50 protein-coding genes (1 of these 50 running past the window's edge) are annotated in these 57671 nt (G+C 60.5%); 36 read left to right on the forward strand and 14 right to left on the reverse strand.

What is annotated here, in order from left to right; all coding sequences use genetic code 11:
• Nucleotides 1-513 precede the first annotated feature (513 nt).
• From EI77_RS20715 to EI77_RS20830, 23 genes are all read left to right on the forward strand, one after another.
• On the forward strand, nucleotides 514-2286 hold the full coding sequence (locus tag EI77_RS20715) for a GspE/PulE family protein (protein WP_133797228.1): 1773 nt from the start codon (nucleotides 514-516) through the stop codon (nucleotides 2284-2286).
• A 277-nt stretch (nucleotides 2287-2563) separates the two neighbouring features.
• Nucleotides 2564-2791: a hypothetical protein gene (locus EI77_RS20720; RefSeq protein WP_133797229.1), complete on the forward strand. Its 228-nt coding sequence runs from the start codon at nucleotides 2564-2566 to the stop codon at nucleotides 2789-2791.
• 35 nt (nucleotides 2792-2826) lie between these two features.
• The gene (locus EI77_RS20725) at nucleotides 2827-4071 is read left to right on the forward strand and encodes a type II secretion system F family protein (protein WP_166647406.1); all 1245 of its coding nucleotides are present in this window, start codon (nucleotides 2827-2829) and stop codon (nucleotides 4069-4071) included.
• A 70-nt stretch (nucleotides 4072-4141) separates the two neighbouring features.
• The gene (gene gspG / locus EI77_RS20730) at nucleotides 4142-4588 is read left to right on the forward strand and encodes a type II secretion system major pseudopilin GspG (protein ID WP_133797231.1); all 447 of its coding nucleotides are present in this window, start codon (nucleotides 4142-4144) and stop codon (nucleotides 4586-4588) included.
• 269 nt (nucleotides 4589-4857) lie between these two features.
• On the forward strand, nucleotides 4858-5295 hold the full coding sequence (locus EI77_RS20735; protein WP_166647407.1) for a prepilin-type N-terminal cleavage/methylation domain-containing protein: 438 nt from the start codon (nucleotides 4858-4860) through the stop codon (nucleotides 5293-5295).
• Nucleotides 5292-6347 carry a PulJ/GspJ family protein gene (locus EI77_RS20740; protein ID WP_133797233.1) on the forward strand — a complete coding sequence of 352 codons (1056 nt, stop codon included), beginning with the start codon at nucleotides 5292-5294 and terminating at the stop codon, nucleotides 6345-6347. Before EI77_RS20735 ends, EI77_RS20740 begins: the two co-directional genes overlap by 4 nt.
• Entirely contained in the window at nucleotides 6322-6981 is a 660-nt protein-coding gene (locus EI77_RS20745) for a prepilin-type N-terminal cleavage/methylation domain-containing protein (RefSeq protein WP_133797234.1), read from the forward strand. Before EI77_RS20740 ends, EI77_RS20745 begins: the two co-directional genes overlap by 26 nt.
• A gap of 339 nt (nucleotides 6982-7320) precedes the next feature.
• Nucleotides 7321-8256, forward strand: coding sequence for a type II secretion system minor pseudopilin (locus tag EI77_RS20750; RefSeq protein ID WP_133797235.1), 936 nt, complete (start codon nucleotides 7321-7323; stop codon nucleotides 8254-8256).
• A complete protein-coding gene (locus tag EI77_RS20760) occupies nucleotides 8240-9463 on the forward strand; it encodes a hypothetical protein (protein WP_166647408.1) in 1224 nt (407 codons plus the stop codon). The genes EI77_RS20750 and EI77_RS20760 overlap by 17 nt, the downstream gene beginning before the upstream one ends.
• Nucleotides 9460-10059, forward strand: coding sequence for a hypothetical protein (locus EI77_RS20765; RefSeq protein WP_133797238.1), 600 nt, complete (start codon nucleotides 9460-9462; stop codon nucleotides 10057-10059). Before EI77_RS20760 ends, EI77_RS20765 begins: the two co-directional genes overlap by 4 nt.
• Nucleotides 10060-10295: 236 nt before the next feature.
• Nucleotides 10296-10838, forward strand: a complete 543-nt coding sequence (locus EI77_RS20770) for a hypothetical protein (protein ID WP_133797239.1) — start codon at nucleotides 10296-10298, stop codon at nucleotides 10836-10838.
• 512 nt (nucleotides 10839-11350) lie between these two features.
• Nucleotides 11351-11746 carry a DUF3307 domain-containing protein gene (locus EI77_RS20780; RefSeq protein ID WP_133797240.1) on the forward strand — a complete coding sequence of 132 codons (396 nt, stop codon included), beginning with the start codon at nucleotides 11351-11353 and terminating at the stop codon, nucleotides 11744-11746.
• Between the two features lie 629 nt (nucleotides 11747-12375).
• The gene (locus EI77_RS20785; RefSeq protein WP_133797241.1) at nucleotides 12376-13848 is read left to right on the forward strand and encodes a hypothetical protein; all 1473 of its coding nucleotides are present in this window, start codon (nucleotides 12376-12378) and stop codon (nucleotides 13846-13848) included.
• Between the two features lie 74 nt (nucleotides 13849-13922).
• A complete protein-coding gene (locus EI77_RS20790) occupies nucleotides 13923-14282 on the forward strand; it encodes a hypothetical protein (RefSeq protein ID WP_133797242.1) in 360 nt (119 codons plus the stop codon).
• A gap of 266 nt (nucleotides 14283-14548) precedes the next feature.
• Complete coding sequence (locus EI77_RS20795; protein ID WP_133797243.1) at nucleotides 14549-15013, forward strand: hypothetical protein; 465 nt, start codon at nucleotides 14549-14551, stop codon at nucleotides 15011-15013.
• 359 nt (nucleotides 15014-15372) lie between these two features.
• Nucleotides 15373-15570, forward strand: a complete 198-nt coding sequence (locus tag EI77_RS20800) for a hypothetical protein (RefSeq protein ID WP_133797244.1) — start codon at nucleotides 15373-15375, stop codon at nucleotides 15568-15570.
• 204 nt (nucleotides 15571-15774) lie between these two features.
• Nucleotides 15775-15939, forward strand: coding sequence for a hypothetical protein (locus EI77_RS23460; protein ID WP_166647409.1), 165 nt, complete (start codon nucleotides 15775-15777; stop codon nucleotides 15937-15939).
• A 54-nt stretch (nucleotides 15940-15993) separates the two neighbouring features.
• Nucleotides 15994-16383: a hypothetical protein gene (locus tag EI77_RS20805; protein ID WP_133797245.1), complete on the forward strand. Its 390-nt coding sequence runs from the start codon at nucleotides 15994-15996 to the stop codon at nucleotides 16381-16383.
• Entirely contained in the window at nucleotides 16380-16667 is a 288-nt protein-coding gene (locus EI77_RS20810) for a hypothetical protein (protein WP_133797246.1), read from the forward strand. Before EI77_RS20805 ends, EI77_RS20810 begins: the two co-directional genes overlap by 4 nt.
• Nucleotides 16668-16734: 67 nt before the next feature.
• Entirely contained in the window at nucleotides 16735-17058 is a 324-nt protein-coding gene (locus tag EI77_RS20815) for a hypothetical protein (RefSeq protein ID WP_133797247.1), read from the forward strand.
• Between the two features lie 161 nt (nucleotides 17059-17219).
• Nucleotides 17220-17465 carry an acyl carrier protein gene (acpP, locus tag EI77_RS20820; RefSeq protein WP_133797248.1) on the forward strand — a complete coding sequence of 82 codons (246 nt, stop codon included), beginning with the start codon at nucleotides 17220-17222 and terminating at the stop codon, nucleotides 17463-17465.
• 1136 nt (nucleotides 17466-18601) lie between these two features.
• Complete coding sequence (locus tag EI77_RS20825) at nucleotides 18602-19393, forward strand: hypothetical protein (RefSeq protein ID WP_133797249.1); 792 nt, start codon at nucleotides 18602-18604, stop codon at nucleotides 19391-19393.
• Nucleotides 19394-19519: 126 nt separating this feature from the next.
• A complete protein-coding gene (locus EI77_RS20830) occupies nucleotides 19520-20287 on the forward strand; it encodes an ATP-binding protein (RefSeq protein WP_133797250.1) in 768 nt (255 codons plus the stop codon).
• A 61-nt stretch (nucleotides 20288-20348) separates the two neighbouring features.
• Here the strand turns inward: EI77_RS20830 and EI77_RS20835 are convergent, their stop codons facing one another.
• Nucleotides 20349-21884 carry a Fic family protein gene (locus EI77_RS20835; protein WP_133797251.1) on the reverse strand — a complete coding sequence of 512 codons (1536 nt, stop codon included), beginning with the start codon at nucleotides 21882-21884 and terminating at the stop codon, nucleotides 20349-20351.
• Between the two features lie 201 nt (nucleotides 21885-22085).
• Nucleotides 22086-22520: a hypothetical protein gene (locus EI77_RS20840; RefSeq protein WP_133797252.1), complete on the reverse strand. Its 435-nt coding sequence runs from the start codon at nucleotides 22518-22520 to the stop codon at nucleotides 22086-22088.
• Between the two features lie 354 nt (nucleotides 22521-22874).
• On the opposite strand from EI77_RS20840, the gene EI77_RS20845 reads away from it, so the two are divergent.
• Nucleotides 22875-23189: a hypothetical protein gene (locus EI77_RS20845; RefSeq protein ID WP_133797253.1), complete on the forward strand. Its 315-nt coding sequence runs from the start codon at nucleotides 22875-22877 to the stop codon at nucleotides 23187-23189.
• A 145-nt stretch (nucleotides 23190-23334) separates the two neighbouring features.
• On the opposite strand, the gene EI77_RS20850 is transcribed toward EI77_RS20845, so the two are convergent.
• Genes EI77_RS20850 through lexA form a run of 3 tightly spaced genes read right to left on the reverse strand, consistent with a single transcriptional unit; the run spans nucleotide 23335 to nucleotide 28240 of the window.
• Entirely contained in the window at nucleotides 23335-24132 is a 798-nt protein-coding gene (locus tag EI77_RS20850) for a hypothetical protein (RefSeq protein WP_133797254.1), read from the reverse strand.
• Nucleotides 24129-27572 carry a DNA methyltransferase gene (locus tag EI77_RS20855; protein WP_133797255.1) on the reverse strand — a complete coding sequence of 1148 codons (3444 nt, stop codon included), beginning with the start codon at nucleotides 27570-27572 and terminating at the stop codon, nucleotides 24129-24131. The genes EI77_RS20850 and EI77_RS20855 overlap by 4 nt, the downstream gene beginning before the upstream one ends.
• Nucleotides 27569-28240, reverse strand: coding sequence for a transcriptional repressor LexA (gene lexA / locus EI77_RS20860; protein ID WP_133797256.1), 672 nt, complete (start codon nucleotides 28238-28240; stop codon nucleotides 27569-27571). Before lexA ends, EI77_RS20855 begins: the two co-directional genes overlap by 4 nt.
• A 169-nt stretch (nucleotides 28241-28409) precedes the next feature.
• Between lexA and EI77_RS20865 the strand changes: the two genes are divergently transcribed.
• The gene (locus EI77_RS20865; RefSeq protein WP_133797257.1) at nucleotides 28410-28871 is read left to right on the forward strand and encodes a hypothetical protein; all 462 of its coding nucleotides are present in this window, start codon (nucleotides 28410-28412) and stop codon (nucleotides 28869-28871) included.
• An 861-nt stretch (nucleotides 28872-29732) separates the two neighbouring features.
• A complete protein-coding gene (locus EI77_RS20870) occupies nucleotides 29733-31544 on the forward strand; it encodes a hypothetical protein (protein WP_133797258.1) in 1812 nt (603 codons plus the stop codon).
• Between the two features lie 268 nt (nucleotides 31545-31812).
• Here the strand turns inward: EI77_RS20870 and EI77_RS20875 are convergent, their stop codons facing one another.
• The gene (locus EI77_RS20875) at nucleotides 31813-34170 is read right to left on the reverse strand and encodes a KAP family P-loop NTPase fold protein (protein ID WP_166647410.1); all 2358 of its coding nucleotides are present in this window, start codon (nucleotides 34168-34170) and stop codon (nucleotides 31813-31815) included.
• A gap of 675 nt (nucleotides 34171-34845) precedes the next feature.
• On the opposite strand from EI77_RS20875, the gene EI77_RS20880 reads away from it, so the two are divergent.
• Nucleotides 34846-36249, forward strand: coding sequence for an ATP-binding protein (locus EI77_RS20880; RefSeq protein ID WP_243838982.1), 1404 nt, complete (start codon nucleotides 34846-34848; stop codon nucleotides 36247-36249).
• Between the two features lie 34 nt (nucleotides 36250-36283).
• Here EI77_RS20880 and EI77_RS20885 read toward each other — a convergent pair whose 3' ends face one another.
• Nucleotides 36284-37495 carry a porin gene (locus tag EI77_RS20885; protein ID WP_133797261.1) on the reverse strand — a complete coding sequence of 404 codons (1212 nt, stop codon included), beginning with the start codon at nucleotides 37493-37495 and terminating at the stop codon, nucleotides 36284-36286.
• 393 nt (nucleotides 37496-37888) lie between these two features.
• On the opposite strand from EI77_RS20885, the gene EI77_RS24035 reads away from it, so the two are divergent.
• The 4 genes from EI77_RS24035 to EI77_RS20905 all read left to right on the forward strand — a co-directional run bounded on the left by EI77_RS24035 (nucleotide 37889) and on the right by EI77_RS20905 (nucleotide 45030).
• Nucleotides 37889-41077, forward strand: a complete 3189-nt coding sequence (locus EI77_RS24035) for an SEL1-like repeat protein (RefSeq protein WP_166647411.1) — start codon at nucleotides 37889-37891, stop codon at nucleotides 41075-41077.
• A 961-nt stretch (nucleotides 41078-42038) separates the two neighbouring features.
• Nucleotides 42039-43607: a sulfatase family protein gene (locus tag EI77_RS20895; RefSeq protein ID WP_133797263.1), complete on the forward strand. Its 1569-nt coding sequence runs from the start codon at nucleotides 42039-42041 to the stop codon at nucleotides 43605-43607.
• A gap of 492 nt (nucleotides 43608-44099) precedes the next feature.
• Nucleotides 44100-44558: a hypothetical protein gene (locus tag EI77_RS20900; RefSeq protein WP_133797264.1), complete on the forward strand. Its 459-nt coding sequence runs from the start codon at nucleotides 44100-44102 to the stop codon at nucleotides 44556-44558.
• A gap of 13 nt (nucleotides 44559-44571) precedes the next feature.
• Entirely contained in the window at nucleotides 44572-45030 is a 459-nt protein-coding gene (locus tag EI77_RS20905) for a hypothetical protein (RefSeq protein ID WP_133797265.1), read from the forward strand.
• 431 nt (nucleotides 45031-45461) lie between these two features.
• Here the strand turns inward: EI77_RS20905 and EI77_RS20910 are convergent, their stop codons facing one another.
• The gene (locus EI77_RS20910) at nucleotides 45462-46115 is read right to left on the reverse strand and encodes a 3-keto-disaccharide hydrolase (protein ID WP_166647412.1); all 654 of its coding nucleotides are present in this window, start codon (nucleotides 46113-46115) and stop codon (nucleotides 45462-45464) included.
• Nucleotides 46116-46242: 127 nt separating this feature from the next.
• Here EI77_RS20910 and EI77_RS20915 point away from each other — a divergent pair, with 127 nt between their 5' ends.
• On the forward strand, nucleotides 46243-47505 hold the full coding sequence (locus EI77_RS20915; RefSeq protein WP_166647413.1) for an efflux RND transporter periplasmic adaptor subunit: 1263 nt from the start codon (nucleotides 46243-46245) through the stop codon (nucleotides 47503-47505).
• A gap of 300 nt (nucleotides 47506-47805) precedes the next feature.
• Nucleotides 47806-49641 carry a hypothetical protein gene (locus EI77_RS20920; protein WP_133797268.1) on the forward strand — a complete coding sequence of 612 codons (1836 nt, stop codon included), beginning with the start codon at nucleotides 47806-47808 and terminating at the stop codon, nucleotides 49639-49641.
• A 511-nt stretch (nucleotides 49642-50152) separates the two neighbouring features.
• On the opposite strand, the gene EI77_RS20925 is transcribed toward EI77_RS20920, so the two are convergent.
• Nucleotides 50153-50779 (reverse strand): hypothetical protein, encoded by a 627-nt coding sequence (locus EI77_RS20925; RefSeq protein WP_133797269.1) that lies wholly within the window; start codon nucleotides 50777-50779, stop codon nucleotides 50153-50155.
• Nucleotides 50780-50807: 28 nt separating this feature from the next.
• Between EI77_RS20925 and EI77_RS20930 the strand changes: the two genes are divergently transcribed.
• Both EI77_RS20930 and EI77_RS20935 read left to right on the forward strand, forming a co-directional pair.
• Nucleotides 50808-51056, forward strand: coding sequence for a hypothetical protein (locus EI77_RS20930; protein ID WP_133797270.1), 249 nt, complete (start codon nucleotides 50808-50810; stop codon nucleotides 51054-51056).
• Nucleotides 51057-51176: 120 nt separating this feature from the next.
• Complete coding sequence (locus EI77_RS20935) at nucleotides 51177-51626, forward strand: YybH family protein (protein WP_166647414.1); 450 nt, start codon at nucleotides 51177-51179, stop codon at nucleotides 51624-51626.
• A 417-nt stretch (nucleotides 51627-52043) separates the two neighbouring features.
• Here the strand turns inward: EI77_RS20935 and EI77_RS20940 are convergent, their stop codons facing one another.
• Together EI77_RS20940 and EI77_RS20945 are read right to left on the reverse strand one after the other, a co-directional pair.
• Nucleotides 52044-54776: a hypothetical protein gene (locus tag EI77_RS20940; protein ID WP_166647415.1), complete on the reverse strand. Its 2733-nt coding sequence runs from the start codon at nucleotides 54774-54776 to the stop codon at nucleotides 52044-52046.
• A gap of 193 nt (nucleotides 54777-54969) precedes the next feature.
• Entirely contained in the window at nucleotides 54970-55680 is a 711-nt protein-coding gene (locus tag EI77_RS20945) for a hypothetical protein (protein ID WP_243838973.1), read from the reverse strand.
• 105 nt (nucleotides 55681-55785) lie between these two features.
• Between EI77_RS20945 and EI77_RS20950 the strand changes: the two genes are divergently transcribed.
• Nucleotides 55786-56274, forward strand: a complete 489-nt coding sequence (locus EI77_RS20950) for a hypothetical protein (RefSeq protein WP_133797273.1) — start codon at nucleotides 55786-55788, stop codon at nucleotides 56272-56274.
• 39 nt (nucleotides 56275-56313) lie between these two features.
• Here EI77_RS20950 and EI77_RS20955 read toward each other — a convergent pair whose 3' ends face one another.
• The 3 genes from EI77_RS20955 to EI77_RS20965 all read right to left on the reverse strand — a co-directional run.
• Complete coding sequence (locus EI77_RS20955; protein WP_133797274.1) at nucleotides 56314-56838, reverse strand: DUF1353 domain-containing protein; 525 nt, start codon at nucleotides 56836-56838, stop codon at nucleotides 56314-56316.
• 157 nt (nucleotides 56839-56995) lie between these two features.
• Nucleotides 56996-57193, reverse strand: a complete 198-nt coding sequence (locus EI77_RS20960; RefSeq protein WP_133797275.1) for a hypothetical protein — start codon at nucleotides 57191-57193, stop codon at nucleotides 56996-56998.
• A gap of 125 nt (nucleotides 57194-57318) precedes the next feature.
• Nucleotides 57319-57671: the 3' end of a hypothetical protein gene (locus EI77_RS20965; RefSeq protein ID WP_133797276.1), read on the reverse strand. It continues 727 nt past the right edge of the window; 353 of the gene's 1080 nt are visible here — the last part of the coding sequence; its start codon lies off the right edge, out of view; the stop codon is at nucleotides 57319-57321.

The following is a 57671-nucleotide window of genomic DNA, read 5'->3' on the forward strand; positions in this document are numbered from 1 at the left end:
GCTCAGTGCTCAGTGCTCAGTGCTCAGTGCTCAGTGCTCAGTGCTCAGTGCTCAGTGCTCAGTGCTCAGTGCTCAGTGCTCAGTGCTCAGTGCTCGGTGCTCGGTGCTCGGTGCTCGGTGCTCGGTGCTCGGTGCTCGGTGCTCGGTGCTTGGTGCTTGGTGCTTGGTGCTTGGTGCTCGGGGCGGATAGGGCTTATAGGACGGATAGGTCCTATGGGCTTGGAAGAGGGGCGCTAAATCTGAGAACTGTGCACTGAGGACTGAGCACTTGTTTTTGAATGCCGACGGGGCGTCGGCGCTCCATGGTGAAGGCGGGGGCTTGAGAACGGTCTTGCGCGGGACGCACAAGACGGCAGGCGGGACGCCCGCGCTCCAGGGGAGGCGGGCGCGTGCCTCATGATCAGGGGAGATGAAAGGTTTGGGTTTATTTAATACTTGCGTTTTGTGATAAAAACCATAATTATTAACCTGTGTTAGAGCTGGTTTGGCGGCTCTGGCTTTCTTTTCACCTTTATGATGCCTCTCATTTACCAGATTCTTACGGAAGCGGGCTGCGCGGATAGCGTGCCGGTGCGTGAGGCGGTGGAGGAGGCTTGCTATAACCAGACGTCTTTTGTGGAGGCGGTACTGGATTGTGAGGGGGTGCGGGAGAGGGATTTTCTGATGGCGCTGGCGCATACTCTTTCTCTGCCCTGGTGGGAGGGGAATGGGGAGGTGCCGGGGGAGCCGGGGCTGCGGAGGCACTTGCCGGCGGAGATCGCGCTGCGGCATAGGCTGCTGCCGGTGGCGTTTGAGGAGCGGCCGGAGGTGGATGGGAAAATGCGTGGGGTGCTGCATCTGACGACTTTTGATCCCCTGAATCTGGTGACGCATCAGCGGGTGGCGTCCAGCCTGAACCATGCGGTGGTGTGGCATGTGGGGCAGCGCACGCGGATCGTGGAGGGACTGCAAAAGCTCTATGGCCTGGGGGCGGATACGTTTGAGAAGATCCTGCGCGGCCGGGCGGACTGGGGCGCGGAGGAGGTGGGGGATGAGATCACGGTTTTGGATGAGCCGGAGGATGAGGAGGCGAGTGTGGTCCGGTTTGTGAACCAGATCATCCGCCGTGGGCTGGAGCAAAGGGCGACGGATATCCATGTGGAGCCGCAGCAGGACCGGCTGCGGATTCGCTACCGCATCGACGGACGGCTGGAGGAGCTGCCGGTGCCGGAGAACATCAAGAGCCTGCAATCGAGCGTGATCGCGCGCCTGAAGATCATGGCGCGGCTGGACATTGCGGAGAAGCGGTTGCCGCAGGATGGGCGCATCAATCTGGAGCTGGATGGGCTGCCGATCGATGTGCGTGTGGCGACGATCCCGAGTGTGGAGGGGGAGAGCATTTCCCTGCGCTTGCTTTCGCAGCAGGCGATGACAATTGGGAGGCTGGGCCTAACGGAAAGCATGAAACCGCTGGTGCTGGATCTTTTGAAGCAGCCGAACGGCATTGTGCTCATCACGGGGCCGACGGGCAGCGGGAAGAGCACGACGCTGTATGCTTTCCTGAGTGAGATGAACCAGACGCACCGGCGCATTGTGACGATCGAGGATCCGGTGGAGTATAAGATGCCGGGGATGGTGCAAATCGCGGTGAAGCCGGAGATCGGTCTGACGTTTGCCACAGGGCTGAGAAGCATCCTGCGCGGTGACCCGAACGTGGTCATGGTGGGGGAAATGCGTGACCTGGAGACGACGGAGATTGCCATCCGGGCGGCGCTGACGGGGCACCTGGTGTTCAGCACGCTGCATACGAATGATGCCATCGGCGGGGTGACGCGTCTGGTGGACATGGGGGTGGAGCCTTTCCTGGTGAGCAGTGCGGTGCGGGCGTTTTTTGCGCAACGTCTGGTTAGGAAACTGTGCCCGCTGTGCAAGGCCCCGGCGCAGGTGGAGCGGGAGTATCTGCGGAGCATCGGCTTTCCGCTGACTGTGCCTGGACAGGTGATGCGCGCGGTGGGCTGCGAGGGCTGCCGGGGCAGTGGCTACCAGGGGCGGCTGAGCATCTATGAGGTGGTGCAGATGACGGGTGCGCTGCAGCATCTGATCAACATCCGTGCGCATCCGGCGGAGTTTTATAAGCAGGCGCTGAATGATGGCTATGTGCCGATGCGCGGCTATGGCTTCCAAAAGGTGCTGGCGGGGGAGACGACCATCGAGGAGGTGCTGAGCGTGACGGCGATGGAGCGCGAGCCTGATGCGGTGCCGGTGGCTGGCCGGGGGAACACTCAACTTTTAAGGGAGGCTGCGTGATGAGGGGTGCTTTGACATGGAGCGCACGCGTCCCGCGTGCTGACTTTGGCGTCCTCGCCGAAGACCGTTCTCAAAGGTCGCCACTTCCTGGCTATCCTACCCTCCCGCAACGGACATCCAGGGACGGTTCCCCGCGAGGACGCGGGCAACAGCACGCGAGACGCGTGCGCTCCAGGAAGAGTGGCGTCGCGAAGCTCTGGCTGAGATTCGGGACTGAGTGCTGTGCACTGAGAACTGAGCACTTGAACGGGATGCGGACGAGGGCGTCCGCGCTCCGGTGGGATTTGATGCGGACGGGGGCGTCCGCGCTCCGGTGGGATTTGATGCGGACGGGGGCGTCCGCGCTCCGGTGGGATTTGATGCGGACGGGGGCGTCCGCGCTCCGGTGGGATTTGATGCGGACGGGGGCGTCCGCGCTCCGGTGGGATTTGATGCGGACGGGGGCGTCCGCGCTCCGGTGGGATTTGATGCGGACGGGGGCGTCCGCGCTCCGGTTGAAATCTGATGCGGACGGGGGGGGCCGCGCTCCGCTTTAATACCATGCCGACTTTTTCTTACAGCGCGCATAGCCCGTCCGGTGTCATCACCGGGGAGGTGGTGGCTGGGGACAGGGCGGAGGCGATGAGTTTGTTAGGCAAGCAGAGGCTGCAACCTTTTAAGCTGGTGCAGGCGGGCGGGGGGACGGTGCGGGAGATGGCGGCGGCGGCGACGAAGGCGAGCGCGGCGGCTCTGCCGAGCGGGCCGATCAAGCTGAAGCTGGGCCAGGTGGTGCTGTTCACGGAGGAGCTTTCGGATCTGCTGGGCGCGGGCATCCAACTGGAGCCTGCGCTGGCGACGATGGAGCGGCGACGGGAGCTTTCGAGCGTGAAGACGCTGGCGACGGTGCTGCGCGCGAAGGTGCGGGATGGCATGCCGTTTTCCAAGGCGGTGGCGGCGACGAGCCCGAGCTTTGGCCATCTGTTTTGCGCGCTGGCGACGGCGGGTGAGGCGAGCGGTTCCCTGCCTGCGATCCTGCGGCGGCAGGTGGCGTATCTGCGGTCGCTGGCGGCGCTGCGGGCGAAGGTGGCGTTCGCGCTGATCTACCCGGCTTTCCTGGTGGTGGCGGCGGTGGCGGTGACGTTGCTTTTTGTAGTGTATCTGATACCGAAACTGACGGAGCTGCTGGATTCCACCGGTGGCTCCCTGCCGCTGGGGGCGCTGATCATTTTGAAGTTCAGTGATCTGTTCAAGGCTACGTGGTGGATGCTGGGGCTGGGTGGTTTCTGCGTGTACCTGATGGTGAAGGGATGGCTAAAAAGGCCGGAGTCCCAGGTGCCGTGGGCGCGGTTTTTGCTGAGGCTGCCGTTGTTCGGCAACATCCTGAAGGCGCGGTTTTATGTGCAGTTTTTGGAGACGATGTCTAATTTGTTAGGCAGCGGGCTGCCGATGGTGCAGGCGATGCAGCTGACGCATCAGGCCATTGAGAATCCACACTTCCGCGTGGAGTTCGAAGGGGTGATGCGGCATGTGGGGGAAGGGGTGAGCCTTTCCCGTGCGCTGGATCGCAGTGGGCTTTTCCCGCCGCTGCTGCTGGACATGGTGAATGTGGGTGAGCAGACGGGGGATCTTTCAGCTGCGCTTTCGAAGGCGGCGGAGCGGTTCGACCGGGAGCTGGCGCAGAAGGTGGAAAAGCTGAGCGCGATGGTGCAGCCGCTGATCGTCTGCCTGATGGCGGGCATGGTGGGCATCATGGCGTATCTGATGATCACGACGATCTTCCAGACGATTTCTGGGATGAGCGGGTGAGGCAGAGGAGCGCGTTTTTTGACAGGATTACAAGATTGGCAGGATTAACAAGATTTAGAAAGTGACTGACATGAAGATAACTAATGATCTAACAAAAAGGAGCCGTCGTCAGGCGGCGGGGTTTACGCTGGTGGAGATGGTGCTGGTGCTGGGCATTGTGGCGCTGCTGGTGGGCGCGGGCATTGTGTCGCTAGTGGGCGTGCTGGATTCCGGCAAGAAGACCCGGGTGAAGGCGGACCTGAACACGATCACGGCGGCGATGCGCAGCTATGAGACGGACAATATGTTTCTGCCCAGCACGGAGCAGGGGGTGATGGCGCTGGTGCAAAAACCCAGCTCCCGGCCTGCGCCGGCGAACTACACGCCGAAGCTGAAAAAGATGCTGCTGGATCCGTGGGGCAACCCGTATCATTATAAGCGCCCAGGGGCGAAGGATAAGGGGGGCTTCGATGTGTATTCGGCCGGACCAGATGGACTGGCGGATACGGCGGATGATATTGGTAACTGGGATCTGTGAGGCCGTTGGGGCTTTTTAGACAGGATTGCAGGATTTTCAAGATTTACAGGAGGGCTTTGGAATAACTAATGATTGTTTTGAATCCAGCTTGTATGGTCCGGGGCGGGCAAGGGGAGGAAACCCGTGCATGGTGCGGGGCACTCCTGCCTGCTTTTGAAGAGTTTTTTAGACAGGATGAGAGTCCCGCAGTGGCGGGGTAAATTAACAGGAGGGAATAACCAATGATTTGTTTTCATTCCAGCTTGAATGGACGGAGGCCGGGCAAGGGGATGAATCCTCGTGCGCGGCGCGTCTGTGCGGTGGGCTTTACGCTCATCGAGGTATGCGTGGCGATGGCCATCGGCGTGCTGATTTTGGGGGTGGCGACGATGAGCATGGCGGGCGTGCAGGGGGAGGCGCGGCTGAAGAAGATGGCGGCGCAGGTGGAGTCCCTGGCTCGGGTTTCCCTGCTGAAGGCGGTGATGGATCAGCGTCTGGTGCGGGTGGATCTGAATGGGGGTCTGCCAGCGGATGGGCGTGTGCAGGTGCGGCGGGTGGGGGAGAAATCTTTCCGCAATCCGCAGCGCGGGGAGGTGTGGGAATTCAGCCCGACGGGGGTGTGCGAGCCGGTGGAGGTGCGCGTGAGCAATGAGGCGGGGGAGATCGAGCTGGGCTTTGATCCGCTGACGGGCTGCGCGGTGAGAAAGGAGGTGCGTGTCTCCTTATGAGAACGAATTTATCCAGACCGAGTTTGTTTCGCAGTCTGCGCCCTTCGCGCGGCGGCTCCGGGATGCCGGTGGCGGATCTCTTTGAGGGTGGGGAGAAAGTGGGTGGGGAGAAAGTGGGACGCGATGCGTCCGAGGGGATGGTTGCGGACAGGAGTGTCCGCGCTCCACTCGGGGATGCGGACAGGAGTGTGCGTGCTCCACTTGGGGATGCGGAAAAGGTGGTTAGGCCGAAGGTTCTGGGGGGATGGGCGGATGAGGGGGATTCCAAGTACCGTGGGCACTCCTGCCCGCGACCGAGCGTTATTGCGCCATCGAAAAGCGGGGACGTTAGCGAACGAGGCCTTGGGGCGGGGACGCTGGCGGACGGGGGTGGCTTGGGGCGGACGGATGGCGGGCAGGAGTGCCCACCGTACTTAAGAGGGGCGGATGAGGATGTGGCCAGGGGGCTGCGAATGCTTGAGAACGGTTCCCCGCGAGGACGCGAGGAACTGCACGCGGGATCACCGCAGTCGCGGGACAGGCGCGTGCGCTCCATGGACGGAGGCCTAACTAGAAGGAGGGTGATGATGCCGGGGGTGGGGAATTGCAGGAGGCCGATGGAGAATGTGCGGCGCGGCACGGCGGGGCGTGCGCCGGAGAATGAACGGCGGGGCGCTGGGGCGCTGGGCCGGGGCGGGTTTGCGCTGCTGGAGGTGATTTTGGCGCTGGCGCTGTTTTCCATCGTGGCGGTGGGGATGACGCGGGCGCTGGACCAGATCGCGCAGACATCAAAGCAATCCCGCCAGGAGGCGCAGGTGCTGCGGGTGCTGGAATCGGTGCTGGCGGAGGTGTCTCACCAGCCGGAGCTGAAGGAGACATCGGTGAATTTCCCGAAGAGCGCGGACGGGGTGGATGCGAGCGCGCGGATCGTGAAGGTGAAGCTGCTGACGAAGGATAAGACGGAGCTGGACCACATGTTTAAAATCCAGGCGGAGGCATGGCTGGAGACGGGTTTTAAAAGGGCGCTGAAGAGGCGCATGGAGACTTATGTTTATTCACCGCACAGCCCGTAGCGACTGCGCACGGAGGGGGGGCTTTACCCTGCTGGAGGTCATCGCTGCGCTGGCGCTGATCTCGCTGGTCATTGGCGGGGTGTATGGGGTGGCGGACGGGGCGATGAAGCTGAGCGCGTCCATGAACCGGGCGCGGACGGGGGAGCTGCGCGTGAGCAATTTCATCCATCAATGGCGGGACTGGCTGGAGGCGGTGCCGCCGACGGTGAGCCTGAATGCGGGCCTGGAGCGGGTGAAGCGTGGTGCGGCGGGAAATCTGCTGGTGGAAGGCGGGCCGCCGCCCTTTGCCTGGTGCCCGGCGGTGCGGCGGGCGGATGCGGTGGAATTTGCCCTGGTGCGCGGGAAGGAGCCGAAGGCGCTGACGCTGATGGTGCGGCACCTGAAGCGGCTGGAGAAACCGACGGCGCTGGATGAATTTGAGGACCTGGCAGAGCTGCCGCTGCTGACGGGGCTGCGGGAATTCAAGACGCAGTTTTATGATCCGGCGGAGAAGCGCTGGTATGGGAGCTGGGATGCGAAGAAGCGGGCGCGACCGCCGCTGTTCATGCGCGTGCAGTTTTCTTTTTTGACGGACCCGCGCGAGCATGAGGCGACCTTTTGGGTGGCGGATGATCTGGTGGGGCCTTCGGGGTGAAGGGGCGTTTTTGGACAGGATTGGCAGGATTGGCAGGATGGAGAGAGGGGATGGGAAGGACTAACTTTAAGTGTGATTAAATGGACTGGGTGAATAACAAAAATCAAAATCGTGTGAATCCTGTATCAAGGGCGGCCCTTTTTCTTTCATCTGCGATCCGCTGACTGGACTGGATTTTAAAACTGAGAACTGAGAACAGAGCACTGAGAACTTAAATACTGATGCGGACGAGGGCGTCCGCGCTCCACATTGAATACTGAAGCGGACGGGGGCGTCCGCGCTCCATATTGAACTTGAAGCGGACGAGGGCGTCCGCACTCCATTGCTCCTGCACTCCCTATGATCCTTCATTCCATTTCTCCTCGCCGCCAGGGCTCTGCGTTGATCGCGGTGTTCTGGATGATCGCGGTGCTGGGGCTGGTGATTTATGCGGGGGCGAAGGCGCTGGAGGCGGATGCGTCGTATTCCCGGCAGATGCGCGGGCGCACGTATGCGAAGCGGCTGGCACACATGGGGCTGGAGATCGGGCGGCATCCGGGGCTGCCGGTGCATGATCCGCTGCTGTTTTATACGAATGAGGATGGGGGGAGCTATGCGGTGCGGATCGTGGCGGAGGAGGCGCGTTTAAACATCAATGTGCTGCTGCAAATGGATGACCGGGTTTTGCTGCCGAGGCTGTTCGCGGCCTGGGGGCTGAAGCCGGAATTTGCCGCTGGCCTGCGGGATGCGCTGAAGGACTGGGTGGATGCGGACTCGCACGTGGGGCTGAATGGGGCGGAGGCGCGGGACTATGAGAAGGCGGGCCTGGAGGGGATGCCTTTTAACCGCCCTTTCCAAAGTGTGGAGGAGATGCTGCTGGTGCGGGGCATGGGGGAGGTGGAGGCGGTGCGGCCGGATTGGCGCGAGTGGTTCACGGTCTTTGGCGATGGGCGGGTGGATGTGAATGATGCGCGGGCGGAGCTGATCGCCCTGCTGGCGAATGTGCCGGTGGAGCGGGTGCAGCCGCTGCTGACGCTGCGTGCGGGGCCGGACGGGGCGGCGGGCACGCAGGATGATGTGAAACTGAGCACGGTGCCGCAGGTGGCGCAGCTGCTGGGGGCCTTCCAGCCGCAGGTGGTGGAGCAGCTGACGCGGTGGATTCAGTTCAATGGACCGATACGGCGCATTGAAAGTACTGGCCGGTTCGGCGATATTGGTCGTCGTTGGGTGCTGATCACCCAAAATCAAAAGGCGCTCTGGCGCGGAGAGATACCTACACATGGCCAAACCCCGTAAACCTTCTCAGGACCTGCTGCTGCCGGGCGCAACGGGCTGGGAACGCTGGACGGGCCCGGCGGGCGGGGCGTGTACGCTGGTGGCGGACTATGGTCCGGCGGCGGTGGGCGTCTTTGGCAAGGAGGCGCAGACGCGTCTGCTGGCGCTGCCGCTGGGGCATGTGTGGGTGCTGCCGGCCTGGCTGCAGGGGGAGGTGGCGCACCTGCGGGACATGGCGGCGCTGCACCTGGAGCGGCTGGGGGTGACGGTGACAGATGCGGCCCATGGGCTACAGGTACGGCCGCTGCTGGCACGGGAGGGGGCACACCTGGTGTGCATGACGGCTTTAAAAGAGGCGCATGCGCCCCTGTGGGACACGGTGCGGCTGCCGGATGAGGTGCTGCTGAGCGCGGACTGCCTGCCGCTGCCAGCGCATGCGATGGTGATTTATCGGGAGCTGGGCAAGCTGATGCTGGTGATCACGAATGGGCCGGAGATGGTGTATGCGAGCCCGCTTTCCGCCCATGTGCTGGATGATCATGCGCTGGGGGAGGTGAATCATCTGTGTGTGCAGCTGGGCTTCCAAGGGGTGCTGGGGCAGGTGCAAAACATCGTGCTGTGGCTGGAGGATGAGGGGGACCTGGAGCAGGTGAAACGGGTGACGGGGCTGGCGGCGGTGCGTGAGCCCCGGCCTGCGCCGGTGATGCCGGTGGCGGGCCGCAGTACGCTGGTGCCGCCGGAGATCCTGGCGGCGCGGGCGCAGCAGGCGCAGTCTGCACGGACGCGGCTGCTGGTGCTGACGGCGGGCTTTGCCGTGGCGGCGGCGGTGGCGGTGATGGCGGTGCTCATCGCCCTGGCTACGCAGGAGCGGGATCTGCTGCGGGACCGGGTGGCGGAGCTGACGCCGCAGGCCTCCCAGGTGATGGATCAAAAACGCAGCTGGCTGGAGGCGGCTCCGGCGGTGGACCCGACGCGCTTCCCCATGCAGGTGCTGCTGGACTGCCAGGTGCCGGGGGCAGCGGCGGAGGTATCCATGACGCATTTTGAATGGCTGCCGGACCGGCTGCTGCTGCGCGGGCGCATGCCATCGCCCTCTTTAGCCCTGCAGTATGCGAAGGAAATCACGGAGGTGGAGGGGCTGATGCCGTATGCCTGGGAGACGCCGGCGCCGGTCATCGCCAGCGATAACAGCGCCACCTTTGAACTGAAGGGGGCCCTGAAGCCATGAAGAGGAGTGAACGCATTTTGTTAGGCCTGTTTGCCCTGGTGTTTCTGGTCATCGTGGGCGGTGGCGGGCTGTCCTTTGGCCTGAGCCATTACCGGGGTATCCAGGAGGAGACGGAGCGCCTGAGTGATCGCCTGGTGGAAATGAACATGGCCATCACCCAGGGGGCAGAATGGCAGCGCCGCAGCGAGTGGCTGGAGGCGGAGGTGCCTGCGTTTGCCTCGCGCCAGGAGGCCTCGACACGCCTGCTGGAGGTGATCCAGCGGGAGGCGGACAAGACGGGGCTGGCACTGGCGGGACGTGAATTTATGGAAACGACGAAGGAGCTGGGGCCGGACGGTCTGCCGGTGGAGGATGCGGCGGGTTTCTTTGACCAGGCGACGGTGCGCGTGACGCTGACGGCGGTGAAGGAGCAGGCGTTTTTCACCTGGATGCATGCGGTGCAGCAGCCGGGCTCCTTTCTAGGCGTGACGCGCCTGCTGATGAACCCCAGCGGCAAGGACAAAACAATCAATGCCGAGGTGGAAGTGACGCAGTTTTACCGCGAAGGAGCCGCGACCAAAGCGATGAATGTGCAGCCGAGAGGAGGGGAGTCATGAGGGGGATTTCATGGAGCGCACGCGTCCCGCGTGCTGTTTCTCGCGTCTCGCGGGAAACCGTTGTCCGACAACCGTCCGCCCCAAAATCCTGTCCCCGCCAGAGCCAACCCCCGTTCTGTAGCGCATACGATCTGTGCGTGGACCTAGACCGCTCCACCTCGCAGAACGGTCCCCGGCGAGGACGCCGGGCACAGCACGCGGGACGCGTGCGCTCCATGGGGGACGCAGCTTTCTCCATGCCATTCTTATTGTTAGGCCTGTTTCTCCTCGTCTCTGGGCTGGCCACGGCGCAGGAGCCGCCGGTGCCGTTTCTGCCGCTGACGCATTATGCTCCGCTGTGGGAGAAGTCCCTCTTCACGACGCGGGATCTGCCATCGCCAGATGCACCGGCAGGGCCGATCTTTACGGATTCTTTATCGCTCACCGGCATTTATGAACTGGATGGCCAGACGGTGGCGGTGCTGGTGGACCGGACGACATCGCTCATTTCAGAAGCGCGGCTGGATGTGGAAAATGAGGCGGGCATCAAGATCCGCAAGATCACCCCCGGAGCCTCCATGGACAAGACGCGGGTGCAATTGCAAAAGGGCGACCAGGCCGGCTGGGTGAACTTTGCCGATGCCCCCGCTGCCGCCCCCGTGAATCCTGCCCCAGCCCTGGAAACCCGCCCCGCCGTGGTCCCCGGTGGCGCACCCGTGGGCGGTGTGACCACCCCCCTGCTGCCCCGCATGGGCATCCCCCCACCGCCGCCTTCGGACGTGCCGCTGCCGCCGCAGTAGGAGGGGGGAAGAAAGTGCGCAGTGCGCAGTTCTCAGTTCTCAGTTCTCAGTTCTCAGTTCTCAGTTCTCAGATCTCAGATAATAGTCCGCCCGCCTTCACCATGGAGCGCCGACGCTCCGTCGGCATTCAAAAACAAGTGCTCAGTCCTCAGTGCACAGTTCTCAGATTTAGCGCCCCTCTTCCAAGCCCATAGGACCTATCCGTCCTATAAGCCCTATCCGCACCGAGCACCGAGCACCGAGCACCGAGCACCGAGCACCGAGCACCGAGCACCGAGCACCGAGCACCGAGCACCGAGCACCGAGCACCGAGCACTGAGCACCGAGCACCGAGCACCGAGCACCGAGCACCGAGCACCGAGCACCGAGCACCGAGCACCGAGCACCGAGCACTGAGCACTGAGCACTGAGCACTGAGCACTGAGCACTTCTCCCACCCCCCTCCGCCTCAGTTTCCCTCCGCCTTGAATTTCAAGTTGCCAGCGGGCGGGGCGAATGTGAAATTGTTCGTCATGTTTGAACTCGTGGAGTTTCCCCCGCTCGGCTGGCTGACAGCACTCAAGGCGCTTTTTGCGCTTTGCATTGGCCATGCGATGGCGGACTTTCCCCTCCAAGGGGAATACCTGGCCACGGGTAAGAACCGGCGTTTTTTGGTGCGCATGCAGGACCCCTCACGTCCGGCGCATATCTGGGTGGTGTGCATGAGTGCCCATTGCCTCATCCATGCCGGGGCCGTGTGGCTCATTACCGGATCCGCCCTGCTGGGTGCGGTGGAGTTTGTCATTCACTGGTGCATCGATGTGGCCAAGTGCGAAGGCCTAACCACTTTTAATCAAGACCAGCTGCTGCATGTGCTGTGCAAGATGGCCTACGTGGGTGTGGCCTGGGCCGGTTGGCTGGCGGTGTGAGGAGTAGCGCAGGACTGCTGGCGTAGCACGGCCTGCCGCTGTCATTCGAGAGGCACAGGAAGCAATGTGCCATCGCCTGCTAAAGACCGCGATGCCATAAGTCGTCACGCTTTCTGCCATTCTCTCAATCGCACGTCATTGGCTGAATGCTGGGAACTGAATGCGAAATCCGCAGAGTCCTCAGCCCTCTGACCACTTTTTTCGTCACTTAGCCCAAGTCCCCCTTCTCAAGGCTTGGCGCGGGGGCCTCAAGGATGGAGGTTTAAGACAACGCGGGCAAACGTCTCAGGGCAGGTGACTCTGGAAGGAAGTCGGCGTGTTGAACTTTAGGTTATACAGGGGGTGCGGACATGATGCGTGAGATGAGGAATACTTCTTTTTCCAACAGGGCTTTTGAGCAGGGGGAGGCCAGTGAGGCAATGGCGCGGCGGCGGGATCCCCGTATTGTAATCCCGTCCCGCATGCGGGACGGCGCTGGGCAAGGGCTGTCTGACCGGCTAAAGCCGGGACTACAGAACCGAACCACCCCAGCCCATCAGCCCCCTTCGCCAGATCTGGCCGCGCTGCCGAATGGGGCGTTGGACTCCCTGCCCTGGCCCGGCCAGCCGCAGAACAGCCCGCCCGCGTGGATGCTGGAAGAAGACCCGCCGCAGACAGCGGAGCCAAAACAGCCCCCCGCAGCCTCCGCCTACGAGCAGGAATGGAACACCCTGCGGCCAGAGGTGCAGAATCCCTGGCACTCGATGGATGAGGGGGAGAGGAAGATGTTTTCTCCTGCGGTGGGGCCGGAGCAAGAGCCTGCGATAGGGGCGGAGGTGATGCAACGTGAGATGGAGATGCCAGCAAAAAGTGGCTTTCAAGTTGCTCCTGAGCCAGTGTCTGTATCTGAACCCAATGTCAGGCCGCAGGCAGATACCGGGATGACAGGTACATCCCAGCCTCAGCAGGTAGATCCGAACCGCCCTGCTTCGTCTGCCAGAACCAACTTCTCCGGTGAGTCACCCGAGCCAGGTCCAGCGCCTCAGTCAGAAGGTGGCTTGAATACTCTCCATCTGATCCCAGGTTATGATCCTGAACCGGGCTTCAATCAAACAGATAGCAAAAGTAAAAAAGGTCCGAACTGGAAGTGGGGCCAGCCAAATCCTTTGGTCACAATCAAAAAGTCTTCTCCAACAGGATACGCTATCGTCGATAAAATAAACAAGGACGTTGACCAAATTATCAACCCGAGTCATGACCATCTATTTGAGAGCAGTTGGGATCCGTTACCCTGGGGGATCGGCAGGCCAGCTCCGGAAGAGCCAGAAGAACCAGAACCGGGCAGCCTTGAATATACAAAGAAGATGTTTCGTGAATTTGAAGAGTACGCGAATAAGTCACCCAAAGAAAGGGAGTTTGAAAAATTTGTCAATCATCTGAAATTTTCGATCAACGGATTTCGACCTTCTGTTCATGGCCCGCTGATTGAGGCTATGAAGAAGGAGGATTCAGAAACTGAGTGGGGCTTTTTTGATGCCGCACAATATGGTGTGGAAAGTATTGTTGGCGGCAAGCATCTAAAAGAATACAAGGACGCGTACGTTAAAAATCACAACGTGACCATCCAAGTGATGGCCGACATTTTTGACATCCCACCAGAGGTTCTGGCAGGAGTGGCCTGGATGGAAGCCGGAGGCTCATGGGACGCCGGGGAAGACACGGCAGGATTTTTGGCGAGCGAGCATGGCTTGAGTTCTCGGCCTGTCGGCGAGCGCAGTTTTGGAGAAGTTCAGATTCAGCTCCGGCATGCAGCAAGAAATCTGGGCATGCCTGGTTCGGAGCCCGTTTTTCTGAGAGATGTTGCTAACAGGATTTATCGTTCCAGCGCGTGGAACCTATATGCAGTAGCCTCACATCTTGATGAGATTCGCCGACAAAAATTTCCGGGGGTCAAAGCTAAAGACATGACGAAAGAGCATGTTATGCTAATAGGTGATGCTTATAATGCAGGGGCTCAAAAAACCACCGAACAGGCACGACAAAAAAGCAATTATGGTCCCGATTTAGTGCAAAAAATTGACTGGATCCGCAACATGCTTTCTCCTGTGCTAAAGATTCCATAACCGTGACTAAGAAATCGTTTTTCAAGTGGCTTTTCTGGGGGGCGGTTGGAGTATTTGTATGGAATTTTATTTCTGTGCGCACCAATCCCTTTCCAGATGTGGTGTTCCTGGAAACAACGTCTGATGGCAACCGCCCGTATTATGACTTCACACCGGTGCTGGCCAAGGATCATTCGGTGATCCTGGGTCCGACTGAATCGGCGGAGGATGGGGTGTTGCGTTTTTATGACTTTGACGGCGACGGGAAGAAGGAGGCGGTGGTGGAGACGACCAACTGGACCCCGAATGTCCTGGAACTTCGCTCTCGGAGTCGGCATGTCATGAAGTATGGCTGGGATGAAAAGAATGGAAGGCCGGTATTCACGACCATCTTCAGGGAGCTGAAGTCGGATCTGGATGAATGGGAGCGTGAAAATGAAGCCACTGGCCGATGAACTTTTCCGAACGATGGCTTGAAGCAGCTAAACTGTTGGCATCAGACCCAACGGCCTGAGTGCTGTGCCCTAAATGCAGGCATTACGTGCTTGACGTCCGGGACAAGGCTGTCAGCGGAAGTCATATTGAGCGGCAATTAGTCTGCCCGGAGTGCAATGCCCAAGAGTTCATTTATATGAAAAAGCCCCTTTAAACCTCAACGCTGGCAAGACCTGCCTTTTAAAGCCGGAACAAAACAACCTCTTGAATAATCAACGCCATGGGAATGGAATCTTTTACAGTCATGCTGTTTAGCAACGCCCCGCAGGATGCCATCCTGGACTTTTTCCATGGCAGGGAATTTGTCGGGGCGGATGCATCGCGGTTTTGGATGGAAGGAACCTTCATCGAAAGGGTAACCTCGGAGTTTATTGTGGAAGGCCTGATCCAAAAACGGGACAAGCATTTCAGCGTGAGCTTGCGGTTCGCCCTGTCAAACCCTGACACGGTGGATGCTTATATGAAGACGCTCATCCTGGACTTTTTTGATCAATGGCGGACTCAGGTCATCTTCATGAGCGGAACCCGGAAAGATCTGGACTTTTCCCCAAAGGACAAAGACGCGCTCCTCCAGGCTCTGGATGAGCAGATTCCGATCCTGCGTCATCTATGGCAATCCAGAACCGGCCAGTACAAAACAGCGCCTCTTCGTGCGTCAGAAGCTTATAAGTTCACAGGGCTCGTTGATTAACCCGATGACCCAAAAAGGGCCTGCGTGACGGAGAGCTAGCCGCCCCTGTCAACCCCCAAAAAGGATTACCGGTAGTCCTGTTTTCGACTCGTCAATGGGGTGTGTTCGGGTGAACATAAACCCATGAAGCCGCCCGCACGATTGCCCTGCCTGAAAGCCTGCCCACCCTGGGCGCTGGAGCGGGAGCGGGCGGCCATCACCTGGGGTGTGGGATAAAAAAGAGCCTCAGGCACGGACATGGCAGGCCTTTTAGGAGCAGCCATCGCGTGCGCTTGAAACTCAATGGTTCAGCATAAGTGCAAATATTCATTTTCAATCTTGCGGTCTTTTATCCTTCAGTTAAAACTCACTCATTCAATATGAACGTAATCATTCAACAGTTTCAAAATGAGCTGACCCGCGAGGAACGGGTGCTTTTTGAGACAAGGGCCCGCCTCGCCGGTCGCCGCCCAGGCCTGCACCTGAAGGCGCTCATCTTCCCCCCGCGCCTGCCCCCGGCACGCACGGAGGAGGGGGTGCAGAGTTCGCATGAAAGAAGACTGAGCACTGAGCACTGAGCACTGAGCACTTAAACCCGAAAGCGGACGAGGGCGTCCGCGCTCCACATGAATACTGAAGCGGATGAGGGCGTCCGCGCTCCACATGAATACTGAAGCGGACGAGGGCGTCCGCGCTCCACATGAATACTGAAGCGGACGAGGGCGTCCGCGCTCCACATGAATACGAAGCGGACGAGGGCGTCCGCACTCCATCCCACTCCCATGAACCAAATCCGACTCGATCCTGATCTCGCTGAAAAACTCCGCCGCCAGGCGCAACCCCAGGGACGCAGCCTGGCCAATCTGGCGAACCTGCTCCTGCGCCGCCTGCTGGGCATGAAGGCCACGCCGCCTGAACGCGCATCGGGTAATATCCGAAAAGGTTAGAAAACATCTCACGCACTCATTTTCACCCCAACCCCATCCCGAATCCCATCGCCCATGAAAACACGACTCGAAGACCTCATCCAAAAAGCCAGTGTGGCCCAGCCACCGGACACGCTTTCCCGCTCCAGCTGGACGCCGTATCTGCCCATCATCCGCATCCTCATGGAGGAGCGGGCACACACCCTCATGGCCGCGGTGGAGTGGCTGGTGGGGCAGGGGGAGATCCCTGCGGACCGCCAGGCCATGGCCTACCGTGCGCTGCGCCAGATCCTGGCCCGCCGGGAGGCGAAAAAGCACCGCCAGCAGGCGCGCCTGCAGCGCCAGTTTCAGGTGCCGCCCAGGCCGCCCGCCGCCGCGTCAGCCCTGCCAGGACCCGTGCCGCAGACACCGCCGCCTGCCGTCCTTTCCACCCTTGCTGAAACCCTGCCTGCCTACGCCCAATGAGACGCATCAATTTTGACCTGATCCGCGCGGAGGAGGAGCTGGCCGGTGCCCGCCAGTGCATCGTCTGCCTGTGCGGCGCGGTGCTGACGGCCAGCGGCACGGCCATCCTCTTCAAGTATGATGCCATGCCCGCCTGGGGCATGATCGTGGCCACCCTGCTGCTGCTGCTTTTCCTGGTCACCGGCACGCTGTACGCCTTCCTGCCCAGCCTGCGTGAGCCGCGCTACCCACGCCCCCGGCCCCGCCATGACAGCCACGCCAGCCGCTACGTGGACCCTGAATGACGGGGCGGTGAATGCCGCATCGTGAAACATCATGAAACACTTTTAATTCTTGGCCCAACACCGTCCCATGAACGTCTCCTACCTGCCCATCCCCTCACCGCTCCTGGGCGGCAGCCGCTGCCGCGAGCCGCGTGTGCCGGGGCGGGTGCGGCGGGTGGCGTATTACGGGCCGCTGGCCATCACCTATGACTGCCACGATTCCCCCACGGACGGGGAAACGGACCGCGATGTCCTGGACATCGCCTTCGTGCCCAATGACCGGACCGCCGGGCGACCCGGAATCCATAACCCGGACCTGCTCCTGCATCAGGCCCTGGAGGCTCTTCAGACCGCCCTGCACATCACCGCCGACGAGCTCATCGAAAACGCCCCCAGCCGCGAGGAGGCGTGACCCGGAGCGCGGACGCCCTCGTCCGCAGTGCTCAGTGCTCAGTGCTCAGTGCTCAGTGCTCAGTGCTCAGTGCTCAGTGCTCAGTGCTCAGTGCTCAGTGCTCAGATCAGGCGCGCACTCCCTCCTTTCCTAACAGCAAACATAACAACACCCACCCACCTATGACCGAAGAAATCATCACCCGCAAAGTCAAAACCATCCTCTCAGCCCTGCTGCGCCTGGAGCCTGAAGAGATCGAGCCTGAATGCGAGCTCTCTGCCGACCTGGGCGCAGACAGCCTGGAACTGACGGAATTCGTCATGGCCCTGGAGGAGGAGTTCGAGGTGGACATCAGCGATGAAGATGCCGAGGACATCCTGACCGTGCAGGACACCATCACCTGGCTCATGGACAACGTGGATGACTGAGTCCTGCGGTCTTCCCCTCCCGTGCCGTCCCGCCCCCTCAAGTGGGGCGGCACTCACCTGTCCCGCGCCTGCGGCGATGCCTGCCAACAAGCGATCTCTGGCATCGAAAAGCCAGAACCTCTGTGAACGGGGCTGCTCCAAGTATCGTGGGCACTCCTGCCCGCGACCGAGCGTTCTTCACCTTACGAAAAGCGGGAACGTCTGCGGACGGGGCTGTCTCGGGGGCGGACGAATGGCGGGCAAGAGTGCCCACCGTACTTTCCGCGACCGAGCGTTCTCCGGCCTTCGAAAAGCGGGAATGTTTGCGAACGAGGATGCTCCCCAAGTACCGTGGGCACTCCTGCCCGCGACTGAGCGTTCTCCGGCCTTCGAAAAGCGGGAATGTCTGCGAACGGGGCTGTCTCGGGGCGGACGAATGGCGGGCAAGAGTGCCCATCGTACTTTCCGCGAACGAGCGTTCTCTGGCATCGAAAAGCGGGAACGTCTGCGAACGAGGATGCTCCCCAAGTACCGTGGGCACTCCTGCCCGCGTCCGAGCGTTCTTCACCTTACGAAAAGCGGGAACCTCTGCGGACGGGGCTGTCTCGGGGCGGACGAATGGCGGGCAAGAGTGCCCACCGTACTTTCCCCGAACGAACGTTCTCCGCCTTCGAAAAGCGGGAACGTCTGCGAACGAGGCTGTCTCGGGGCGGACTAATGGCGGGCATCGCCGCAGTCGCGGGATAGGGAGTGCCTGCCTTATTTGAGGGTATGGCCAGGGCTGCGGATGCTTGAGAACGGTCTTGCGCGGGACGCACAAGACAGCACGCGAGACGCGTGCGCTCCAAGGGGGACAGACGCGTGCGCTCCATGGCGGACGGGGATGCCAGCCCCGCTTGAAGCCTTGCCCACGCTCCATCTGCCATAACAAAAAACATCGAAAAAATAACCCTCATTTCTGAATGCCCTCATCGGCTCCCCTTGGAGCCGCTTCGCACGCAGGCTCCCGGTTCTGTAGTCCCGGCTTTAGCCGGTCTCTGAGGGTGGACGAAACTTCACCCGCGTGCTCCGAGGTCCCCGACCACGTCGCTGCACGAAATTCATCCCGATCCAAGCACCCTATCTAAAAACACTCGAAAACATCCAACACCCATTTTATGACCACCATCCATCTCACCATGGAGCAGCTTTGCGCGCTCATCTCCGCCGCGCAGGATGGCGTGCTGCCCCGGCGCACGGCCCGCCAGGAGCGGAATCGCCGTTACTACGAGGCCTGCAAACGCCGCAAGGCCGCTGAGACCGCGCCCTCCGATGCCCCGCACCCCGATGATGTGCCTGCGGAAATCAAGACGCCGCCCGTCATCGTTCAGACGTGTTCAGTCGCGAGTCAGACGCTTTCAGACGCAGCCACGTCTGAAGCCGCACCTTCCCCCTCGCTCCCTCCCTCTCCTCCTTCTCCCGGACCCTCATCCTCCGCTCCCACCCACACACCCCCATCCGCAGCAGCGCGCGTACCGGCGCGGAAAGCGGCCACTGCCTCGCGGCGAAAAACAGCATTATCAGCAGCAGGTGAAACTCGGCTCAAAGGCAGGTCTGGGCCACGAAAAGAAACCGCCTCCGACGATGCCTGGTTGACGGCCTTGGCGGAATCCGAAGCCTTTCGCGATGTGCCCGTGCGGGAGGAGTTCGAGCGCATGCGCCGCTGGTTCACCCATCGGGGACTGCGCTGCACCCGGAGCGGTTTTTTATCCTGGCTGCAACGGTATGAACCCCCGCTGAAGCTGCCCGCTGCGGGTGCCGTTGCGGGTGGAAGCGGCCTAACAAAAAGAAATGTGGCGGATGCGGCGGCCTGCTTCTTTGCAGGGACCGTGGCCGATGAAATCGCCGTACGCGGCCTGACAAAGGATGGTGGCTGTGGTGCGGACGAGGGCGTCCGCGCTCCGCTTTGAGACCTGATGCCGACGAAGACCACGAACTGAGCACTGAGCACTGAATACTGAGCAATCCACTGCGGACGAGGGCGTCCGCGCTCCGCTTTGAGCACTGAGCACTCCCCAATACCCCTCCCTCCCGACATGCCCGCTTCCACCTCATCCACCGCCGCCGCTCCCCTCGAGCGGGAGAGAGTGTGTGTGGACTGTGGGTGCGCATTCACCGGGCTGCTGGGGCTGTGCGGGGACTGTGCGCAGGCGCGGCTGGACCGGGCGAACGAAGGGCGGCATTTGGCCGAACAAAAAGTGCGGCAAGAGAAATGGCGTGCCCTCTGCCCGCCGCTGTACCAGGACACCGATTGGACACATGGCGGCCTGGGCCGTGGCCTGGCGGAGCTGGTGCAGCGATGGCAGCCGGGGCAGGGCGGGCGCAGTTCTCTACTGCTGACGGGGCCGACCGGACTGGGGAAAACGCGGGCCGCCTTTGCCCTGCTGCGCCGGGTTCATGAAAGCGGCCGCAGCGTCCACGCCCTGCATGCCGGCGATGCCTGGGACCACGGCCCCCACATCCAGGGACTGAGCAGCGCCGTGCGCCTGCAATACAGTGACGATCCCCACCGCAGCCAAGCCGCCCTGCACTGCCTGCAGCGCGCCCGCACCTGCTCCCTGCTGCTGCTGGATGATGTGGGCAAGGAACGCGCCAGCCCCACCGCCGGTCAATTGAGCGAGGCCGTGGGCGAAGCCCTCTTTGCCCTCATCGAGCACCGCCTCGTCCACCGCCTCGTCCACCGCCTGCCCATGATCCTCACCACCAACGCCCCCGGCACCACCCTGCAAGCCCGCCTCGGCCCCGACCGCGGCGCCCCGCTGATCCGCCGCCTCATGGAAGCCTGCGAGGTGGTGGGGGTGTGAGGGGGAATGTTTTAATGATTGGCAACCAGAGGTATTCTTTCCTCCTCCAGTGGATCCTGAGTTACGCTGTGTCCATGCCAGGCAGTTCCGTATCGTAGGCTTTCGAAATAGCTATTTCGAGCGCTGCGATCTCCTCATCCCTCAGTTTTTGAAACCACGCGTGTTTGCGTTTGGTCCGGGACAGGTGGCCTTTGTTTTCCAGGCAGAGCTTGAGAAAAAGATTGGCAGCGGGTTCAGGCATGTCCACGATTTCCCTCATGGCGGCACGGGCGACATCGTAATGCTGGAGGTAGCCCAGCTCCGCAGGCAGCTCTTTTTCAATGGTCTCCTCAATGAACCGGTACAGTGCTTCAGCCATCAGTGTGCAGTCTATGTACCGGAAGTGGTCTAACGTACTGTTTGTCACTGTGAGCTGGCCATCGGCATTCTGTGTATATTCAGTGCGGCTGCGGAGGGGCTTGGAGAAGACCTCCAGAGAGGCGTCGTATTCCGCCGGCCGGTTTAGTAGTACGGCGGAGACCGGGAGCAGCATGCCGCGGGGACCAAACTCCAGTGCGGCCAGCACGTGATGGATCAAAAAGCGGTGGATGCGTCCATTGCCGTCCTCAAAGGGGTGAAAATAAACAAAAAGCCAGGATACGATGGCCGCGGCAGAGATGGGGGGAAGAGGGCCGACTGCGGTTAGTAACCACTCCACCTGAAGCCATTGGGTCATTAAAAAATCCAGGTCGGTAGCACCCGGTTTTGGCGACACAAAGTGGATGGTTTCGTAACCTGGAGCGATCGTCTGGCCAACGTAGTTTTGGTGAGCGCGCCAGCCTTTGGCGGCGTAGCGGGCGTCAACGATGGTGTTTTGCAGGCGCACAAGGCCGGGCTCGGTCAGGAAGTCCTCCGTACCTGCTCGCTCTAGCAGGGCAATGAAACGCTCGCTGCGCTGGCGGTCAGGGGTTTCATGCTCAATGGCGTAGGATGTCTTGGTTTCCTTCGCATGCAGATACCGCTGGGCGCGCTGAAACATGAGAGGAGATATGTCCCCCAGCAGTTCGGTGCACCGTGCATGGAGCTCTTTATCCCGGGCGGGATACAGGGCGGGTGTGCGCCGCAACATGGGCGAAAAGTGGACTGTTCCGATCAGGTTTTCATTGATGCGCCAGCGGGCTGTTTTGAGGGGCGGGAGGGTGAAATAGAGTGACGTATCCGCAAGGTCCACATAGTTACCCGTGGTCAGGTCTGGCAAGGGCAGCTTTTCACCGCTGAAGGCTTCATACAGATAGGCGATGCGGCGGGTATTTTTCCCGGTGGGCGTTTGTTTCACGTGGTCCGCCACCTGCCCTGGAGGCAGGAGGGGAAGAATGAGCCGGAGCAATTCCAGATGCAGGCCCTCTTTTTTCAGGGCGAAGTCGAGGTGATCAAAGACGTTGTGGAGCCGCACCTGGGCCTGGGGATACACTTCACGACGCCGACCTGCCTTTTCTTCGGTGATCCGCTGGCCAGGCTGGCTGACATAGGACTCCACAAAATGGGGCATGGGATCCACCTGAAAATGATCTGCCAGCCATTGATACCCGATGGGGCTGAAGGTGCGAGGAGGCGGCATAAGCTCGGGAAACTGTTTTTCAAAGGGGGGTCTAGACTCGTTTTTGTTATTTGCCGAGATTTTTTGTTACCAATGGCCTGTTTTCAGAAAAAATTGTTACGAGTCGGCGGCTGAGCATGAGACAAGGCAGATCCAATGCTCCAGAGCTTTAGCTCGCCAAAACCCTGCTTCTCATTCGACTCGTCATTTCGTCCGCCCGGCTCACTTCAGCGCCGCCTCATTCACATTTTCGCCATCGGCCCAGAGGGTGGTCAGGTAGCGGGGCGGGGTGGTGGATTTGTCCTTGCTGCTGCGGAGGATGATCTCGTTGCGATCCGTCAGCAGTTCCCGCAGGCGGGTGGCCATGGCCAGGCGGGCGGTTTTTTGCGCGGGTGTCTCCGTCTCCATCGGGGCGGGGTCGGGCAGGCCCTGGAGGTCCAGGTTTTGATTGTGCAACCACACGCCAAAGCCGAGGTCGATGTTCACCGCCACCGTGTTCGCATCCACCACGCGAATAAATTCGGCATAGTAAACGTAGTTAGGCTTCGGCGTTTCCGGTGCGGGTGCAGATGCGGGGTCCTGCGCCATCAATGGCTGGGCGAGGGTGCTGAGGATGAGCAGGAGGGTGAGACTAAAGGATGGGCGGGGGAGGGGCATGGGAAGTGGAACGCTGCTGCGAGCCGGGATTTTCCAGGGAATGCGTGATGATGTGAAGTGTCGCCAGGGCGGGTGGAGGTGCAAATGGCGTGGCAGCGTCCTGGAGTGTGGTGCACCTCATGGGGGTCTGCTGGCTGATGCGGGAGGAGGGGGGAACGAGGATGCGAGAACGGTTTCCCGCGGGACGCGTGAAACGGCAGGCGAGACGCCCGCGCTCCAGGACGCTGCGCGAGGGCGCAAAACGGGGCGGGTTTTGTAATCGCGCTGGCTTTGAAGGAATGCCAAGGAGGGGCTGCGTCCGTTTACAGGTGACTGTTTTCGGCGTCAGCCTAGCGCCCGCGCAATACACATCTCATGGAACCCCTTATCGCCCTCGTCACGCATGCCGGTGGTGATGGGTTCTTTTTGTGGCTGGCCCAGGCGAGATCTGGGGCGCATTACCAGAAGCAGTTTGATGCGCTGCCGCCCGGGGATTCGCTGGCCTTCATCGGCTGCTGCCTGGCGCTGGGACTGCTGGCGGTGTGGCTGATGCATGAGGAGTCCAAGGGCAACGGCAGGAAAAGGCCTCGCTCGGGCCGCGTTGCCGCGGCGGCACCGCGCAGCGAGGTCAAGACCGAGGCTCCTGGGAAGCGGCGGCGCAGGAAGCGGAAGCCGCGGCGGGGGAAGTGAGGCCGGAGTGGTCTTTAGCTTTTGTGGGGCTGCGGGGGCATTTTTTGAAAGAGGTCGTACAAGGTGGGATTCGAACCCACGGGACGAATCCTGAGTCTTTGGTTGTAGGCAGCCTGTTTTTTAGGCTCTTCAGGCTCGCTAGTTCCTAATGGCAATCGTGCCATGAGTGATAGACCCGGATGGGATGCGCAGGCCCCTTGTTCCAGGCCCAGTCAAACGCGCGCTCGTGCACGGAGACATGCAGAGGCTCAGCCAGGGGGAACGTGGGGCCGGGCACTGGCTGCAAAGCTGGCTGGCTGGGGTCCATGCCCAGCTTTTGGCATCGGGCCACCTCAGCAAGGGCAGGCACAAGGTGACTGGCGATGCTGCGGCCGTGGCGGGTATAACCAATCATGAGACCCTCCTGCATGGCCCAGGCGTAGTCGCCATTGGCGAAGCGGATGAGACCGTCATCGCAGTATCGGGTGCCTGCGGCGTGGGTGGCATCCACGGGCTTGCACTCGACAAAGATGGCGTAGTCCGTGGGCAGCACACTCCCCCTCTCTGGAGGACGCAGCTTGATGAAGATATCAGGCTCTTTTTTCAGCTTGGTGAGTGTGTAGTCCGTGGTGCCGCTGTGCCGCACGATGGATTCGATCAGCGTATCATCAAAGCCGGGGATGGCCTCTGGCTCCTGGCGTTGTTTGCGATAACGCAGATCATTTTCCAAGACGTGATAAAGAGGAACAGTCACAGCATCTTCGATGTCATGAGCAAGACTGCCCTGTTCGGACCGCAGTTTGGCAAAAGCCACCACCAGCGCCCGATGGATGAGCAGCATGACTCTGGATGAAACCGGCGGGTGGGGAAGATCAAACTGCGCCGCGGAAAGTCCCATGCTCATTTGACGCGGACCGCCCGCAAATTGGCCGACGTGAGAGTTGTAAGAACCGGCGGAGCTCATGGGTTTGACAGATCAAGGATGCGCCGACGCGGACGGTCTGGAATATATGGAGCCGGCTCGTCAAAGGCGTCCAGATGCTCCAGGGTGATGGTGTGGGCGCAGAGGCGGGCGCGGGTGCGCGTCCACCAGCGGCGGGCATCCAGGATGCCGATGAGCAAGCCACGTCCGTGATGCAGGCGCACGATGATGCGGCTGAGGCCGTTCTGGTTGGCATCGGCCATGGCCTGCTGGAGGATTTCTGCGGGCACATCGATCTTGGCATCGCACTTGGTAACGGCGATGAAGCGCCAGGTAGTGTTCCAGCTCTGCTGGCGCAGGCCGGACGGCTCCCCTACATCCACAGTCTCACCGGTGACCTCGAAGAAGGGCTGGAGGCGCTGCTGCAGCTCCGTGCAGAAGACCTGTCTTGTAGAAGGGGCTGTTTCTTCAGGCAAGGGCGAGGTCGGCAGGAACGCGGCCTCGCCGGCACGGCGGTAGGGCGCACTGGCAAAAAGGGTGTCCTGGATCACCTGCACATCCTCTGCACCGAGGCCGTAGAGGCGGAAGATGAAGCCATTGAGCTCATGCCAGAAATCAAGGGGTCTTTCACGCTGTTGGTTAGGCGCAGGGGCGGGCGGGGCGAGTGCTTGGTGAAACAAATCTGGTCCTCCCTCCTGTGCGGCCTGTTTCTTCGCACCCTGGCTTTTCTTTGCTTTAGGCGGCAGTAGCGGCATCTGTCCTTCGCCAGCTTGCAGGCAGGCAGAAAACCTTAGAAGAGCCTTCTTATCGGCGGCAGAGAGCTTGGCGGGATCCGGGAAGGGCAGGGCATCGAAGTCGTCTTTCAGGAAACGCATGAAATCGCTGCCCAGCGAGGCGCTGCGCATAATGATGAAATAACGTGCCAGCGTGGAATGTGCCAGTACATGAATTAGGGCCGCGACATACTGAGGGGCGGGAGAATCCTGGCAGGCATAGCCATAATAACTCTGACTGAAAGCGACAGCACGATCTGCAAGCCAGGCTTTGGGAGAATAAGGATCGTCTCCAGGAGCTTGGGGAACGATGACGAGCGGGGGTTGGTAGAGCGATTCGGAGCGAGGGAAGCTGCCGGATGATCTGTTATATCTCGTCGCATAGGTTTCGAAGCGATCCCATTCGATGGAGAATCCATTGTTTGTGGGATCTTCGAAATCCAATAGTTTGCCAAGGAAAGGCGCAGGCTTCTGTGGCAGGCCAAAAGACTTGTCATAGCCTTTGCCTGTCCTGTCCCCACTTGGATCAAACTGTAACCAATACTCTTTCAAAGTATGCGGGCTAGCCTTAGTAATCCGGTCCATGACCTCCACATCCAGCGTGGTGCCGAGGCTCAAGGTCTTCAGCAACCACGGGCGCTGCTTGGTCTCCTGCTGGGTGATGGTACGCACGGCAGCGTAATCAATGCGGAAGCGGCTGGTGGCATTGATTGCATATTCGGCTAATGGACTGGCAAAAAAGAACCCTTCGTTAGGCATGCTCTTCTCATTGCGGGCAAAGAATAGACAGAATGGGGACTTCATACCATCCCAAACCTTCGTCCAGCGCAAGTCCGCGCCGTTGATGATCCCGGTAATGGCGAGCGCCTCCTGAATGGCCTGCCAGGCGATGTCCTTCTTGCCCTGGGTGTGCAGGAAGAGACGGGCATGCAGGGCATAGGCGATGGTGCCGCCGGGCCTGGCCCACTGCGCAGCCCGCCAGAGGAAGGGCACGTCGGGAGCTTTGTCAGGATTTCGATAATCTTTGGCCAGATGCTTGAGTTCCCGTGCCTCCAGCTCATCTCGGGCGATTTTCGAGAATGCGGTGTTGGCGCTGTCAGAGGCAGATTTCTTCACGCGTCCGGCACTGCCCGTTTTCTCTTTCCGCGCCGCCGGAGCTTCATCCCGCAAGCGGGTCCAGGGCGGATTGCCGATGACAAGGTCAAAGGCTCCGTCAAAAGATTCCAGACCTTCGCGCCGGGGCAGTTCACCCAGGCTACCTAACAAGGATTGCAGTGCGGCCTGGTCCCGGTCATGAGGGTAGGCATCTGCGGCGGCTTCTTCGCCAAAATGATGCAGGACGGTGCCGCGAAGGTTGCGGGGAAACATGAGAGACTTGGGCGGGCGCGGTGTCGCATTCAGCTCGATGGCTGTGATGTAGAGCGCCAGGGCGGCGAGCCGCAGGGCGGGCTCGCTGACATCAAAACCGCGTATCTGCTTATATAAGATCTCCTGGATGATGTCTTTGTCCGGGCGGTTTCCGGTGACCTCGAAATGCTCGCGGAACAGGCGGCGGAATCCGAGTACAAGGAAGATGCCGGCACCTGAAGCCGGGTCCAGCAGGCGGGCCTGGCTCTTGTCCCCTGACATGGCGGTGAAGGCCTCATCCACCATGAAACTGGCGATGAAACGAGGAGTGTAATGCACACTTTTATCCAGAGAGAGCTGCCTGTCCACCCGGTGGGAGAAGTGCTCATACACCTCGCTTAACACTCCGACGGGAATGTGGGCGAAGTCGAGGTCGTTCCAGTCGAACGTGAGCTGCTGACCATCCACGGCTTTCCAGCCTTTGAGGATGGCTTCCAGATGTTCGAACAGGTCTCCATGAGTGGCCAGTGAAACTTCTTTGTAGAAGCGTTTGTAGGCGGCCAGGCGTTTCTCACCGGCCAGAGAGTCGTCAATGATCGGCAGGAAGTCGCCATTGAAGGTTTCATCCAGCCAGGCGGAAGTCTGCGCCGCACAGACGGGGTTTGAGAAAGCGTCTTTGAGGTCTTTCGCAGACGGGCATATTTTCGCCCGTTCAGATGGCCTAACAATCTTTCTGTCAATGAGGAAGCGGAAGAAGAGGGCGCGCCCGGACATAGAAAGCACGTGCAGAGGATCCAGAAGATCGTTGTCCACAAAGGCCTCCGTCGTGCGGGTCAGCAGTCGCTTGATCTCCTGATAGACGTGGTCGCTGGCCTGGGGCTTGACCTCGGCGCTGAAGGTTCCCTGGACGAGGCTCTGAAAGAATAGCGGGGCTTCGTCATCGGCCTGGCTGACTTCCTTGGGCGAAGGAAGCTGCTCCTCAAAGGAGATGGGATACAGGACCAGGGTGCCGGAACGGACGATGCCGAGCCAAGCGGATTCACTGCGGTTGGCCAGGGTGTGGCGCAGGGCCTGGATGTCCGCCTCGGCCAGCCTTTGGCTGTGCTCTGCATGGACCAGATAAAGCAGGGAGGTGCCCTGGTGGGCGGCCACGGCGTGCACGCCCTCGCCCCCCTTCTTGTCGGACCTGGGCAGCAGGTCCAGGTAGTCCACCTGCTCGGGCTTCTGGAATATTTCATCCAGGGGAATGAGCTTGGGACAGCCCCAGGCGGGCATGAGGCGGGACAGCTCTTCGCTGGCGGTCAGGTTTTGCTGCACATGCTCCAGTTCCGACTCTGTCTCGGTGATCAAGATCTGGCTCATCGGCGGCCTCCTTCTATGCGGAGAAGTCCGACCAGGCGGCCGACAATCCTCACATTCTTGGCCTCGCTGGGCGTGACCAAGCGCTCTTTCAGGGCGGCATTTTCCGGGCGCAGCAGCAGGCCGTTGGGTTTTCTAAACACCCGCTTCAAGGTGGCATCTCCATCCTCCTGGACAGCCGCAATCTGGCCATCGGACACGATGTCCTGGCTGTTCAAAATGGCATAGTCGCCGGAAAAAATACCGGCGTTTTTCATGCTGTCTCCTTTCACACGCAGTGCAAAAACCAGTTCGCCCCGGAAAAGTCCAGCATCAAGTGCAAGTGTGTCATCACTGGTAATCAGCGCCTCCTCCACAGGCCCTGCGGGAATGCTGCCCAAAAGAGGGATGCCGGGCGGGGCGGATGGGGCGGCCTTCTTTGGCCGGCGCGGTGATGGAGGGGACGCCATCGGCGGGTCCGGTTTCACCAGACGGATGGACCGGGCTGTGTTTCCCGCCCGCTGAAGACGGCCCTTTTTGACGAGAAGAGCCAGGTGGCTGCGAACGGTGTTCAGGCTGCTGCATCCCAGGTGCTCCTGGATCTCCCGGAGGGTGGGGCCATAGCCGTGGAGGTGCAGGAAATGGGTAATGAAGGTTTCGACCTGCTGCTGCTTTGGAGTGAGTCCATCCATCCTGCTGAAAGGATACTGTACATAATTGCAGTATTCAAGGCGGTTTTTGCCGTCTTAACGGTGGGGGCAGATGCTGCATGAAGTATCGGTGCGCGGTTATCTGACTTGCGGTTGCTTTTCTTGAAGCTCGACGGGTGGGGCGGATGTGGTTATGAAGTGGTTTATGAAGATGAGCTGGAATCACCGGGTGCTGAAGGGGGTTTTGTTTGGGATGAGTTTGGTGTGCTATTTGATGGTGCTGGAGATGCTGGCGAGCCTCGTGGTGAAGTATGAGGTGTATGATGTGGACCTGGGGCTGGCGGCGCGGTTCAGGGGGGTAGCGGGGGTAAAGTATTTTGGGTCGATGGAGGGGTATGCGTTTGTGCTGACGTTGCTGCCCTGGATGCTGCTGCAGGGGGTGGGAATGGTGGGGGCGGCGTGGCGGCTGAGGGTGACGGTGGAGTGGGCCTTTGTATGCTTTGCGCTGTCGCTGCTGGGGGCGTGCGCGGTGTGCTCGTGGCTGGCGATGTCGGGTCGGGATGAGCCGCTGGCTTCTACGGGCATTGCGCCGGGGCTGTGGCTGCTGGGGGCGGTGGGCTTCTATGCGCTGGCGGAGGGGATGATGGGGGTTGTGGGACGGAGGAGGGGATGAGGGAGCGGTGGAGCAGAGGGTAGAAAGATTTGGGGGGAGAAAGATTTTTTGGATGGGGGATTTGGAATTGGGGGTTGGAGGGGCTTTTTTACAGGATTCACAAGATGGCAGGATTGATGGGATTTTGAGAGGGGAGCTTTCCGTGTTCTTTTTTGAAAGCGGGGGGATTGGGTCTAACGGGTGATGTGTTTAGACTGGCGGGAGGTGTGGTTTTGAATGCCGACGGATCGTCGGCGCTCCATGGTCTGATGGCTGGGCGGAGATGGGTTCGTGGAGCGCGGGCGTCTCGCCTGCTGTTTTCTGCGTCTCGCGGAAAACCGTGGGTGGAGGGGCGTGGGGTAGGGGACCTACGCAGGGAGGGTGGGCTGCGGGTGGTGAAGTACGGTGGGCACTCCTGCCCGCCACGGGTTGTGATGGAGGCAGCGAAAAGAGGGGATGTCTGCGAACGGGGATGCCTGGGGGCGGACGGAGGCGGGCATCGCCGCAGTCGTGGGCAGGAGGGGCCTCTCCACTTGGTGCTTGGCGGACGGGGTGTTAGAACGGTCTTGCGCGGGACGCACAAGACGGCACGCGAGGACGCGTGCGCTCCATGGCGAACGGGGATGCCTTGGGGCGGACGGGGGCGGGCATCGCCGCAGTCGCGGGACAGGGGGTGCCCACGGTACCAGAGTGGTGTGGCCAGGGGGCTGGGGATGCGATAGAACGGTCTTGCGCGGGACGCACAAGACGGCACGCGAGGACGCGTGCGCTCCATGGGGGGACGGGGACGTACTTGATGCTCGCGGGCAGGAGTGCCCACGGTACTTGAGGCGCTCCTGGAGGGAGGGCTTGCGGATGGTGTAAAATAATGCACATTGGTAAATGATGTTTACTGATTCGAATCAGGCGGGGGAGGCTGTGGATGCGGAAAAGGGTGCGGCGGCGGGGGAGGAGGTGGTGAGGTTTCATCTGCGGGGGGCTTCGGCGATGGTGCACTTTGAGTCGTGTGCGAAGATCGAGGTGGAGTCGCCCAGGGGGAAGGTGCTCGTGGTGCCGAGGGCGAATGTTTTCCAGCGCAGGCTCTTCGAGGCGTATGAGACGCTGCTGGCGGTGGGGGTGCCGGAGATCCGGCTGCTGGGGCTCAAAATACGCCAGTGCGGGGGGACGACGGCGGCGTGCCATCTGCTGTACCATCATGCGCAGCGCTTTCGCAGTGAGATGCTGGTGCTGGCGGATGTGCGGGCGAATGCGGCGGCGATGCTGCGGAAGATGCGGACTTTTTCCTCCCACGATTCCTTCCCCTGGAACAATGCGCTAAGGCCGACGAAGGAGCGGATGGAGTGGGCGAATGGGTCGGTGGTGGAGATCACCTCGGCGGAGGCGAGCAATCCGGGGATCAGCAGGACGAGGTCGGCGGTGTTGTTTTCGGAGGCGTGCAAGTATCCGCGCGGGGGGGAGAAGGATGATAAGGGGATCATGGCGAGTGTGCTGCCTTCGGTGAACCGCCTGGGGATTGCGGAATCGACCCCGGAGGGGGCTTCGGGCTGGTTTTATGAGCAGTGGCATGGCAGCCGGGAACTGCCGGGGGCGCTGACGCTGGATGAGTATCTGGCGGGGCTGAAGCGGGGGGAGAGATCGCCGGGAAATGGGTGGGTGAAGGTGTTTGCGGCGTGGTATGAGTTTGCGGAGAATGCGCGGCCGGTGGGGGAGGGGGAGCGGGAAAGGATCCTGCGGACGCTGACGGTGCGGGAGCGGCGGGGGATGGGGGCGTATGGCTGGACGGTGGAGCAGGTGGCGTGGCGGCGGGATACGCTGGCGCGGGTGTGCGGGGGCAGTGAGGATTTGTTTGATGAGTATTATCCGGAGGATGAGGTGGGCTGCTTTCTGGCCAGCGGGAGGCCGCGGTTTGACATGGCCTCCGTGGTGGCGATGGAGCGCCTAACGCATGGTGTGACTGTGGAGGAGGGGCATCTGGATGTGCAGGAGGAGGGGGTGGTCTTCACGCCGGACGGGGGCGGGTATGCGCCTATCCAGATGTGGGAAAGGCCGCGCGTGGGCTGCCGCTACCTGCTGTGGTGTGATCCGGCGACGGGGGCGGAGCAGACGGAGGGGCGGGACCCGGATGCGTATTCCATCGGGGTGATCCGGGATGGATATACGATGGGGGGCGTGGTGCGGAAGCCGCGTGTGGTGGCGCGGGTACGGCCGCCGTGCACGGAGGAGAGTGATCGCATCGCGAGATACATCGTGGGGCTGTCGCGCTTTTACGGAGAGTGCATGGTGGTGCTGGAGGTGAATATGGGGCTGCATATTCTGGAGCGGATCAAGGATGCGGGGCTGCCGCTGTATAAGCGGGAGGTGGTGGACCCGTATGACCGGAAGACGCGGCGGTATATGTATGGATGGAAGCTGAAGGACCGGGACCAGCGCCGGGCGCTGATCGACTGCCTGGCGCTGGCGATCCGGGATGAGGCGGTGGAGATCCCGTGCCCGCACATTTTGAAGGAGGCGCGCAACTTCATCGTGAACAAAAGCGGGCGTGAGGAGGCCCGGTCCGGCTGCCACGATGATGACATCACGGGCCTGGCGATGGGCCTCTACTGCCTAGGCTCCGCGACGCTGTACCGCAGCCCGATGCGGAGAAGAAGGAAGCCTGCGGACTGGGGGGAATGGAGGCGGTGGCCTAACGGATGATTGCGGCGTGGAAGGGGATGTTTTTTTTTGGACAGGATGGCAGGATTTTCAGGAGGGACAGGATTGGTTTTGGGAGGGGCTGGAGGGAGGGGTGTGTTGTTGTTTTACAGGATTAACAAGATGACAGGTTTCACAGGATTTTTTGCTTCAAAGGCCTGGTGATGAAATTGGGGGTGGCTGCGCATGGTGCCTGCCTGTGTGGTGGGGTGAATCGACGTAAAGTTTGTTAGGTCGGTGCGGCCAAGTCACTGCCCTGCGGTTGCGGCGGCTACTCTGGGGCGGCCTCGGGGGTGATCATGGGGAAGGCGGCGTTAAGCTCCTCCGCCGTCAGCAAGGGGGCAGGGGATTGGGATCTTGCCTGCTCAACGCGGTGGCGAAGGTCTTTGAGGTCGTCCAGTTGGTCGGTGGCGAACTGAGCGGCGTGCCAAAAATAGGCGAAGTAGTCTGGCGTGGCTTTGATTTGATCAGTGATTTTCTTTTCAGCAGGACCTGGCTGGGTTTCAGATAGGGAATCTTGGAGAGCGAGGAGAATATATTCGGTTATATCTGCCACTGATTTTGCAAAGACAGGGGATAAAGGAGCCTTGGTTGAAAAGGTGTTGAGCGTATTGATCTCCCCTTCGGGGAGCCAGCAGGAAGGATCGCCAAAAATTTCATCCAAACTATTACACTTTAATTCATGTGTTAACGACGGACTGTCTAAAGTGCCCTGTTCAATGCGTAAAATCAGATCGTCACGAACTTTTAAAAGCATGTGCTCCTTTAAGCGGGCAAAATGATCTAAATGTTGGTCTCCGCTACCATCATATGCTGAAGCATATGCCATTTCTTCAATCGTTGACTTGGAGTAACCGAAACGCCTCCTGAGAGCTAATCGGTCCGACAACAAAGTGTGAAATCTATATTCCAAACAGATTAAATTTTCTGTTCCGGGGATGTTAGAAAGTTTGTGCCTGCAGAGCAAATCCAGCCAAGTCTCAAAGGCCTTGGATGGAAAGCACTGGATATCAAAGTCACTTTTATTAACATAGCCAAACTGCAATTGACTACAAAGACGCTGCACTGAATCAGTGGCGGCTGATATTTTCTTAATTCGAGCGGGCCCATTTTTCCACGCCACGTTGCGTCTCAAGTCCTCATAATGAGATATTTCCAAATCAATCAGCTCTGATGCTGCCCTCTTTTTATCTGAGAAAGACCGATGCGGGATAGCCTTATTAATCGAAGTTTCGAGGGACTCTTGGCCGTGATGTTCTTTCCAGTATTCATGCAGCATCTTCCGTTCCGGTTCACTGGGGGTAAGTAGCCGCATGTGATGGTCCCTTGCCCAACTAATTTCGACATGGTTTTCAAAAAAACCTGTGAGCAAGGAGGTTAATCGTTCCAGTTTTAAGCTGGAAAATGGAGGAACTTTTAATTTCTCCCAAAATTCATATACCATTTTGTGAGGCTCAATTCCATCATAGGATTGTCCGGAATATTCTTTGTCCGTTTGAGCTTCGGCGTAATTATTATATAATATATGAATGGGCTTGTTGGTGAATTCAGGCTCCTCAAGGTCCAGCATTCGAAAAAGAAAAAATCCTAAATAGTTGTGTTCATCATCCGCATAGCGGCTGAGGAACAGCGTTTCTTTAGTGATGGCGTCGTGGATGAAGTGGAGGGCTTCACGTGGATTGGTGGGGAGTAAATCTTTCAGGTGGTCCCAGGCGGCATGAAGTTTAGGCGTGTCCTCACGGCGGATGAGTGCCTTGCCCAGAACTTCAATGTCTTGAGGTCTAAGGGCTGGGAGCTGGATTTGGAGATCGAAGACTTTGTCGAGGTAACCTTTGGTTTCTTCGGCATTTCGGGATTCTTCGTTGAAGGCTTTGGCGACGCGGTCGGGATCGATGGCGAAGACGAAGAAGCAATGTTTAATGGCGCCTAGGCGGTCGATGACGGGGAAGATGCGGCGGATGACTTCGGGTTCGGCCCGCTCCATGTCATCCACGAGCAGGACGACGGTGATGTTTCTGTCCTCCAGCCGCTGATTGATCCGTGCAATGAAGGCACTTTCGGTGGCTTTGGCTTCGCCTTCGATGAGGCGACTGACATCAACACTGAGGCCGAAGCCGAGGCTGGCTTTGAGGCTGCTGAACCATGACCAGGGGGCGGCTCCTGGTGAGGTGAGCTGGCTGAAGGTGTTTCCAAGGGCGTCCTCAAATCCCTGGGCGATGAGGGCGCGGGCTTCCTCGGGGGTTTTGGCGGTCCATGGGTTGACCCAGGCGACGCGGAATTTTTTCTCTTTGGCTTTGGCCAGTCTTTCCCGCAAGAGCTGCAGCACGGTGGTTTTGCCGGAGCCCCAGGTGCCCATGACGGCGATGCGGCGGAGCTTTGTGTCGGCCCTGCCAAAAAGCTCCATGATGCGGTCCACAAAGTAGGAGCGCTGGTAGCTGTCTGGTGTTTCCTTTTCTTTGAATGGTGGCGTTTTAAGCTGGAGAAAGAGCAGGTACCATAGGACTATCCAGCAGAGAATGGCGCTGGCGGTGGCGTGGGGTGTTTGCGCCCGTGCGAATAGGATGAGGATAGTGACAGCGGTGATGGTGGGGAGAGACTTCCGCCTTTGGTTCCACTGCCACAGGCGCACGAGGGCGGAGAGTAACCGGGGTACCAGGAGGGCGGCCAGGAGCAGGCCGATGGTGGACCAGAGGATGCGGTAGGTGCTTAGCCAATGAAGTTGCTTATGTAACCAATCGGTGAATTTGGCCAGATCTGATCTGCCCCACATGGCTACCACCACGATGGCAGATGAAAGCAATAGGGCACGAAACCAGGCGATGAGTTGAGGCTTCACTGCGAGATAAATGAGTTCTTCTGCATCATACCGTGGCGGCTGGCTTAACTGCTTTTTCAACCGCTTCCAGGCGATTTGATGAAGGGGTGTTTCGTCTTCAGTCATGGGGAATGAGGGACCCCTTGCTCACGGGCAAAGTGCTGATTGAGTTAGGTGTGTAGCCGATGCTGACGGGGGTGCCAAGGGAAAGAATTTAGGCGCTGGTCATTTAAAAGAAATCCCTTCACTCTGCAGGAAAATGGTTTTCGCATGCGCGGAGCGGGCCGAGATGGGGGATTTTGATTTTGCGTTTACATGTACGCATGCTTAGTTCTCACCGTTCTCAGGAAAAATGCTTATTGAGTGGAAAACGGCATTTCTTTGTAATGTGTTGAAAATCAGCGACTTGTTATTTGTGTGAAACTGGCTCCCATAAGAAACTGGCTTTTAAAAGCCCAGAAGTTACTTGAGGCGACCCTGGTGCCGCCGATGCATGAGCTGAATGAGCTGGACTGGAAGGCTGCACTGTCACCGGATAAAAAACGCCTTAGAGAACATCTGTCTGCCATGGCCAATTTGCCAGGCGGCGGGTACCTGGTGTATGGTCTGAGCGCCAAGGGAGAGCTGACTGGAATCAATGAGGAATTTGTGGAGGCGACGGTCAATCAGCTCACAAACATCGGACGGGAGGGACTTTCCCCTCCTCTGGTGCTGGATCATTGCGTGGCAGAACACGGAGGGGGGCGGCTGCTCTATATCTACATCCAGGAATCTTCAGTGAAGCCTGTGCAGATCCGTGGGCAGAGTTTGGAAGAGGCTTTTATTCGTTCAGGTGCGACCACGCGTAGGGCCAGCCGGCAGGAAATTGGTACTTTGATGCTGAACAGCAGGACTCCTAAGTGGGAAGAACTTCACGCGACTCTTTTGCAAACGGATGAGCATCTATTGCAACTCTTAGAGGTGGAGCCTATTTTGGAAATGCTGAACCGCCCGGTGCCGCAGTCACCTGGGGAGATGCTGCTATGGATGGAAAGTGAGAGATTGATCGAAACCGTCGCTGCGGGCGGGGGTTATGTCACCAACCTGGGCGGAATGGCGGCTGCACGAAAGCTCGCAGACTTTTCTGACCTCAGCCGAAAGGCTGTGAGGGTGATACGCTATGCGGGCACGGATAAAACGGGGGCATTGAATTACCAGAAGGAGGGAAGAAAAGGGTATGCTATCCGTTTCCAAAAGTTGCTGGAGTCAGTCATGGACCTACTACCTCAGGCGGAAGTCGTTCGGCAGGGCTTGCGGGTGAAGCAGACTACCTACCCAGAAATCGCTCTTCGTGAGATTCTTGCCAATGCACTCATCCATCAGGATTTCAATGTTACTGGGGCAGGTCCGCTGGTGGAGATTTATGATGACAGGATAGAGATTTCAAATCCAGGGAGTCTGCTGCCAAGCAAAAGCTTGAACCGTTTGATTGGTACCCAGCCGGAATCAAGAAATGAACATCTCGCCAGGGCCTTTAGACGGTATCGTATTTGTGAAGAATTGGGTTCGGGGCTTTTGAAAGCTGGCCAGGCAGTGGAGTCGAGCGGATTGCCGCCGATCAAATTCGAGGCAGGAGTGAATAGCTTTAAAGTCACTTTGCAAGGTCCCAGGACGTTTGCGAAGATGTCTCCCAAAGAAAGGTTGGAAGCGTGTTATCAGCATGCGGTATTAAAACATTGCTCGAATCAGGTGATGACAAATACTTCCCTCAGGGAGCGCATGAAAATGCCGGAAAAGCAAAGGTCCATGATTTCAGTATTGATCCAGGAGGCCACCGAAATGGAACTGATCAAAGCGGCTGACCCAGAGAACAAATCCAAAAAATTCGCCGAGTATGTGCCGTTTTGGGCGTGAATTTACGCCTCGGCGGGGATGAAGATTATCCCCCTCAATCGAGGAAGTGGCCGTGGAGGATTTGGTTCATGGGGTAGGGGCCGCTGGAGTGGGGGCCGAAGAAGAAGCGGATCATGGTGCTGGCGGTCCAGACGCTTTCGCCTCCCATGGTGGCGTATTCGAGGCCGGTCATGAGCTTGAGCCGGTGCTTGGCGATGTGGTAGTTGAGGCCGATGTAGCCGGCCTGGTAAAGATCCCCACGGGGGAGGCCGGCGGGGGTTTCATACCGGCTCTGGGCTTGGAGGCCGAGGGGGCCGTTGGAGGCGGCAATCTGGTATCGGAGGGCGAGCTGGAGGTTGTCGGTGAGGTAGTAGCTGGGCTGGATGTTGAGGCCGTAGGCGTCGCCTTCGTCGCTGCCGAGGCCGGCGGTGAGCTCGGTGACGAGGGCGGCGGAGCCTTGGGTGAGGATGAGGGCGGTGGAGAGGCCGTTGTCGAAGCGGTTGAGGTTGGTGGCGTTTTCGTTGGCCTGGCTGTGGAGGGCGGTGAGGTGGAGGTGGGCGGTCTCGGTGCGGAGGCGGTGGCCGAGGTTGATGTAGGCGGCGGCGAGGTAGCTGTAGCCGGAATCGAACTGGGTGAAGGCTTCGTCGATCTGGCGGCTGGTGGCGTTGCTGAAGAGGCCGGTGTAGTAGGTGACGGGGCCGATCTTTCCCTGGAGGGTGGCGGCGGGGGTGTAGTCGGCCGCGAACATGTTGGTGAGCATGCTGCGCTCCAGGTAATGGATGTAGCGGCTGGAGATGTTGCGGTCGTGGCTGAAGCGGTGTTTTTGCTGGCCGAGGGTGAGGGCGATCTTAGGGGTGAAGCCCCACTGGACCCAGAGCTCGGTGAAGCCGTTGTAAAAGGGGTTCAGGTCGCTGCCGCTGAGCATCTGGGCGTGGAGGGTGAGCTTGTGCAGGAGCTGGGCCTGGGCGCCGAGGCGGAAGCGGCGGACTTCGTGGCCTTCGTCTTCGCCGGCGCTGCCTTGGCTCCAGTGGTAGTGGCCGTGGTAGCGGCCGAGGAGCCAGAGCTCTTGGAGGTAGTCGTTGGCGTCGTTTTTGTAAAGGCGGCCGAGGTTTTCCAAGGGGTCTCCCCGGGGACTGGGGGCGGTGAGTGTGGCGCTGAGAAATGTGGGGGGCGCTTCTCCGGCGCTGCCGGGATGCGCAGGGCTGAGGAGGAGGGCGAGCAGCAGCAGCAGCAGGCTGAGCCGCTGAAGGGGGGACGGTACGGTCATGCGCGATGGGTGGGCGATGACCGCGCGGGTGGCAATGGGGAAGTGGGGGGATTTTTGGGGACGGGGAGTGGTGGAGTGGTGGAGTGGTGGAGGGGTGGGAGAGGGTAGAAAGATTTGGGGTAGAAAGATTTTGTTGGGAGGGGTGGAGTGGAGCTTTCCGCTCTGGGGACTGAACCGGCTACTTTTGGGGTGGGGTGATAGGAGGGCTTCGAGGTGGCTTTCCGCTCAGGGGACTGAGCGGGTTACTTTTGAGGTGGGGGTGGGATAACTAGGAGTGTGTTTTTGGGGGTGTGTTTTTAGAATGAGATGAGGGGTGTGATCGATGGGGTTTCTGGTTTTTGGCGTGCGAAAGGGGCTTGAATGGGGGTGGGGGGATGGGGTAGGGAAAGGGCTATGGCTGAGATGCTTTTTCATGTGGCCCGCAAGGGGGTGAAGCTGGGAATGATGTCCTGGGACGAGGTGGTGGCGGCGTTGCGGGAGGGGCGGCTGGAGGGGGCGGATCTTTGCTGGCAGGATGGGATGTCGGCCTGGGAGAGGCTGGATGGGGTGTTTGCTAAATCTGGCGCGGTGCCGCCGCCTTTGCCTCTGGGGGCAGTGGGTGAGGCGTCGTCGTCGGGTGCGGATGGGGATGGTGGGGTGGTGGCGTCGCCGGACCGGGCGGGGGCGGATGAGGGTGGGGCTTTGAAAGGGGAGTCGGCGTTTCCGATGGGGCGGGGTTTTTTTGAGCAGTCGCCTGTGCCGGATGGGGTGGGGGAGATGGGGCGGCCTGCTTTGCCGGTGGGGATGGGGGGTGTGCCTGCGGGGACTGGGGCGCTGCGGAGTATGGGGCTGGGGGACGTGGGGATGGGGCGGCTGGCTTTGGCGGGGGGGATTTTGGTGATGTCCCTGGTGGGGCTGGTGGTGGCGGTGGGGTGGTTCTTACAACCGGTGGCGCCGATGGGGGCGGGGGCTGAGGTGGAGTCGGCGGGTGCACCTGGGGCTCCAGGGGCGGAGGGTGCGCCTGGGACGACAAAATCGGTGGGTGATTCGGGGGCTGGGGGGAAGGGATCGGCTGCGGAGGCGGAGTCGCTTTATGCGAAGGCGCAGGTGCTGCGGCAGGAGCGGGCGGCGGGTGGGCACGAGGTGCCGTTTTACGGGGAGGAGGGGCTGCGGCTGCTGCGGGCTGCGGCGGAGATGGGCCATGGCCCGGCGCTGCGGCAGGTGGGGCTGTGCGCGATGAATGCGGATGGGATGAAGCGGGATGCGGCGCTGGCGGTGAGCTTTTTTAAACGGGCGGCGGAGGCGGGGGATGCGCTGGGGCAGTGCCTGTATGGGGGGGCTTTGCGGGATGGGCGGACGGTGCCGGTGGATCGTGCCCAGGCGCGGATGTGGCTGGAGAAGGCGCTGGCCTCTGGCGAGGCGGCGGGGGAAGCGGAGGTGCAACTGGCGCTTTTTTGGTTGCGACCGGGGGCGGTGGGTGATCTGCCGGAGGCGGTACGGCTGCTGCGCCTGGCGGCGGAGCGCGGGCATGTGAAGGCGCGGGCGCACCTGGGCTGGTGCCTGGTGAAGGGGCTGGGCACGGCGGCGGATGTGCCTGCGGGCGTGGCCATGCTGCAGTCGGCGGCGCAGCAGGGCGGTGGGGCGGCGCAGTATCTGCTGGCCAGCTGCTATGGCCATGGCCTGGGGGTGACGAAGGATGTGGCGGCGGCGGAGGAGTGGTGCCGGAAAGCGGCTGCCGGGGGGTATGAGGCGGCGATGGTGGAGTATGGGAACATCCTGGAAACGGGGCCGCTGACGGCGGGGAAGGGGTTTACGGAGGCGGCGGGCTGGTATCGCCTGGCGGCGGAGATGGGCTGGCCAGCGGGCCTGTGGAATTTGGGCCGGATGCATGCGGCTGGCCTGGGCGTGCGCGAGGATGTTGCGGAGGCGGAGCGGCTTTTTACCCAGGCGGCGGAGGGCGGGCTGCCTGCGGCGATGACGTGGCTGGGCGTGGCCTGCCTGGAGGGAAAAGGGCGGCCGGTGGACGTGCTGGCGGCACGTGGCTGGCTGGAAAAGGCGGCAGCGGCAGTGTATGGCCCGGCCCTGCTGCGGCTGGGGCGCATGCAGGCGGCGGGGCAGGGCGGGGAGGTGGATCTGCCCGCAGCGATGCTGTCCTGGCAGGCGGCGGCGGATCTGGGGGAGGCGGAGGCCTGGTATGAACTGGGCCTGTGCTGGCGGGTGGGGCGTGGGGGCCGGGTGGATGCGGCGCAGGCGCTGACCTGCTTCCAGATGGCCGGGGAGCTGCGGCATGGGGAATCGTGGTTCCAGGCGGCGCGCATGCAGGGGCGCGGGGAGGGCTGCGAGCGTGACCTGGGGAAGGTGCGTGATTTTTTAAAGAAAGCGGCGCTGCGGGACCATGGGCGCGCGCAATTACAACTGGGCCTGATGCACCTGCGGGGGGTGGGTGGTCCGGTGGATGCGAAGGAGGGCCGCTACTGGCTGGAGATGGCGGCGAAGAGCGGGCTGCCTGCGGCCATGGGGCACCTGGGCGGGCTGATGGTGGAGGAGATGCCGTATGGCAAGCGGTCTGAGGAGGGCCTGGCCTGGCTGGAAAAGGCAGTGGCCGCAGGGGATGCCACGGGCCAGTATCACCTGGGGGAATACAAGATGGGTGCCTCCAGCTTTATCGAAAAGGATGAGCGACGCGGGATCGAACTGCTGAAAATGGCGGTGGCCCAGGACCTGCCGGAGGCGATGCTGAAGCTGGGCATTTACCATTCCCTGGGCATGGGCCTGCCGAAGGATGAGGTGGAGGCGGTGCGGCTGTACCGTCGGGCGGCGGAGGCGGGTCTGGCCTCCGCCCAGGGGCAGTATGCCTGCAATCTGATGGAGGGGGAGGGCGTGCCTGTGAACAAGGAGGAGGCGCTGCAGTGGATGCTGCGCGCGGGCCGCCAGGGGGATCCGTATGGGGTGACGCAACTGGGCTTCATTTACCAGGAGGGTGATGTGGTGCCGAAGAATGATGCGGAGGCGCTGCGCTGGATCCGCAAGGCGGCGTACTCTGGGGATGCCGGTGCGCAGTGCCAGCTGGCCCGGTATTACCTGCTGGGAAAACTGGGCCTGAAGAAGGACTCTGCAGCGGCGGTGAAGTGGCTGGAAAAGGGCGTGGCGCAAAACAATGCGGAATCGCTAACGCTGATGGCCGTCTGCTACATGGACGGGCTGGGCGTGAAGAAGGACGCGGCTCGTGCGCTGGAACTGATCCGCGCTGCTGCGGAGCGCGGGGACTCCCTGGGCCAGGCGCTGTATGGGGAAAAGATCTACCTGGGCAAGACCGGCCCGCTGACGGATGAGCGCAAGGTGGAGGCGCTGAAGTGGCTGATGCTGGCCAGCCAGTATGATACGAGCAGCTATGCGCAGAACCTGGGCGTGGTGAAGAAGGCCCTGACGAAAGCGCAGGTGGCGGAGGCGGAGGCACGGGTGAAGAGCTTCCGGATGATCCTGGATCGCGGCATCCAAGAGCCCATGACCGACCCCGAACGCCCCGTGCCGGACCCAGACCAGGTGGAGACCGAGCGCCTGCTGTGGGAAGTCATCGAAAAGGCCGGGGAGAAGGTGGAGTGAGGTTTTGGCCTAACGAGAGGTGTGGCAGGAGGGGCTTCGAGGTGGCTGTCCGCTCAGGGGACTGAGCGGGCTACTTTTTGAGGTGTGGAGGAGTGGGGAAAGTACCGTGGGCACTCCTGCCCGCGACCGAGCGTTCTGCGGCCTTCGAAAAGCAGGGAGGGGAGCGAACGGGGCTGGTTGGGGTGGTTAGGCGCTTTTTTACAGGATTAACAAGATGGCAGGATTGACAGGATTTTTTTGAGGAAGGGATAACTGGAAGTGTGTTTTCGGAGTGATGGAGTGATGGAGTGATGGAGTGGTGGTGGGAGGGGCTTCGGGGCGGCTGTCCGCTCAGGGGACTGAGCGGGCTACTTTTTGTGGAGTGATGGAGTGGGGAAAGTACCGTGGGCACTCCTGCCCGCGAACGAGCGTTCTGCGTCCTTCGAAAAGCAGGGAGGGGAGCGAACGGGGCTGGTTGGGGTGGTTAGGCGCTTTTTTACAGGATTAACAGGATGGCAGGATTGACAGGATTTTTTTGGGGAGGGGATAACTGGAAGTGTGTTTTCGGAGTGATGGAGGGTTTCGTGGGCACTCATGACTAGCCTTGGCTCCCGGAGGGAGCGCGGAAAATAGCCGGTGGTGGAGGTCGCGTAGCGACCGAGAACCACCGGACGAGAGGCGGGAAATCACCCCGGTGCATCGCGTCCCGGAGGGACGCCGGAAGGGGCGTTGGCGGGAAAGTATGTTGGGCACTCCCAGTCCCGCCCATCGACCTCGCCGAGGGTATTCTCGTTCGCGGAGGTTCCCGCTTCTCGAAGGTTACAGAACGGTCTTGCGCGGGACGCACAAGACAGCACGCGAGACGCGTGCGCTCCATGGGGGCCGGCGCGTGCGCTCCATGGGGAAGGGGAGTGACCGCTGGATTCCACGCCCAAGATCAATCGCTGAAATGCGGCATGTTTTTGGTCGTTCATAGGGCATCATGCTCCACACTGCCCGCTCCGCACTTTTGTCACTCGCTGTTGTTTTCACCCTGCTCAGGGCTGCTGCTGGCCAGGGGGTGGAGGCAGCGCCTAACCATCTTTTGATCATCACCACGGATGACATGAGCTGTGATTCCGTGGGGGCTTTTGGCAGCAAGCTGGCGGGCATCACGCCGCACATGGATGCGCTGGCGGCACGCGGCATGCGCTTCGCCCAGGCGCATGTGGTGGTGGGAAATTGCATGCCCTCGCGCAATGTCATGTGGTCTGGCAGATACCCGCATCACAACGGCATCGAAGGCTTCCGCTCATTGCCGAAGGAAGCGGTGAAGTATCCCGTGCTGGGAGATCTGATGAAGGCAGGGGGATGGTTCACGGGCATCCGCGGAAAGGTGGACCACTCCACCCCCTATGCCCCCTTTCCCTGGGACATCGTGCTGGATACGGATGCGGCGGGCGGCAAGGTGCACCCGAAGGATGCACCCTCCTATGGGGCCACGCTGAAGCAGGGCATGGCCGCCGCCAAGCAGGCGGGGAAACCCTTCTGCCTCATGCTCAATGTCTCAGACCCGCACAAGCCTTTTTATGCGGAAGGCAAGGGCGGTAAAACGGTGCCGGATGAGCATGTGCCCTCCCGTGTTTATACCCCGGAGGAGGTGCCTGTGCCCGGCTTCCTGCATGACGATCCCGTCATTCGCAAGGAGCTGGCGCATTACTACTCCTCCGTGCGCCGGGCGGATGATGCCGTGGGTGCCATCCTGACCGCGCTGAAGGAATCCGGTGAGGAGGAGCGCACCGTCATCCTCTTTCTTTCCGACCACGGCATGCCGCTGCCCTTTGCCAAAACGCAGCTTTATCATCACAGCTCGCGCACGCCCCTGATGGTCGTCTGGCCCGGCGTGACAAAACCCGGCAGTGTGGATGAAGCGCACCTGATCTCCACCGTGGACCTGCTGCCCACCCTGCTGGAGATCACCGGCCAGCCGCTGCCGGAGGGGCTGGATGGCCGCTCCTTTGCCCCGCTGCTGAAGGGGGAAACGCAGACGGGACGGGACATCGTTTACAAATCCTATCACGAAAATTCCGGTGGCCAGATCACCCCCATGCGCGCTGTGCAGACGAAGGATTTCCTCTATCTTTTTAACCCCTGGTCCAACGGCACCCGCGTGATGGGCGGTGCCACCGTGGGCACCGCCACGGCCAGCCAGATGCGCGTGCTGGCGCGCACGGATGAGACCGTGGCGGCACGCATGGAGCTCTTCGACCATCGCCGCCCGGAGGAGGCCTACGATGTGCGCTATGATGCCGATGCCCTGACCAACCTCATCGACCTGCCCGCCCACGCCGCCCAGGTGACCGCACTGGAAAAGGCCATGGAAGAAATCATGATCCGCACCGGCGATCCCCTGCTGGAGGTCTTTCAGAAACGCCACGACAGCGCCTTTCGCGAGGCCTTCATGGAAACCGTCGGAAAGAAAACCGTCACACGCCAGGACCGCAAGAAGATGAAAGGTTCTAACAAAAAGGGTGGTCGGAAAAAGGGCCAGGAAAAAACCGACGACGAGTAGGCGGAGCGCGGGGCATGGAGTGCCGCCGATCCGTCGGCATTTAAACACACCTGCCATTATTATCCACACATACTGTTAGGTCGAATCCCCCACTCCCGGAGGGAGTACGGAAACTAGCCGGTGGTGAAAGTCTCCCGCGCCAGCGGGAGACTGAAAACCACCGGATACCCACCTACCCGGTGCCAATCAACGTCGCGTCCTGGAGGGACGCTGGTAACGTGCCCCTCTATCCCAGACTTCCCCGCCATCGCCCCTTCCGGCGTCCCTCCAGGACGCGACGCATGCGGGTAATTTTCGCGGCCTGCTTCCGGTGGTTCCCGGTCGCTACGCGCCCTCCACCACCGGCTATTTTCCACGCTCCCGCCGGGAGCTTCATGAGGTGCCTTGCGCAGAGGAGGAACCCTCTTCAAAAAAAGATTCAAGCCGTGATCCTTCAGCCTCGTGTTCTGCGCATGGCATGGATAGACACACCCGATTAAACACACCTCACTCATGAACCCACTGCTCCGCACCCTCATCCTTTCACTGCTCTTCGGTCTCGGCCTAACCAGTTGTGACTCCATGAAGGACATCACTGGCAACCCGCGTTATCAAACCCTCATCGGCCGGGATGTCCGCACGCGCGTTCCAATGCGTTTGTATGATTACAATCGTCCAGGAAACCCCAACCCAAGCCTCTGCGATCTCACTTATACGACTGGCGGAAAGGCTTGCCTGGTCGGCACTCTCCCCGTCGGGCAGGTGGTGCGGTTCAATCAGGTGATACGATATAAAAGCACGTATTACACTGAAGACGACCTCCAAGGTGAATTGGTTTACAGGGGGAAGCGCTACCAGATCAAATACAGAACCCAGCTCCATCAGGGCAACGAGATCTGGTTGAGGCTCTTTGATGAAGACTTCGATGCGCCACGCCCGCCGCCGGAGAGTTATCCAAAGGAGTTTCGGTAAACACACCTCCTCCATGAATCCACTGCTTCGCACCCTCATCCTGTCACTACTCTTCGGCCTCGGCCTAACCAGTTGTGACTCTGTTCGTGACATCACTGACAACCCGCGTTATCAAACCCTCATCGGTCGCGATGTGCGCACGCGCGTTCCCATGCGCTTGTATAACATCAATGCTCCAGGGATTCCCAATCCCACTCCTTGTGAACTCACTCAGACTAGATTCGGAAATAACAGTCTGGTAGGCACGCTACCCCCTGGACAAGTGGTTAGGTTTAACCAGGTGATTCGCTGGAGCAACATCTACTACACTGATGACGACCTCTACGGTGAACTGGTGTACAAAGGGAAGCGCTACCAGTTCAAATACAGCACCCTGCTCCATCAGGGCAACGAGATCTGGTTGAGGCTCTTTGATGAAGACTTCGATGCGCCGCGCCCGCCGCCGGAGAGTTATCCGAAGGAGTTTCGGTAACGAAGGTGGTCGTGGAGCGCACGCGCCTGTCCCGCGCCTGTCCCGCGACTGCGGCGATCTCGCGTGCCGTTCCTCGCGTCTCGCGGGGAACCGTTCTCAGGCGTCGCTGTGCCCTGTTCGCCTTAACAAAAAGGGTGGGTGCTTCCCCATCACCAGCCGCAGTTAGGAGCAGGCACTATACCCCGCGTATCTCCGATCACGGTTTTCCGCGAGACGCAGAAAACTGCAGGCGAGACGCCCGCGCTCCAGGATAATCCCCGTTCGCTCCCCTCCCTGCTTTTCGAACGCTGCAGAACGCTACGTCGCGGGCAAGATCGCCGCAGTCGCGGGACTAAGCGCCCGCGCTCCAGGACCACCCCTCCACAAAAAAGCGGCGCCTTCTTTTCAGAAAGCACCGCTTTTCAAAATCACAGTTGGTTAGACCTGGAGGCTCACTTTTCCACGATCTGGAGGTTGCGCATCCACACCTTGTCGTGATGGTCCGTCAGCATGATGCGGCCTTTGCCGGGGGCGAAGCCTTCTTTTTTGGCAAACTTGCTCTTGGCGATCATTGCCTTCCACTCGTCCGTCTTCGTATCTGCCTCACACACCAGCTTGCCATTCAGGTAGTGCTGGATCTTGCCGTCCTGCACCAGCACGCGGCTGCTGTTCCACTGGCCAGGGGCGTTCAGCGGCTTGTCCGCCACCGGGGCCTTGATGTCGTAAATGGAGCCCGTGGTGTGGCTGCCGCCCTTCATCCCGTCCGGATGCTTCTTGTCGTCGATCATCTGGTACTCGATGCCCAGCCACTCCTTATTATTCACCTTGGTGACCCAATATTTGATGCCGTTATTCCCGGCCTCCTCCACCTTCCATTCCCAGGTGAGGTCAAAATTGGTGTACTCTTTTTCAGACAGCAGATTGCCACCGCCGGTGCCATTGAGGTGGAGTTCACCGTTTTCCACCACCCAGCCTGCGCCGGGCTTGGCACCATCCGGCCCGGTCCAGCCGGCCAGGGTTTTGCCATCAAAGAGGGACACCGCATCTGCGGCGATGAGAGGGGCTGCGCCGAGGGCGAGCAGGAGGACGAACAAAGGGGCTTTCATAGGGTTGGGAACGGGCATTTTAGAGATAGGAAGGCGGCTGGCAAGCGATGAGCACAGCCACTTCCCCTCCCCAAAACGTAAAATTTCACCTGCTCTGTGCAAGAGTCTGGCTAAGCTACCAAAAAACATGGTCACAGAGGAGACGCCCCCCGCATCATCCACGCCCCCGTGGGAGGCCAAAAAAGCGCCTTCGAAGCGCGGCCTGGCCCGTAAAATCATCCTCTGGGGCAGCGCCATCGGCGTCCTGGCCCTCGTCATCTATGGGCTGAAACCCCGGCCCGTGGAGGTGGAGCTGGCGGAAGTACGCCGCGCCCCGCTGACCGTGCACGTCATGGAGGAGGGGAAAACCCGCATCCGCAACCGCTACATCGTGGCCGCCCCCGTCACCGGCAGCATGCGCCGCGTGACGCTGAAAGCGGGCGATGCCGTCACCGCCGGGGAGACCGTGCTCACCAGCATCGAGCCCGGCATCGCCCCCCTGCTGGATGCCCGCAGCCAGGCCCAGACAGAGGCCCGCATCGCCTCGGCCGAGGCCTCCCTCAGCCAGGCGGAGCAGTCCCTGGAGATGACGCGCACCGCGGCCCGCTTTGCCCAGACGAACTGGGACCGCGTGAAAGGCACCGCTGCCGCCGCCAGCATCTCCGCCAATGATCGCGACAACATCGAGCGCGAGGCCCTGATGCGCCAGCGGGAGGTGCGCGCGCAGGAATTCGCCATCCAGGTGGCCACCTATGAGCTCACCGCCGCCAAGGCCGCCCTCATCCAGATGAATACCCCCGGCAGCACCGGCCAGCCCATCGAGGTGCGCGCCCCCGTCAGCGGCCGCGTCCTGCGGGTGGACCAGGAAAGCGCGCAGATCATCGCCGCAGGCACCGCCATCTTAGAGATCGGCGACCCCACAGACCTCGAGATCGAAGCCGAAATCCTCTCCCGCGATGCCGTCACCATCCGCCCCGGTGCCCCCGTGAGTGTGGAGCAATGGGGTGGCGATGCCCCCCTGAAGGCCACCGTCCGCCTCGTGGAGCCCGCTGCCTTCACCAAGGTCTCCGCCCTGGGTGTGGAGGAGCAGCGCGTCATCGTCCTATGCGACCTGGACCCCGCCGCCGCCAAAACCACCGCCCTGGGCGACCGCTACCGCGTGGAAGTACGCGTGGCCATCTGGCATGAGGACGACGTCTTGCAAGTGCCCAGCGGAGCCCTCTTCCGTGAAGGCTCCGCCTGGAAAACCTTTTTGTTAGACCAGGACCGCGCCAAAAACATCCCCGTGGAAACCGGCCGCACCGATGGCAAATGGACCCAAGTCCTCAAAGGCCTCCAGCCCGGCGACCGCGTCCTCCTCCAACCCCCCGACATCGTCGCCGACGGCTCCCAAGTCATCGAGCGCCAGTGAGGCCATGGAGCGCCGACGCCCCCGTCCCCCATGGAGCGCGGGCGTCCTCGCCTGCCGTCTTGTGCGTCCCGCGCAAGACCGTTCTAGCGCCCCCGTCCCCCATGGAGCGCCGACGCCCCGTCGGCACTCAGAAACCAGTGCGCAGTTCTCAGTGCTCACATAAGAGCACCCGTATCCATCCAAAGATTTCGCCCACCCATTCCCTGCCTTTACTCGGATGCGGCATAAAAATGATGCTTAAATTTGATTTTCCCACCGCTTGCCTTTAGAGGCCTCTTTTAGCCCCTGACTCATCCCCCCATGCACGCCGCCAGCTCCCCCACCCACCGCTGTCTCGAAGCCCTGGAGCCCCGCATTGCTCCCGCTGGCATCGTCGCCGTCACGTTCAAAGGCGGCCACCTGACCCTCAGCGGCGATGGCGAGGCCAACCTCGTGGCTATCGAGGGCGGAGGCAGCGGCCTCTGGTTCATCTCAGATCCAGTCAGCGGCACCCAGTTTAAACTCAATGGTGAGGAAGCCACCTCAGAGCTCTACCTCCCGGTCACCGGAAACCTCAAAGTCAATCTCCAGGGTGGAGATGACAACCTGCAGCTCTTTAACCTCAGGATCGGAGGGTCCGTCACCCTCAAAGATAGCGAAGGGCGTGAAAGCATCAGCATGCTCGGCAATGAGGTCAATGGAGCCGTCCACCTGGACACCGGCATGGGGGATGACATCATTCAGTTAGGTACTTCAAGCTACGGCGAGCTAGCCAACCAATTCAACAGCAGCCTCACCATCAAGACCGGCAGCGGCAGCGACAACGTCACCGTGGCCCGGGGCAGCTACCGAAACATCTCCGCCGACCTCGGCACCGGGTCTGACAACTTCGCTCTGAGCGATGAATACTATCATGGAGCTATCTATGTTTTAGGCAATGTCACCATCATTGGCCGTGGCGAAACCGACGGTGCCAGTTCCATCGCCCTCGGATCCGAAACCTTCCTCGTCACAGGCAACGTGAAGGCCCAACTCGGCACCGGCACAGGCCAGCTTGAACTGAATCGCCTGGGACAGAGTGGTCGCTCCACCATCAACGGAAATTTCAGCTATCAAGGGGCTACTGGCAGCGACAACATTTATTTGAGAGATAACATCACCGTCGGCGGCAAGTTGGATCTAAAAATGGGCAAGGGAGACAGTCAATTCGATGGCGATAGTCGGCTGGATCTCACCGCAGGCTCCCTCAACTACACAGCAGGCACAGGAACAAATTATGGAGGCTTAGACGGCATCACATTCACCATTGTTAAAGATGCCGTTTTTAACATGGCCTCAACCACGGACAGCATGTTCTCCATTTCCATGGAAGATGCTATCACCGTGGGGGGTGGCCTGAGCTACAAAGGTGGCAAAGGCGGCAACGAATTTTCAATCGTTAGCGAAGTTGTCGATATTCATGGTCGCCTCCAGTTCAGCAGTACCCGCAGCATGAACAACGGCTTCACACTGGACGCCGATAGCGCCCTCATCGGCTCATTCTACTATTACGGCAGCCGCGGCGGAGATATCCTGAACATCGGTGACTTCTACAGTCAAACCACCCTGGGCATCCAAATTTTAGGCAAGACCTACCTGGCTATGGGCAGCTACGAAAGCAACGAACTGCGCGTGACCGATACCATCTTCAGGGGCAGCGTCTCCATCTATTCAGGCACCACCAAGGGTGAGGACTATGAGCGCACGGAAATCGTCCAGATGATCGACAGTGCCTTCCAGGACTATCTTTACATCAGCCAAAGCGGCACCCAGAACAGCAACGTGTACCTGCATAACAACACGTATTTCAAAACCACCTCCATTTATACCGGTCGCGGCAATGACACCGTCATCATGGGCAACATGACCGAAAACCTGGGCAACACCCATCGGTCTAACCTCTTTTACGGTGCCGTCAAAATCATCCTCGGAGCCGGCAACGACACCGTCATCCTCGGCAGCAATGATGATGGCCTGATTCAAGTGGGCAACGTGTTTAATTCCTCCGTTTACCTCTACGGCGGCTCAGGTACTGAAGACACCGCCGTCTACCAGACTTCATTCACCAACAAGTTCAACGGCCGCCTCACCGCCCGTGCCTTTGACATCATCAACTAGCACCCTGGAGCGCCGACGAGCCGTCGGCATTCAGAAGCCAGTGCTCAGTCCTCAGTGCGCAGTTCTCAGATAAGAGTGCACGTCCGCCATGGAGCGCGGGCGTCCTCGCCTGCCGTCTTGTGCGTCCCGCGCAAGACCGTTCTAGCGGCCCCGTCCGCCACCATGGAGCGCCGACGCCCCGTCGGCATTCAGAAACCAGTGCTCAGTCCTCAGTGCGCAGTTCTCAGATAAGAGTGCACACGTCCGCCATGGAGCGCGGGCGTCCTCGCCTTCCGTCTTGTGCGTCCGGCGCAAGACCGTTCTAGCAGCCCCGTCCGCCACCATGGAGCGCCGACGCCCCCGTCGGCATTCAGAAACCAGTGCTCAGATAGAGTGCGCCCCTAGCCAAGCCCATACGACCTATCCGTCCTATAAGCCCTATTCCCCCTTCCAACTGAGCACCGAGCACCGAGCACCGAGCACCGAGCACCGAGCACCGAGCACTAATATCCCCCCGCCGCAGCCAGCCCCCCTACTCCAGCCCCAGCCCCTTCTTCGCTCCTGCGATGTCCGGAGACCGCCCGTGCACATTTGCCGCGCTATCCCCCACCACCACGCCTAGCTCCCCGGTGAGCTGATAAGGCGGAGCCGTCTCTTCCGCCGCTGCCCGGCGCTGCATCTTCAAGCCATAGAGCTCCGCCAGTTGATCACACACCCGCTGGCGCACCGCCAGCAGGCGGGGATCATCCCGCGCCCGGCTGGCATCTTCCAGGATGGACACCAGGCGGTCCCGCAGCTCCTCCCGCACCGCGTGAAAGTCCGCCTCCGCCCTGGGGGCACGCGCTGCCAGCCGGGCGCGCATCTCCGCACACAGCGCCATCACCTCCGCCCCCGCCAGACCTAACAGCCGCCCCGTCTCCCCCACACTGCGGCCCTGCACCACATGCAGCTCCCACACACGCTCCCCCGGTCCCAGGCCCAGTTCCTGCGCCCACTCCAGCCAGCGTGAAAAGCCCCCGTCAAAGGCCCGCCCCACCATCGGTTCACCGCCCACATCCTCACCAGACACATCACCCGTCAGCCCCACTTCCGGCGCATCCTCCTCCCCGGCGGCCACCTTCTTCACCCGACCCTTGGACATTGACTTCGGCTTCATCATGGTTCATTATAAAACATTATTTATCACCATGCCAACAATCCTTCACAACGCCGCTGAAAAACGCACCCTCATCAAGCAATGGGAAGCCACCGCCATCGGCCTCAAAGATGCCGAGGAGCGGGACCTCGTCCGCTACAGCAGCATGACCTGCTGGCGCAACTGGACCTGCCGTGAAGCCCTTTACGACTTCGCCCAACAGTCCGCCCAGGCCCGCCCCATCCTCGTCCGCGTGGACCACAAACGCATGGCCCTCTTCACCCCCCGACGCAGCCAGTAGCCACGCGCTCCAGGGTGACTGGTGCGTGCGCTCCAGTCCAACACACCCCGGCATTCATCGAAAGCGAATAAACATTCACCCGGCCAATGCGGCCACGGGGTGCGTTGCATGGGTATGAGCATGACCATCCATCCAACCAGGGATGAGTCCGCGATCCGCGCTGAACTTGAAGCGTGGTCCGAATCCATCCGCCATAAGGACGTCGAAGGCGTCCTATCTCATTTTGCTGACCAGACCGTGCGTTTTTTCCTGGCACCGCCGCTGGAGACGGAGACGCCGCTGCGGGATAACCTGGAAAGCTGGTTCCGCACTTTCAATGGCAATCTTTGCTATGAGATCCGCCAGCTCGTGGTGACGGAAAGTGCGGGCCTGGCCTGCACGAACAGTTTGAACCGCATCACGGGCACGAAGCAAGATGGGCAAAAGACGAACCTGTGGTTCCGCCAGACGTTGGTGCTGCGGTTCATTGAGGAACGCTGGCGCATCATCCACATCCATGAATCCGTGCCCTTTTACATGGACGGCACCTACCGCGCCGCTGCGGACTTGCAGCCCACTTCTTTAGGTTAGGCCGAAAGGAGGGAGTTGAGCGGGGCCGGCGTTGTGCTTCATGGGGAGGACCTATGCGTCCTATACGACTTATCCGTCCTATTAGCCCTATGCCCTTGCGTTCCCCCAACTGAGCAGCGAGCACACTTCCAAATGTGATGATTCAATAACGTTGGCTGCGCAGGCGCATGCGGCAGGCACGTAGCTCGATTTTCCAAAATCGAGAGGCCCCGAATGCACTGCCGGTGTGCCTTTTTCTTGCCCCTTTCTTTCGGTCATGGCGATGGAAAGGCGGCCGCCAGTCCCAGCGACGCTCTCAATATTGGAATATTGAGCTACGTCACGGCTCGCTTTGCCGGTGGGAACTGGAAAGCTACTTTGATTAACACCCTCGCAATCGCCAGTATTTGGCTGAGCACTCCACTACCAACCCCCTCACTACTTCGTGCGGATGCTGCTGCTGGTGGTATCCGCTGGGGCGATCTTCGGGCGTGAGCTTTTGTAGCTGGCTCCGGTGCTGTTGTCCGCAGCATCTGGCGCGGCGGGTTTATCCAGGCCTTTTTTGCCGCCTTCTTTGCTGAATTCCAAGACGGCTTTTTTGGCGTCGTCGATGGCTTCGGCCTTCAGGTCTTCCTTGAGATTGCGCAGGGATTCATTGGCCAGGGCTACGGCCTGGGCGGGGGCAGGGGGCTGGGCCAGGACGCGGCTGCGGGCGGAGGCCACGTTCACGTCCAGGCTCATGTCCTCCAGCTTGCCGGCCAGGGTGGCCATTTTGGCGGAGTCGAAGTTTTTGTGGCTGAGGCCCTGCACTTCTTTCTCCAGCTGCTTCACCTCGGCCTTGATGACGGGGTGCAGGTGCTCTTTCATCAGCGCACGCTCCACCTGGTTCAGCTCTCCTGGCGTCAGGTCACGATCCAGCGCAGTATCGGCAGCTTGGGCGGCCAGGGTTTGAATGTCCATGTCCAGGCTGCCGGGTGGGCCGTAGGTATCGGGATCTTCCACCAGCAGCTTGGCGGCTTCCGCCTGGATGGCGGCCATGGCGGCGGGGTCCAGTTTTTCATGAGCCAGCGGTCGGCTGTTGCGCATCTCCATGCCTTCGGCCTGGGCCTTGATGTCCTTCATCAGGTGGCGTGCCTCATCCATGGCCTGGGATTCAAATTCAAGCTGGGCATTTTCAGCAGCCAGGGCCGCATTGGCATCCTTGGCGATCTGTTGCCGCGAAACGGGCGGCAGGTTCATCGCGGCGGCGTGCAGCTCTGTCTGCTGAAGCTCGGTGCTGAGGTTTTGAAAACGCTCCGCCAGATCTGCGGCCGTTTGTGGATTGAAGCCCTGCTTGCCTGCGGCTTCCATGTCCTTCATCAGCGCATCCATCTGCTGGGTGAGGATGGGCGTCTGCACAGCGCTGGTGATGAAGCGCTCCAGCTGCATGGTCTCTTCCTTCTTGCACTTGCGGTCCAGGCCGCTGACCACCGCACCTTCGGCCACGCCTTTGAGGTCCATGTCCAGGCTGCCCCGCTTGCCATAGGGCTCGGCTTTGTCCTGGAGGATGTAGTTCAGCTCACGCTGGATTTTGGCCATGTCAGTCGCGCTCAGGGTCTCATTGCCCAAGGGCTGCTGGAGGCTGGTCTGCACATCCTGAACACGCTGTTTCATTCGAGTCAGCTCATCCTGCATAGCGGGGACGTTCACTGCCCCTGGCACGCCTGCACGCGCGGCCATGGGGTGCAACTGCTCCATCTCCTGGGTGATCTCGCGCAGGCGTTTGCTGGTCTCGTTTTCTTTGGAAAGGAAGGCCTCACGTGCGCCATCCACACTGCCATAGCGCAGGGAGCGGAGGACGAGGCCCTTGCTGGGGTCCTCCAGCTTTTGCAGGCGGTTTTGATAGCCGTCCAGCTTTGTCAAAAGCGCGGCTTTTTCCGCCTCCAGAGCCTGCATTTTTTGCTCCAGCACAGCCGGGCTGCGCACCGCCTGGGTGGCTGTTTCCGGCTGGCGGACACCATAGAGGTCCGGCTGGGAAATGCTGCCCATTTCCGCCGTGGCCTGGAACTTCACCGCGCCGCCCAGGTAGGAGGTCTTCGGGGTATATTGGCGGAGGTCGTTGGTGATGGCTCCCATGTCTTCTTTGGAAAGCTTGACCTCCCAGTCAGAGCGCTCACCGTTCGCTGCAGTGCCGATGGGCGGGATGGTGACACCTTCGGACCATTGCTGGGCAGCCACGATCGCCTTTTGTTGCTTGTCTATGGCCGCGTCGTAGGTCTGCTGATTGAATTCAGTGACGATTTCGATGCCTGCTGCCGCCGGATTGCGGATGGCGGCCTGTAGCTCCTGCAGGCGCTGGCAGGCACCATTCACCTCCTCCTGCGTCAGGGCATTGCAGCCTTGCGGCACCGGCAGGGTGCGCAGCATGCGCTCCATCTCCTGGGGATTCATGGCCAGTACCTTTTTGGCAGTGTCCATATGGATCTGCTGCGGCAGGGTGCCCACGGCGTTGCACTTCACCTCCCCCCATCCGGCATAGACATCGGCGCGGTCAGCACGGGGAAAGGCCAGGTCATTGTCAATGCCCATCACCTTTCCCGTATCCGGATTGATGACGATGTTTCCTTCATGTCGGTCGATCTGGCCGGTGATGTAATCCGTCACCTCCAGGTCGCTGAGGCCTTTTTGGATGCGTGGGTCCCGGTAGTCCACATTCAGCGCGCACAGCACATCAGCGCCGCCCCCTTGCGGCGTCACCTTTGTCAGCACCTGAGCACCGTCCACCTCCACACTCAGGCCCATGAGCTGGCCCTGGGCATTGCGGGTATAGCCCTCCTGCGCCACGCAGTTCAGCCCCAGCATATCATCCACCTTGCTGCTGGCCACCGCACGCGCCAGCAGGCCGCGGTCACGGTCCGCCGCATTCGCCTTCGTCCAGTTGCGGTCATCTTGATCCGCCGGTTTGGGGAAAAGTCGTGCGCTGGCATAAGTGACCTCTTCAGCCGCCTTCCGGGCAGCGGACGTGCTGACATCATACTGCGGTTTGGCAAAGCCGCGTCTCTCCCCGGTCTCGCCCACGGCCATGTTTTCCGGCATCTCCACCAGGAAGGTCACACTGGCCTGGCCGGCGGAGCTGAGCTGCCTGACATTGGCCTGGGAGGAATCGATGACTTCTGCGGATTTCGAGGGCATAAAAAGAGGGAGATAACGTTTTGCGCGCCCCACCGCCAGCGCGGCCATTCCTGCCGCCCCCGCCTGTGAAGCTGCCTAAATTATCCCTCCTCCTCCCGCCTGTGACAAAAAAGATTTCTGTGGGAATGCAAATAAACAGACACGCGTGAGTACTCGCCTGCGCCTCTAAATTGTCATTCCCGCACGCCCTTCTTCACAGCCCCGCCAGATGATTCACGCAGATCTGCGACCAGCTCTCCAGGCTGTCCTTTTGCGCCAGCAGCTCATCCAGCGTCACAAAGCGCAGGTCCTGGATGGCGTCTTCATTGGACTTCACATCGTCCGTGCTTAACTCAAAGACATGCACCACACCCAGATGCACACTGCCGACTTCGCTGGAATCATCATTGATTAGGCCGATGACCGTCTGCGTGTGCGCGCCGCCCAGTTGCAGTTCCTCGGTGATCTCGCGCTCGATGCTGTTGAAGTACATCGCCTCGCCCATTTCATCCTGCGTCTGGTCCACCGGATTGATGTGGCCGCCGATGCCGATGCTACGCTTGGCCACCAGTCGCTTTTCACCCGAGCTGCCGCCGCGTGTGTAGCTGAGGAAACGGTCCTCGAATTTAAAAATGGAATACGGGATGAGCTGCTTGTGCGTGGGATCCGCCTCCGCCGCCGGACGCTCCATGAAAAAATTGGCCCCATGCGCCAGCATTGCCCCCAGATAACGGTCCACCTCCGGCTGAAAACCTTGAAAGCTGCCGAGGGAATCAAAAAGTGCGCGGGGGATGACGAGGACGTGTTCCATGAGAGCCGCGAGTGTGCCGCTGACCAGCGCCGGGTCAATCCAGAAAGCAACCTCGATTGTTTTGTAGCCACCATGTTTTGTAGTCCCGGCTTCAGCCGGTACTTTCTCAAACAAAACCCCAATACGCCCGCACCCGCAGGGCAGAGGACCTTCCTTTTCCAGCAGGCTACATCACGCTTTTATCTTGAGCCACACGCCCCGGTCTGAAATAACAGATGCATGAACGGCCTACCCCGCTGGCTTTATTTCCTGCCTGCACTCATCGCCATCGTCTGGCTCGGCTGGTGGCTCTTTGGCCGGTCACCCACCACGCAGATCCTGGCCGCGCAGCAGAAATTCCTCATCGCGGTGGAGGGGCGGGATTGGAAAGAAGTCCGCTCCATGCTGGCCACCGATTATGCAGACTCCTATGGCCTCACGCAGGAGACCGCTCCCGCTACTGCGGCAGAGATCATGCAGGGCTTTCTCTTCCTGACCCTCAGGACCGAGGTGCAGCCCTTTCAGCCCACGGCGGACCGGGCGGCCGTGCGCGTGCGCATTCAAATGGAAGGCCAGGGCCTCGGTTTCAGCCCCATGATCATCAGCCGCGTCAATGCCATGCCTGAGCCCTGGCATTTCATCTGGCGCAAAGATGGCCCCTGGCATTGGAGCTGGAAAATCATCCGCATCCATCAGAGCGACCTGCCCTTGCCCGCCGCCTCCCAATAAATCAGAAGCGGATAAAATGCCCAGTGCCGCCACATTCCCTCACCGCCACCAGTTCCAAGGATACGCCTTGCCCTGCGGGCCAAAGGCCGACACTGCCCGCCCCATCGCCTCCGCCTTGCTCCCGCGCACACCGGATTGGTGCAGGCGCTCGCGGAAGTGCTCATGCACCACGCCCGCAGGCGGTGCCACCGGCAGCACCACCAGCTTCATCCTCAGCCAGGCCGAGCCACCCGCCAGCAGATCGCATAAAAAATCATGCTCCAGCGCAGGCAGCGTACATAGCCCGTCTGGTAGGTAGTTAAACGGCGGTCCCCATAGCAGCGGCGGCACGGATGCCTTGTCAAATTCATATCCCTTCGGGATACGAAACACCCGCCCCCGGTCCGGCCCTGCCGCCAGAATGAATTCATAGTCCTCTCCCAGCCTCCACAGCGGCCCACGCACCCACCGGCATAGGAAACGCGGCAGCAGCCCAAACCCCAGCGCCGCATCCCGCAGCGGAATGATCCGCGGACCCCGGCCCTCATTGGCCCCGTCCATTTCGTTAGTGTCAGTATTCATCATAAAATATCATTAAATTATTCATGGCACTTCTCATCCCTGTCTTGTTCCTTGCCCCCATTCCATCTCCCTCAGCCTCCTCCCCCAAGGAGGCCTCCCGGATGAAGACAAGGAACAAGACAGGGATGAAATGCCCCTTTCTCTTTTCCACTCCCGCCCCTCACTTGGACCGCCGCCGCAGGCTGATGATCGTCACCACCCCCACCGCCACGCCGACCCCCAGGGAAAGCATGCGCATTCCCCACTCCATCTGCTCCTGCCAGGATGCCACCACCCCCATCAGTGGAGCCGTTATCCCGATCAGGCCTAACAAACCATCCTGCAAAATGGCCGCCGTTTGTTTCATCTCATTCATCATGTCAAAGGTTCATTTCTCGCCGCTTCCGTAGGCCTACTCGTTGCCCAGCCAAAGGATGTTCCCATGAATTTTACGCCCCTTCACCGCCCCACCTGGACAGAGGTGAAAAACCGCTTCGGGCAGAGTTATGGTGTACAAGGAATGATCGTTAAGGTGCTGACGGTGCGGGCATGAGACAGACTATCATTTGTATCCGACCCAGTTCGGTTCACATAAACTACAGAGGAGGTGGTGGAGTTCGTTATCAGCTCAACTGTATAGGTAACCTCATCCGTCGTCCCCGGCGTGTCCACCATCTCCATGATGACTGAATCCTGCCTCCCAGTCGAAGCAGGAAAAGCCATTGCATGCGCTCGTGTCCGCGCCGCATCCGTATTCCCCTGAACAATCGGCACGCCGCCCCGACAAAGCCGCAGACTGCCACCCACCCTACTGCTCGCCGTCCCGCTGCCCAGCCGAGCCGTGCCCACCGTCCCAC

Source organism: Prosthecobacter fusiformis (genome assembly GCF_004364345.1).
GTDB lineage: Bacteria > Verrucomicrobiota > Verrucomicrobiia > Verrucomicrobiales > Verrucomicrobiaceae > Prosthecobacter > Prosthecobacter fusiformis.

Coding starts and splice junctions, on each gene's coding strand:
- EI77_RS20715 (WP_133797228.1), top strand. CDS start 514: ATGATGCCTCTCATTTACCAGATTCTTACGGAAGCGGGCTGCGCGGAT.
- EI77_RS20810 (WP_133797246.1), top strand. CDS start 16,380: ATGAGACGCATCAATTTTGACCTGATCCGCGCGGAGGAGGAGCTGGCC.
- EI77_RS20930 (WP_133797270.1), top strand. CDS start 50,808: ATGCCAACAATCCTTCACAACGCCGCTGAAAAACGCACCCTCATCAAG.
- EI77_RS20840 (WP_133797252.1), bottom strand. CDS start 22,520: ATGCCCCTCCCCCGCCCATCCTTTAGTCTCACCCTCCTGCTCATCCTC.
- acpP (WP_133797248.1), top strand. CDS start 17,220: ATGACCGAAGAAATCATCACCCGCAAAGTCAAAACCATCCTCTCAGCC.
- EI77_RS20935 (WP_166647414.1), top strand. CDS start 51,177: ATGACCATCCATCCAACCAGGGATGAGTCCGCGATCCGCGCTGAACTT.
- EI77_RS20805 (WP_133797245.1), top strand. CDS start 15,994: ATGAAAACACGACTCGAAGACCTCATCCAAAAAGCCAGTGTGGCCCAG.
- lexA (WP_133797256.1), bottom strand. CDS start 28,240: ATGGATGGACTCACTCCAAAGCAGCAGCAGGTCGAAACCTTCATTACC.
- EI77_RS20955 (WP_133797274.1), bottom strand. CDS start 56,838: ATGATGAATACTGACACTAACGAAATGGACGGGGCCAATGAGGGCCGG.
- EI77_RS20785 (WP_133797241.1), top strand. CDS start 12,376: ATGCTGGAAGAAGACCCGCCGCAGACAGCGGAGCCAAAACAGCCCCCC.
- EI77_RS20760 (WP_166647408.1), top strand. CDS start 8,240: ATGGCCAAACCCCGTAAACCTTCTCAGGACCTGCTGCTGCCGGGCGCA.
- EI77_RS20855 (WP_133797255.1), bottom strand. CDS start 27,572: ATGAGCCAGATCTTGATCACCGAGACAGAGTCGGAACTGGAGCATGTG.
- EI77_RS20920 (WP_133797268.1), top strand. CDS start 47,806: ATGCACGCCGCCAGCTCCCCCACCCACCGCTGTCTCGAAGCCCTGGAG.
- EI77_RS20900 (WP_133797264.1), top strand. CDS start 44,100: ATGAACCCACTGCTCCGCACCCTCATCCTTTCACTGCTCTTCGGTCTC.
- EI77_RS24035 (WP_166647411.1), top strand. CDS start 37,889: ATGGCTGAGATGCTTTTTCATGTGGCCCGCAAGGGGGTGAAGCTGGGA.
- EI77_RS20925 (WP_133797269.1), bottom strand. CDS start 50,779: ATGATGAAGCCGAAGTCAATGTCCAAGGGTCGGGTGAAGAAGGTGGCC.
- EI77_RS20865 (WP_133797257.1), top strand. CDS start 28,410: ATGAGCTGGAATCACCGGGTGCTGAAGGGGGTTTTGTTTGGGATGAGT.
- EI77_RS20915 (WP_166647413.1), top strand. CDS start 46,243: ATGGTCACAGAGGAGACGCCCCCCGCATCATCCACGCCCCCGTGGGAG.
- EI77_RS20740 (WP_133797233.1), top strand. CDS start 5,292: ATGAGAACGAATTTATCCAGACCGAGTTTGTTTCGCAGTCTGCGCCCT.
- EI77_RS20835 (WP_133797251.1), bottom strand. CDS start 21,884: ATGCCGCCTCCTCGCACCTTCAGCCCCATCGGGTATCAATGGCTGGCA.
- EI77_RS20815 (WP_133797247.1), top strand. CDS start 16,735: ATGAACGTCTCCTACCTGCCCATCCCCTCACCGCTCCTGGGCGGCAGC.
- gspG (WP_133797231.1), top strand. CDS start 4,142: ATGAAGATAACTAATGATCTAACAAAAAGGAGCCGTCGTCAGGCGGCG.
- EI77_RS20850 (WP_133797254.1), bottom strand. CDS start 24,132: ATGAGCTCCGCCGGTTCTTACAACTCTCACGTCGGCCAATTTGCGGGC.
- EI77_RS20950 (WP_133797273.1), top strand. CDS start 55,786: ATGAACGGCCTACCCCGCTGGCTTTATTTCCTGCCTGCACTCATCGCC.
- EI77_RS20745 (WP_133797234.1), top strand. CDS start 6,322: ATGTTTATTCACCGCACAGCCCGTAGCGACTGCGCACGGAGGGGGGGC.
- EI77_RS20960 (WP_133797275.1), bottom strand. CDS start 57,193: ATGATGAATGAGATGAAACAAACGGCGGCCATTTTGCAGGATGGTTTG.
- EI77_RS20895 (WP_133797263.1), top strand. CDS start 42,039: ATGCTCCACACTGCCCGCTCCGCACTTTTGTCACTCGCTGTTGTTTTC.
- EI77_RS20725 (WP_166647406.1), top strand. CDS start 2,827: ATGCCGACTTTTTCTTACAGCGCGCATAGCCCGTCCGGTGTCATCACC.
- EI77_RS20795 (WP_133797243.1), top strand. CDS start 14,549: ATGGAATCTTTTACAGTCATGCTGTTTAGCAACGCCCCGCAGGATGCC.
- EI77_RS20750 (WP_133797235.1), top strand. CDS start 7,321: ATGATCCTTCATTCCATTTCTCCTCGCCGCCAGGGCTCTGCGTTGATC.
- EI77_RS20885 (WP_133797261.1), bottom strand. CDS start 37,495: ATGACCGTACCGTCCCCCCTTCAGCGGCTCAGCCTGCTGCTGCTGCTG.
- EI77_RS20845 (WP_133797253.1), top strand. CDS start 22,875: ATGGAACCCCTTATCGCCCTCGTCACGCATGCCGGTGGTGATGGGTTC.
- EI77_RS20800 (WP_133797244.1), top strand. CDS start 15,373: ATGAACGTAATCATTCAACAGTTTCAAAATGAGCTGACCCGCGAGGAA.
- EI77_RS20880 (WP_243838982.1), top strand. CDS start 34,846: ATGCATGAGCTGAATGAGCTGGACTGGAAGGCTGCACTGTCACCGGAT.
- EI77_RS20830 (WP_133797250.1), top strand. CDS start 19,520: ATGCCCGCTTCCACCTCATCCACCGCCGCCGCTCCCCTCGAGCGGGAG.
- EI77_RS20825 (WP_133797249.1), top strand. CDS start 18,602: ATGACCACCATCCATCTCACCATGGAGCAGCTTTGCGCGCTCATCTCC.
- EI77_RS20870 (WP_133797258.1), top strand. CDS start 29,733: ATGATGTTTACTGATTCGAATCAGGCGGGGGAGGCTGTGGATGCGGAA.
- EI77_RS20780 (WP_133797240.1), top strand. CDS start 11,351: ATGTTTGAACTCGTGGAGTTTCCCCCGCTCGGCTGGCTGACAGCACTC.
- EI77_RS20770 (WP_133797239.1), top strand. CDS start 10,296: ATGCCATTCTTATTGTTAGGCCTGTTTCTCCTCGTCTCTGGGCTGGCC.
- EI77_RS20735 (WP_166647407.1), top strand. CDS start 4,858: ATGAATCCTCGTGCGCGGCGCGTCTGTGCGGTGGGCTTTACGCTCATC.
- EI77_RS20765 (WP_133797238.1), top strand. CDS start 9,460: ATGAAGAGGAGTGAACGCATTTTGTTAGGCCTGTTTGCCCTGGTGTTT.
- EI77_RS20940 (WP_166647415.1), bottom strand. CDS start 54,776: ATGCCCTCGAAATCCGCAGAAGTCATCGATTCCTCCCAGGCCAATGTC.
- EI77_RS23460 (WP_166647409.1), top strand. CDS start 15,775: ATGAACCAAATCCGACTCGATCCTGATCTCGCTGAAAAACTCCGCCGC.
- EI77_RS20910 (WP_166647412.1), bottom strand. CDS start 46,115: ATGAAAGCCCCTTTGTTCGTCCTCCTGCTCGCCCTCGGCGCAGCCCCT.
- EI77_RS20905 (WP_133797265.1), top strand. CDS start 44,572: ATGAATCCACTGCTTCGCACCCTCATCCTGTCACTACTCTTCGGCCTC.